Raw genomic sequence first — 54,225 nt, 5'->3', positions numbered from 1 at the left:
GCTTTGATTCTGAGCAGGAGTGCGAAAACGCTCAGGGCGGCGATTGGCAAAAGCGTTTGGCCAAAGGTCGATATAACGCGACCTTGTGAGCCACTTTTTTCACTGCTGTCACCGTCGCGCAGACAGCTGTTGCGGCGCCAGAAATGCATCGTGGAAATAGTTACGAAACGCCTGCATCGCCGGGCTGAATTCGCGTTCGCGATGCCAGGCCAACCCGACACTCATCGGCGTTACTTTGTCGGTGACGGTCAGGGTTTCAATGCGTTTGCCTTCCAGTGACCAGGGGCGGTGTACCAAATCCGAGAGGATTGCCACGCCGCTGCCATTGGCGACCATGCTGCGCACCGCTTCGACTGAACTGGTGCGCACTCGCACGTTGGGTTGCTGATGTGCCTGTTCCCAGTAGCGCTTGGCGCTATGTTCAGCTTCGTCGACGGTCAGCAGAATGTAGGGTTCTTTCGCAACGTCGGCGAGGCTGACTGCCGAGCGTTCGCACAGCGGATGGTGGCTGGGCAGCCATAACCGGCGTTCGGAGTTGAAGAGTATTTCCGAGACGATGTCCGGGTGGGTGAGGTTGGCGGTGAGCACCACGGCCATGTCAAAACGACCTTCCAGCAAGCCTTGTTCGATTGCTTGCCGCTCCTGTTCGTGGACTTCGATGGCCACGTCTGGATGCCAGTGCTCAAGCCGTTGCAGATGGTGTGGCAGGAAGTATCCGATCACCGTGTAACTCGCCGCCAGGCGCAATACACCGCTGGCGCGGATGTCCGGCAACGGGCTGTTCAATGCGTCATCGACGCTGCGCAAAATCACGTAAGCCCGATTCAAAAAGTGCCGACCGGCGTCGGTCAGGCTCATGCCTTGGGCCGAGCGCTGGAACAACAGCGTGCCGAGGATGCTTTCCAGTTCTTTGATCGCCGTCGTCACGGCCGACTGGGAAATATTCAAATGAATCGCGGCTTGGGAAATTTGCCCGATCTCGGCGGTGGCGACGAAATAACGGACTTGGCGCAGGGTCAGTGACATGGGTACTCCGAGTGACGGGGTATCTGTTTTTCAGAAGATACCCTATCTATTAATAGATCTTCCCAAGGGGGTAGCGGAAATCTAACTTGACCTGCATGAAGTCACAAGCGTCGGGAGCAGGTGTTATGCAGGCAGTAGATTTCAACTCTGACATGGGCGAAGGGTTTGGCCCGTGGACCATCGGCGATGGTGTCGATAATGAGCTGATGGGCTTTATCAGTTCGGCCAACATCGCCACCGGTTTTCATGCCGGCGACCCTTCAATCATGCGCCGCACCGTCGAGCAGGCCAAGCGTCTGGGCGTAGCCATCGGTGCGCATCCGGGGTTTCGCGACCTGGTCGGTTTTGGCCGTCGGCACATCAACGCGCCGGCCCAGGAACTGGTCGACGACATGCTCTATCAGTTGGGCGCCCTGCGTGAACTCGCCCGGGTTCAAGGCGTGGCCCTCCAGCACATCAAACCCCACGGCGCGCTCTACATGCACTTGGCGCGGGACGAGGAGGCCGCCCGTTTGCTGGTGGAAAATCTCCAGCGTCTGGAGCCGGAATTGCTGTTGTATTGCATGCCCGATTCGGTGATCTGGCGGGTTGCCACAGAGCTCGGCCAACCAGTGATTCGCGAGTTCTACGCCGACCGCGAATACGACCTCAGTGGCTCCATCGTGTTCACCCGCAACGTGCGGGCTTACGACCCGGCCCACGTCTCCGAACGCGTGCTGCGTGCTTGCCAGCAAGGCGTGGTGCGCACTGTCGAGGGCGAAGACCTCGCCATTGAGTTTGATTCCATCTGTTTGCACAGCGACACGCCGGGTGCTCTGGCGTTGGTCGAAGCCACGCGTCGCGCGCTGGATGGCGCGGGCATAACGGTTCGCGCACCGCGCTGAGACCTGACGCAAACACCTCGCACAGAGACGCGAGGGTTTGCCCAACGATTCACTTTTTGCCTGCCTTTCTACAACTATTCCAAAAGGAACAGACATGGCCGAACACACAGTCATCACCCCGTTGCCGGGAACCTTCTACCGCAAAGCCACCCCGGAATCGGCGAACTTCGTCGAGGTCGGCGCACAGGTCAGCGCTGACACGGTCATTGGCCTGATCGAGGTCATGAAGCAGTTCTCCGAACTGACCGCCGGGACGGCTGGTCGCCTCAGTGCCTTTTTGGTAGAAGACGGTGATCCGGTGGAACCGGGTCAAGTCGTCGCAACACTCGACGACGAGTGAGGGCGCGATCATGACTCAAACCATTCATAAACTGTTGGTCGCCAATCGTGGCGAAATCGCCGTGCGGATTATCCGCGCCGCCAAAGAACTGGGCATTCCCACCGTTGCTGCGTGCAGCGAGGCGGACGTCGATTCCCAGGCCGCGCGCATGGCCGATGAGATCCACATTCTTGGCCCGGCCCGTGCCGATAAAAGTTATCTCAACGTCGAGGCCTTGCTCGGCGCCCTGAAAGCCACGGGCGCCAATGCCGTGCATCCCGGCTACGGCTTCCTTTCAGAGAACGCCGATTTCGCCGAAGCGGTGGTGGCGGCTGGCGCCATTTTCGTCGGCCCAAGCGCGCAGACGATCCGGCGCATGGGCGATAAAGCCGAGGCGCGGCGTACCGCACAAGCCGCTGGCGTACCGGTGGTGCCGGGTTCGCCGGGTGAACTGTTTGACGTCGAGTCGGCACTCAAGGCTGCTGAGTCCGTGGGTTACCCGTTATTGATCAAAGCGTCGGCCGGTGGGGGCGGGCGCGGTATTCGTCTGGCGGAAAACGCCGAGCAACTGAGCGAAGAATTTCCCCGCTCCCAGCGCGAAGCCCAAGCGGCGTTTGGCAATGGCGCGGTGTATCTGGAGCGGTTTATCAACCGGGCCCGGCACATTGAAGTGCAGGTATTGGGCGACGGTCAGCACGCCGTGCATTTGTTTGAGCGCGAGTGCTCGCTGCAACGTCGGCGGCAGAAAATCTTCGAAGAAGCGCCGTCGCCAGTCCTCAACCAACAGCAACGGGACACCCTCTGCGAAAGCGCTGTGCGTCTGACCGAATCGTTGGGCTACAAGGGCGCCGGCACGCTGGAATACCTGTATGACGACGTCACTGGCGAGTTCTTCTTTATCGAGATGAATACGCGGATTCAGGTCGAGCACCCGGTCAGCGAACTGATCACCGGTATCGATCTGGTTCAAGCCATGTTACGCATCGCTGGCGGCGAGCCGCTGGGTTTCCAGCAAAGCGACATCCGACTCAACGGCGCCGCCCTGCAAATGCGCTTGAACGCTGAAGATCCGGCGCGGGATTTTTTCCCGAGTCCAGGTCTGGTCGAAGAACTGATCTGGCCGAGCGGCGAGGGCATTCGCGTCGATACGCATCTGTATCAAGGCTACCGGGTGCCGCCGTACTATGACTCGCTGCTGGCCAAACTGATTGTTCATGGTGCCGATCGCGCCGAAGCGCTGGCCCGCGCGCAAGTGGCGGTAGCGAACACCACGCTCACCGGCATGGCCAACACCTTGGCGTTGCACGCTGAATTGCTCGAGCAACCGTGGCTGCACAGCGCCGACTTTCACACCGGCACCCTGGAAACCTGGCTGGCCGAGCGCCGCAGCGGAGGTGAAGCATGAGTACGCCCATCCGATACAGCTTTGGCGCCGATGAGCATTTGTTTGCCGAAGTCAGTGACAGCATGTCTCTGGACGCGTTCTTCAAAGGTCTGGCCGTCACCCGCGCTGTGGAACGGCTGGCGCTGGATGGCGTGCTCGATATCTGCCTGGCTAACGCGTCATTCCAGATTCGTTTCGACCCGGATCGCATCGCCCCTCACACCTTGCTCGAAGCGGTAAAAATCGCCGAGGCCGGAGCTGTCGCCGAGCGCACATTGCAGACGCGGATTATCGAGATTCCGGTGCTCTACAACGATCCCTGGACTCACGAAACCCTGATGCGTTTTCGCGACCGTCATCAAGACCCGAGCGCCACGGATCTTGAATACGCTGCCCGCATCAACGGACTGGCCGACGTCGATGCCTTCATCGCGGCCCACAGCGGCGCGCCGTGGTTTGTCTCGATGGTCGGCTTCGTTGCCGGGCTGCCCTTCATGTTTCAGATGGTCGAGCGTGAGCGTCAGTTGCAGGTGCCCAAGTATCTGCGCCCGCGCACCGATACACCGAAATTGACCCTGGGCCACGGCGGTTGCTTTGGTTGCATTTATTCGGTGCGCGGCGCCGGCGGTTATCAGATGTTTGGCGTCACCCCCGCGCCGATCTACGACCCGCTACAACACCTCGCGTACCTGAAAGAACACATGGTGTTTTTCCGTCCAGGCGACATCGTGCAATTCAAGCCGATGGATCGAGAAGCCTACGACTCCGCGGTGGCAGAAGTGGACGCCGGAAGCTTTGATCTGCGGATTCGGCCGGTGGAATTTTCGCTGGACGCGTTCCTCGCCGACCCCGTTGGCTATCCCAAGTCGCTGCAGGAGGTATTGGCATGATCAAGGTTCTCAAACCCGGCCTCGCCACTTCGGTACAAGACTTGGGCCGCGAAGGTTATTACCATTTGGGCATTCCGCCGTCCGGCGCGCTTGATCAGTACGCCTTGAGTGTGGCCAACCAATTGGTCGGCAACTCACCCGGTTTGGCGGCACTGGAATGCACGCTGCTCGGGCCCGAGCTGGAGTTTCGACAGGACGCACTGGTGGCGGTCAGCGGCGCGCACATGACGCCCCGGGTCGATGGCGTGGAAATGCACCACGACACCGCCTTCACCGTGAAGGCCGGGCAAGTGCTGCGCTTTGACTTTCCCAAGGCGGGTGCCCGCGCGTACGTGGCGGTGGCCGGCGGCATTGATGTGCCGGTGGTACTCGGCAGTCGCTCCACCTATGCACTGGGCGCGCTCGGCGGTTTTCAGGGGCGACGTCTGATCGCGGGTGACGAATTGCCCGTCGGCATTGCCAGTGGCAAAAGCCGCGCCGGGGCCAGTTTGCCCATGGCGTTACGGCAATCACTGGGTGGCGAAATCACTCTGCGGGTGGTGCCCGGTTTGTACTACCACCGCTTGACTGAATCGGCGGCGAAGAGCTTTTTTGCCGAGCCGTGGACGGTCGGTTCGGAAGCCGACCGCATCGGCTATCGCTACAAGGGCGGCAGCGCGCTGAGCTTTCAGCCCCGCGAGCAGCCGTTCGGCGCCGGTTCCGATCCGTCGAACATCGTCGACAGTTGCTACCCGATCGGCTCGATTCAGGTGCCTGCCGGGCTCGAACCCATCGTATTGCACCGTGATGCGGTGTCCGGTGGCGGCTACGCGATGATTGGCACGGTGATCAGCGCCGACCTCGATCTGATCGGCCAGATGCAACCCAACCAGAAGGCCCGCTTTGTCGCGGTGACCCTCGAAGAGGCGCTGGAAGCGCGACGTTCCTATAAGAAAAAGCTCAGCTGCCTGAGCAAGCTGTTCCCTTCCTGATTCTGCCCGCCGTCAAGCGCGGGTCATGCCATACGGTACGCCAACGCCGCACTTCGGTGCGGTGACGGCTGCCCGCGCTTCAACCTTCGACTGGTTTTGGAGTTCACGCACATGGCTGCTTTATCGCAATCGAATCAAACCGGGCAAGATCCGGCGCATCATCCCGCTCCCGCCGAAGCGCGCATGGGTCGACTGTCCCTGACGATGGCTTGGTGGGCGGTGTGCAGTGCGATGTTTTACATCGTGGTGGGCGCTTCCGTGGCGTTGTCCTTCGGTGCGCGCAATGCGCTGATCGGCATGGTGCTGTCGGTGATCAGTTATGGCCTGATCAACAGCGTGCTCAGCCGCTATGCGATTCGCAGCGGTTTGTCGGTGGCGTTGTTTTCACGGTTGTTGTTCGGCAGCACCGGAGCTTGCCTGGCGACGCTGATTTTCTTCTCGACCGCGATCTATTACGCGGTGTTCGAAGGTTCGGTGATCGCTGTTGCGCTCAATCACCTGTACCCGGAACTGGTCTATCCGCTGGCCGCATTGGCGGTGGTTCTGTACAGCGTGCCGATGATCCTGGGCAGCGTGCAGCACTGGCTGGACAAGCTCAACGGCGTGTTGCTGCCGGTGTACCTCGGTGGATTGCTGGTCGCGGTCGGGCTATCCATCAGCCGTTATGGCTACCAGCCGCAATGGCTGGATTTCGGCCCGGCAACGCCTGATGCATTCGGCTGGTGGGATTGTTTTGTCGCCTACATGGGCGTCTGGGTGTTGATGCTGTTCACCTTCGACTATGCGCGTTTCGGCAAACCTGAAGACGCCAGATACCACGGCCGCTGGAACTTCGGCATGCCGTTCTACGCGGTGACATTTCTGCTCAACGGCGCGGCAGGCATTTATCTGGTCAGCAGCATTCCGCACGAAGGCGCGTTGAACGAAGTCTCGGTGGTGATGGCGATTTTGCAGTTGATGGGCTTGTGGGGATTGCTGTTTGTCTGGGCCACGCAAACCCGGATCAACACCGCCAATTACTACCTGGCGACGTTGAATATGCAGGCGTTCTTTGGTCGATTTGGCCTTCGCGGTTCGTACCTGATGTGGGCCGTAGCGGTGGGGGTGATCGTCTACGGCTTGATGCTGGCGGACGTGTTTGCCTACCTCCTCAAGGCGCTGGCCTATCAGGGGATTTTCGTCGTGGCCTGGGTGGGAGTGGCGTTGGCGCAAATTATCTACGGACGCAGTGACGTGGCAGCGCTCGATCGGGTGGGCGAGTTCAACCCGGTAGGCTTGACGGCCTGGTTTGGCGCGACAGCATTAGGTCTTGCGTTGATGTTTTCCGGCGGCGGCTTCAGCAGCTTTTCCGCGCCCGCTACGGTGATCGTTGCATTTACCTTGCACGCAGGGTTGTCCCATCGAAGCCGGTTGCGGTTAGCGTTGTCCGAGTAAAACGTTGCAGTCACTTATCCCGTGCCCGCCTGCTCTGACAAGGCAGAGCGGGCAGGGGCTAGCCTGTTATGACGCCCGGAAGGCGCAGGGGGAGGGCAACCCGTAATTTTCGACTAAGCTCGTTCGATCATTAAACACCAAGCGCTGTGCTGTACTCGCTCAGGGGATCGATATGAAAGCCGTACTCCACACGATCAAGCACGAAGTCATGAAGGCCATTCCGCCGACGGTATTTTTCTTCATCATTCTGCACATCGTCGCCCTCATCCGTACGCTGATGATGAAGGGCACAGGCGTTTCGCTGCCGGTCTCCACGTCAATCCTGATCGCGTCGCTGGTGCTCGGTAAATCCGTGCTGGTCGCGGACATGCTGCCGTTCATTAATCGCTTTCCGGAAAAGCCGCTGATCTGGAACGTCACCTGGAAAACGCTCATGTACGCGCTGGTGGCGCTGGTCGTTCATTATCTGGAGCGGCTGTATGAGTTCTGGAAAGAGGCACACAGCTTCATGGACGCGAACGCCACGTTGTGGACTTCGATGAACTGGCCACAATTCTGGGCAGTGCAGATTCTGCTGATTACTTTGATCTTCGTGTATTGCGTCTTTTCAGAACTGACCCGCGCATTGGGTCGTGATCGATTGAAGAGAATGTTCCTCGGCCCGCTGCCACCAGACATCAAAAAAGATTTGTAAGAAGGGAAGAGGCTAGGGCGTAGCGCCCTAGCCGATAGCAGAGGTTACTTTTTCTTCTTCGACGGTTTGTCGGCCTTCTCTGATTTCTTGGCCTTTTCAGGCTTGCTATCAGCTTTTTTGGTGGCTTTCTTATCGGCCTTCTTATCGGCTTTTTTCGGTTCGGCGTCTTTTTTCTTGTCTTTCTTATCGGAAGATTTCGAAAGCGCCGAGGCTGCCGCTGATTTCTTTTCCGGTGACGACTTCTTGTCCTTCAAGTCCTTGCTGGCCTTGGAAGCTTCACCTTTGCTTTTCTTCTCGTCTTTAGCCACGTTGATCACCTCTCGGAGCATGCCGGTATTGGCACATTGCCTGTGGGAATACTCACAAGCTGATCATTAGGCGAGTGCGTTCTGAAGCGGTTCAAATTTTATTGACGCGTCGCGACAGGCTGCCAGCAGGAGAAGATCAGGCGCTCAGTTTCAATGTTTGTGACTGTGTTTATTCTTGTGCTTGTGGTCATGACCGGAGTGATGGTCGTTATCGTCAGCCAGGTTATTGCCCACTGCACCGCCGGCTGCGCCGCCCAATCCCGCGCCGATCAGGCCACCTGTTGATCCGCCCAGACTGGCGCCAACGACCTGGCCACCCGCGGCGCCAATACCGCCGCCAATCGCCGCTTCAGTTTTCTTGCCGCTTTTTGCACTGATTGCACCCCCGGTCGCGCCGCCAACCCCTGCACCTATCAACGCGCCAGTGCTTCCCCCGACCGATTGACCGACAACACTTCCAAGCGCACCGCCGAGACCTCCGCCCAGTGCTGTGTTGGTGGTTTCACCGGCGACGGCGTAATGAGAAACAAACAGGCTTAATGCAACAACCGATAATGATTTGCGCATCGAACTCACCTCAAACTTTTCAAATGAGCAGGAAAGTTTGTTGGCCCGACCTGAGCAGGTCAATGCGCATTCGGCCGTGCATTAATCTGAGTCAAGCAATTGCCGGGTAGGGGTACCGTTTATCGCGTAAGCCGTCAGATTCGTAGTGCGAGTTTTCAAGATCGACGGGGTGCGTATTTCGAGTTTCAAGATGATTTTCTGTGGCAAAAGCGGTCGTTGATGAGTGACTGCTTTCGGCCAAAAGCGGACGTTCAGGAACTACTGCTTTCGGCCAGGAGCAGCCGCTCGGATGTGTCTATAAAACTAGGGGCGATTCATGGGTGGCAGCTATCTGTTCTCTGCGGAGGGCAGCTTTCGACCCACAGCTGACGCTCTGCAAACTCCAGGAAGGCCAGTGCGACTCACTTGTCGGCAAGCAGCCATTAGCAGCGTTTATGCTGGTTCGAAAAAATCCTACCTCTCGTATCTACCGGGCGTAGCTCATGTGGCAGGTCACTGCCTGGGCGGCAAGACACAATGCTTCCCCCGCACACACATCCAGTACCATAACATCTGCGAAGTTGTGCCAAGTTGACTTAAGCTGGACAGCGACCTGGCCAACGGATGAAATCTAATGTTGAGATGCAGGAATGCGTTCTAATGACTGAAAAAAATCGCTTCCACGAAACCTATACGCGAGCGGCAGGGGCAGTGGCTTATGTTGTCATCATCGACAAGAAGGGCGATGAAGGCATAGGCTCGGCTTTCCACATCGGCGATGGTGTTTTTGTTACCGCACGGCACGTGGTTGACGGCGTAACAATCAAAGAAATCGCAACCACTAAGTCAGCGCACCTGAGAGAGGGCGCAGAAGACAAAATGGTGCCTCCTCGGCTCCTAAAGATCGTTGACGGCCCGTACTTTGGTCGTGATGACCTTGATCTAGCGGTTTTTAAAGTTGACCTAGGTTCTACACCTTTACCATCAATCACTGTCAGCGATCACACCGACTACTCTCTGAGTGAGTACGACTTAGTCCTTTCAGATGTCCTCATAGTAGGTTATCCCCCGATCCCATTTACAACGGTACCCTGCCAAGTGGTCACTCTCGGTCAGATTAACGCCGTGGTGCGGGTATGGCATTCAACCGCTCTTCACTTCATTACCTCAGCGATGGCGCGTGGTGGGTTCAGTGGGGGGGTGGCACTTGATCAATCTGGATTGGCGTTAGCGCTCGTCACGGATAGCTTGACACAAGGTGATATGCCCGTGGAGACAGGGTATATGAGTTTACTATCGATTGAGCCAGCTGTGGACTTAGCGGCCGAGAAGTTCGGATTTAGTATTCATGGAAGCTATCCTGGCCGCTACAGTGACGCGTTATTCGCCGCCAATTTCTCGAACCCCTCTAGCAGATCGCTCAGCTCCTTCATCTATGATGCAGGCATCTACATCTATGATGACGACCGAGACGTCTACGTAGAAATTAACTGTTCAGATGAGGCAATGCTCTCCGAGGCTGTGTCTACATTCGATGCGGTCACGCCCCTATATCTCCAGGAAACTGAAGATAGTCCGGGTTTTTACATGCCAAAAGAAAATCCCCCAGCGGAGCTTTTGGTAAAAGCCGGCGAGGCAGTCGCCCACCTATTTGAAAGCGCTGGCTACAAGACAATGGCTGTGGAACGTAGCCAGTGGCAACTTAAATCCAAGCAATAGAAACTCAGGGCGAGCGACCGGTCGCTTTCCCAGCCTGACTTCATTGATGTGGGGAGCGCTCGATGTCGGGGAGCGCATGGCCGATGTGCTGGCTGAACGGCTGCTATTGGCCGATAGCTGCCGCTCACGAACGGCGGCTTTCGGCCAAAAGCGGACGTTCCGGTCTCGACCGTATGCCCTTCTGCAAGCTCACGCCGCGTGGATTCTATGTATATATATTGAAGATTGATTACCGCTGGATCACTAGGGACACAACGGCAACATGATCCACCAGCGCTACGGGGAGGTTCGGCGAGGACAACCCGGACGTTGTTGGTATGCTGCAGAGCGCATAAGACCTGTAGTCAGATGGGGGAGCGCTGTGAAATGATCGCAGCTATCGACTGATACTCCAAGCGAAGGGACTGCTTATGCCTGTGATGCATTTGTTCATAGATACAAATATCTTCTTGAATTTCTATACCTACCCCGACGACGACGACGGAGTCATAGATGAATTATTAGAGAATATCGATCCGAACAAGATAGTTTTGCATCTTCCAAAACAGGTAGAAAATGAGTTTGAGCGAAACCGAGAGTCAAAGCTTCATGGTGCTGTTACAGAATTCCAGAGTAGCAAGTTCCCTAATGCGGTTCCAAACCACATGCGAGGAACGGAGGCCGCGCGAAATTATCAGGATGCTATAAAAATTGCAGAGTCGGCAAAGAAGACTTTAATAGCGAACGCTACAGGTTTAGCGCTGCAGAATGACTTACCTGTCGACAAAAAAATAACCGAAATTTTTAATAAGTCACAAAAATACGGCGAGGATGATGCCACCTTTAAACTTGCGATTGAGCGCTCCCAACGAGGTAATCCTCCTGGCAAAGGAGAAAGCGTTGGCGACAGATACAATTGGGAAGTTTTACTTAAGCATGTACCAGCGGGAGATCTACATATCGTCTCCAAGGACGGTGACTATGCTTCACCTCTCGCAAACCTAGACAAAAGAACAGTCAAGGCCAAGCGCTACCTCTCCGAGGAGTGGTCAAAGAAAAAAGAAGATGGATCTCTCCATATCTATACAAATATCAAGTCCGTAATTGCACATTATAAGAAACTAGTACAACAGCCTGAGCTCCCAGAGCCGCCGCCAATGGAACTTGACGCACCGCCGCCTGCAATCCCAATCCCTGTTCCACCACCGCCTCCGCCACCGCCTCCTCCTCCGGTGCATGGAGTGGCAGCGGTCGGTGAACCACAGAGAGCGCCGGACCAATTACAAAGCCCAGAGTACTTAGCTGTTATTAGTCAGAAAAATGAAGCGATTGAATACCTAAAAGATAGTGGCAGCTTCTCTACAACTCATATGGCCATCTCTAAACTTGCCCAATATTTGGGGTATTTTGATGCGTCCGACGCCACTAAGCTTTTCAATGCAGCCTTAGAAAACGCTCAAGTGGGGTGGATAATTTCCGATGACGATGTTTATGACTTTTATGTGAAGCTAGCGAACGAGTTTCTAACAGCTGTTGAGCCTGATCTCGCAAGTCAAATTGTTGATCTGATGGGACTTGTGCCGGCCCCTCCGCCTCCGCCACCACCGCCACCGCCACCGCCACCCTTGCAATCGTAGAAGCGCCGCTTAATTCCTAAAATCCAGCAAGACGTACGGCCTGTCCCACGCTCAACTCAGAGCTGGGCCAGGCTAAGCGGCGCTGCACCTAGGCCGGCGAAATGCTATCCGAGGTGCGTGGTCTGTATCGACCGGATTCGACTTAAAAGGCCTGACAAAAATCTGATTAGCCAGGTCGCTCGGAGCGCCAAGGGTGGAGGTCATGCGTAAACCAGGATCGCACCTAGCGGTATGTATACTTCATGGAGCGCTTACGTTTATTCTTGGCTAGTTCAACGTGTGACCATGCGGATAAAAATCGCTCACTGGACGCCCAAAAGCTGCGCTTTTTTCTGTCGGTTAGCTCAAAGTTTGCGGTCAGCCTAGGTCGAGTTTTTAAGGAAGTCATATGAGAAAGCCAAGAATATTTATAGCTTCAGCGGTTGAGAGCTTGGATGTGGCTGATGCATTCAACGTAAACCTAGATCATCAGGCGGAGGTAACGGTTTGGAAGCATGGTTTTAACCTTTCTCAGAACACTATTGACTCTCTGGTAAAAATGGCGGAATCCGTCGATTTCGCAATTTTCATTTTTACACCAGATGATATTGCAGAAATCAGAGACCAAAAAAAGCATATCGTCCGAGATAATGTGCTTTTTGAACTTGGCCTATTTGTCGGTACTTTAGGTAAAGAACGATGCTTCATCGTTAAACCTAGAGACATCGAGTTGCATTTTCCGACTGATCTTTTGGGTCTTACACCCGCGGATTACAATGGTGAAAGGTCTGATGGAAATTTGGAGGCCGCTGTAAATCACCCATGCGTACTAATCAAGAAGGAAGTTGCAAATTTAAGCTTGCTTTCACAGGATCTAAATATTCAGAAAAAACCGCGCAGAAAGGCTGGATACAATTATAAACTTGGTGACGTGGAACATCGCCTTTTGGCAAAAGTTCTTGAAAGTTACGCTAGCTCACCGAATGGCGTATCTGTATGGAGCACATTCAACGATCTGAAAGGTGTTGAGCAAGGGATACTGAGTTTAGCAGCGATTAAGCTAGAAAGAGTAGGCTTTCTAGATAAGAGTATCGCTATCGATGAAGAATATAATGGCTCTGAATATTATGCGTTCTCAATAACTGCCGACGGGATAGATTATCTTCTTGAAAATGAGGAGCTGCTTCACAAGGCAAATAAAAAAGTAGATACAGTTGATTTCGACACAGATATTCCATTCTGATTTTATTTGCTAGCTTTTAGCTTTCGCGGATTGCTTCTACGGTAACGTAAAAACAATCCGTAGTGAGATGCATGTGAAAAAACGTTCACGCGCTAACCTGCGCGAGCTTAAGCGCGTCCCTCAGCTTAAAGATTATGTAAACAAGAAGAACCACGCTGTAGTTAAGTACTAACTAATGCAAAGACACATTCGGGCCTGAGGTAATAGTGTTGCGATGTCGTGAGATTCTGTCGGAGGTGCTCGATTATGTGACATGCCATGCGAGAAAATTTGGCGTTGAGATGGAGGAATTTTAATCCACTGTCACGACTCACCGGTGATGACCGTTAGCGAACGACCGCTTATGGCCGAAAGCAGCCAGTCGCTGACAGCCAAATTTGGCTGCCAGCTTTTCTTCCTGCCAAAGCGAACCTCGTTCTCAAGGTTGTTGCACCCCCGACGAGAGTTGCAATGGGTTCGCCTGCTGAACGCTACAAACACGCCTGCTTACATGGTTCTGCCGATGGCTTGCTCGTAGTAGGAAAGGAAATGCTGCCACTGCGACTCATCCCAGAAAGAATGCCGTCTGAGTTGAGGAATATCGTGACGCGCTGCGCCCATGGCCGTGGCGCGACCGCGAGATTTTTCCAGGTCGAGCAACGCCAGTTCGAAGTCGAAGTCTGCGTCGGTAATCGATGCCTTGATAAAGATGTGCTTGGAACGCATGCAACCGTGCTGCCATTTGCCTGAGTGCATCCGCGCCAGCATTTGCGCTAAACGTTCAAAAAGTCGCTGATGCTGCTCTGTCGTCAACATGCTTGCAGCGCCTTGGCTATACCAGGTATCCAGATCGATGAAGCCACCGAGGTCTTCGGTAACTAAAACACCTTGCCAAGTGCCTTGGACTTTTCTCGCACCGTAAAACACCGGCCGTGGCGCGTTCACGCCCAGTTCCTCGAGCCTGGAAAGGGCAATACCTTCGCGCAGAGCGGTGGGCCGTCCAGTGGGGTAGCGGAGACTGCGAAACAGGTGACCGGTCTGACGCTTCACGAAGAACGTCCTGTTATCGTGAACGATCAGTTGGACGCCGCTGGTGCCGCTCCGGCGCACATTCGGTGGTTCAACCCACGACCCCGACGTACCCCACCAGAATTCAAACTCATCGCGTGCCCGGCCCATTGTGTGCTCCATTTATTGTAGAAATCTGTTTGCTTGCGACGGTTGCATTATGGTCGCAATAGCACCTCAGTCTATTGGTGGACGTCAATAGTTCCCCGTCATTCGCAGATGTTAGTGCTTGGTTTTGGCTTTTACGCAACTACGTGGCGAATATGGGCAATGGGGGGATACTCACAAGTCTCAAGACATCACGGAAGGAGCTGCTTGAATGGAGTGCCTGATTCGAATCGCAATGAATGCGGACGCTGCCGCCATCAGCCGGATCATCATTGGCACGCTCCGCGAGTCCAATGCTCAGGACTATTCAGCCGAAATCATCAATCAAGTGGAGCTGAGCTTTTCTCCACAAGCGATTCTCTGTTTGATGACGCAGCGTCAGGTGTTCGTTGCCCTACTCGAAAGTCGTATTGTTGCAACGGCCAGTCTTGATCAGGACGTTGTTCGAAGTGTGTTTGTCGACCCGGCTTATCAAGGGAAGGGCATCGGGAGACAGCTGATGAAAAGCATTCAATCAAGCGCCATTGCTGAAGGGCGCAACTTGCTGCGTGTGCCTTCTTCGATTACGGCTGAGGGCTTTTATGCTTCGCTTGGCTTTATAAAAATCCGAGACGCATTTCACGAGTCCGAGCGCACGATCATCATGTCGAAGACGTTGGATGTGTAGCTTGACTGTATGAACTCAAATGAGGATCGGTATCACGGCTGAAAAGCTTTGAAGTGGCGACGGCAAGTCGCCACTGAACGGGGTTACTCAGTCCGTAACTTCAACCCTGTCCAACGCCCGGTTAACCGCCAATTCTCCAAGCATCACCACCTGCGCAATGCCCAGCAACGTCTTGCGAATCGGGCCATCTACCAACCCCGCGACATCGCCCAGCATGACGGAAGCTGAGGCCAGTGATTCGGATGCGTTAACCAGTAATGACTCGGTGTCCGTTTCCGGATTCACCAAAAACATCGTACTCGCCTGATACGGCGCAGCCATGATCGCCGCAGTCGGGTTGAGGTAATGATCGAGCGCACGTTCAGCCGCGTCGTGAAGCTTTCTTGAATCGAGCGATTCGTAAGGTGAGACCGAATCGGTTTGCGGTGGGTTTGGTGTTGGTTTGAACATTGATGAAACTCCACGTGTGTTTAGAGGAGCCATCACTCTCGCTACCAAACGAGGGGTGGCGGCCATACGAAGGTTGGTAGACCGGCCCACATGGAAAAAACCGGCGCGCCCGAAGACGCCCTGCGCATGGCCACCATCAAGCAGATGCGAGAAAGCATCCGCGTAAGGTGACGCAATACGCCATGTGAAGTAGCGGGCTACCAAACCCGATCACTGTGTTCAGTGACCGACCCACGATAGAATCCGCGCTCCAGGCGCACAAGCCGGCGGATTCTGGCGTAGTCGTAGGCAAAGGCGCAAGGTGTTGTAGCCTTTCGGGCGTAACGCTAAGTGTCCTTAAACACAACACGAAAAACGTTAAACACACTCCTACTCAGCCGCACCCACAACCCCGTCAAAGCGTCGTAATCTGCCCATTCCGATCCAGCTCATACACCTTGTTCCCCTGCAATTTCTCCTTCAGCCAACGCTCCGCTTTGCCCAGCGGACGTTGCCGCGCCCACAGCAGATCCACGCCAATCTGCCAGTCCGTATGCGGATACGCCGTGAGCTGCAACTCGACCAATTCGCCCTTGGCCAACTCTCGCTGAATCAGCTGCCGGGGCAGGGTGGCCCAGCCGAGTCCGGCGCGCACCATTTCCAGGAGTGCCAGATAACTTTCCGCTTGCCACAACTGCGTCGAGCGCAGGTATTCGCTGCTCGGCAGTTTGCTCGCGTGGGCGCTGAAGGCGAGGCGGCGGTGGACGTGCAGGTCGTCGAAGGTGACGTTGTCGAGTTGCGCCAGCGGGTGATCCGGGTGGCAGACGTGCAGCATGATCAGTTTGCCCAGTTGCTGGAACGCCAGTTCCTCAGGGTAGCCCGGTTGGGAAAAGGCGACGCCGAGTACGGCTTGGCCGCTGCTGACCAGTTCGCTGACGTCGCCGTGCACCGGGTGGCGGATGATCAGGTCAACGAAGGGGAAGGTCTGCTCGAAGGCTTTGAGTACCGGCATGATCGGGCCGTACGGTGTTTCGATTGCCAGTGTCAGGCTGGGTTCGACGTTGTCCGAGAGGCAGTCGGCGTGGGCTTCGAAGGTCATGCAGCGTTCGAGCACGGCTTCGGCCTGGATCAGCAGTTTGTGGCCGCTGGCGGTGAGGGTGGGGCTGCGGTTGCTGCGGTCGAACAGGTCGACGCCGAGATCGGTTTCGAGGTTGGCAATCGCCGCGCTGATGGTCGATTGCGTCTTGCCCAGCTTGCGCCCGGCGGCGGAGAACGAACCGCTTTTGACCACTTGGACGAACATCAACAGTTGATCGAGTGAGAAGCGCAAGCAGTGAACTCCCGGGTCGAAGAAGAGGGGTGAAACTGCGTCATCAATAACCGATTTCGCCGCGTTCGCGCCATCGAAAAAAGCGATGGTTGCTAATTTGTTTCATCGCTATAAACGTTCAACTATGGCCCCGCGTCAAACGATCTCCGGGGCGGTTCTACCCTTCAAACGCCCCTGAGAATGCCCGCGATCTCAACAGATGCCGCACCTTCAGGAGCGTGTGAAATGACCACACAACGCATTCATCCGGTGGACGAGGTTTTGCCGCTGCGACAGTTGTTCACGTTTGGCTTGCAGCATGTTTTGGTGATGTACGCGGGGGCGGTGGCGGTGCCGCTGATTCTCGGCAGTGCGATGGGGCTGACCTCGGCGCAGGTGGTGTTGCTGATCAACGCCAACCTGCTGACCTCCGGTGTGGCTACGTTGATTCAGACTTTGGGCTTCTGGAAATTCGGCGCGCGACTTCCGCTGATTCAGGGCTGCTCGTTTATTGCGCTGGCGCCGATGATCATGATCGGCAAGGAGTTCGGGCTAAGTCAGATATTCGGTGCGGTGATCGCGGCGGGGTTTATTACCATCGCGCTGGCGCCGGTGTTCAGCCGATTGCTGCGCTTCTTTCCGCCGGTGGTGATTGGCAGTTTGATCACCATTATCGGTATCTCGCTGATGCCAGCGGCGGCGATCTGGTTGGGCGGTGGCAATCCCGATTCAGCGGATTTCGGCAACCCCGCCAATCTGTTGCTGGGCCTGGCCACGGTCAGCGTGACGCTGGTGATCTACGCCAAATTCACGGGGTTCCTCGGCAACCTCAGCGTGCTGATCGGCTTGTTCGTCGGCAGCCTGATCGCGGCGGCGTGCGGCATGACCCACTTCAGTAAGGTGAGCGAAGCGGCGTGGTTTGAGCTGAGTGCGCCGATGGCATTTGGTGCGCCGGAATTCTCGCCGGTGCCGATTCTGATCATGACCCTGGCGATGCTGGTGATTATGGCCGAGACCACCGGCAACTGCCTGGCGATCGGCAAATTGACCGGCAAACCAACCACACAGCAGACCCTCGGCAACGCGTTCCGCGCCGATGGGTTGTCGACCATGCTCGGCGGCTTGTTCAACAGTTTTCCGTACAACGCCTTCACGCAAAACACCGGTTTGATTGCGCTTTCCAACGTGAAGAGCCGCTTCGTCGTCGCGGCGGCCGGGGCAATCATGGTGCTGATGGGCTTGTTCCCGAAGCTCGGCGCGTTGATCGCGGCGGTGCCGACTCCGGTGCTCGGTGGCTGCGCGATCGTGATGTTCGGCATGACCACGGTGGCCGGTATTCAAGAGCTGTCGCGGGTGCAATTCGAGGGCACTCGCAACGGCATCATCGTCGCCGTGTCAGTGAGTGTCGGCGTGCTGCCGATGTCTTTTCCGGCGCTGTTCGAACACGTCGGCCCGACGCTGAAACTGGTGCTCGACAGCGGCATTTTCCTCGGTGCGATCACCGCCATCGTGCTCAATATTCTGCTCAACAATGAAAAAAAATCGACCGAAACCATCGGCGCTGCATCGGCTGAATTGGCCGACTGACTTTTGTTTTCCACTGCCCAGGAGTTACCCATGAATCAATTCACTCAGCTCATTCCAGCAGGCGTCAGCGATCTCGATCTGGCGTTGCTGCGCCAGACCATCGCCTTGTCCGAGGCATCGAAACAGCGTGGCCGCCACCCGTTTGCCGCGTTGGTCGCCGACCGCAACGGCAAAGTGATCGTCGAAGCGGGGAACAACTCGATGCCGCCGGAAGGCGATCCGACTCAGCATGCAGAACTGGTTGCGGCGGCTGCGGCGGCCAAATTGCTGACGCCGCAAGAGCTGGAACTGTGCACGCTGTACACCAGCGCGGAACCTTGCTGCATGTGCGCTGGCGCGGTGTATTGGACGGGCATCGGCCGTGTGGTTTATGCATTGTCGGAGCACGCGTTATTGGGACTGACGGGTGACCATCCGGAGAACCCGACGTTCTCGCTGCCGTGCCGCGAAGTGTTTGCCAAGGGGCAGCGCAAGGTCAGTGTGTTCGGGCCGATGCTGGAGGGAGAGGCGGCCGAGCCACATAAAGGGTTCTGGTCTTAACGTTTGAACACTGCATTCCCGATGGGAATGCAGTGCATGAAATCATTGAATTTCTCTTGTCACCCTGGCCGGCGTAATTTGCTGAAAAAGGACATGGAGACCTGCCAGTGAAATCATCCTCAGCTGAAAAATTCGATAACTCCCGCGCCAGTGAATACGCGAAGCAAAGCCGCATCGCTTTGGCCGGTTATGACGCCTGCCATGATCTGGCGGCGTGCATGCTGGCCGCCAGTCTTGGCCAATCACGCCCGGCGAAAATTCTGGTGGTCGGCGCTGGCGGTACCGCACAGGAAATCATTGCCATGGCGGCACTGGAGCCGGACTGGCATTTCACTGCAGTCGATCCTTCCGAGCCGATGCTGGACGCCGCCGTGCAACAGCTACAGGCCAATGATTTTCTGCACAGAACGGAGGTGCATCTCGGTGAGATCAATGACTTGCCGGCGGATCAAACCTTCGATGCCGCGACTCTCATCGGCGTGCTTCATCACCTCAATGGCGACGAACCCAAACGCGAGATTCTGCAATCCATCCAAGCGCGGCTGAAACCCGGCGCGCCGCTGATTCTGGCGGGTAATCATTACGCCTATGCGAGCCAACCGTTGTTGCTAGAGGCATGGGGCCAGCGCTGGCGGCAGCAGGGCGCGAGTACCGATGAGGTGCAAGCAAAACTCGGAAAAATTCTGCAGGGGGCCGATCCGCCGCATTCCGAGGTAGCGGTTCAGACATTGCTGCATGAGGCAGGATTTGGCGAAGCAACGCGGTTTTTCAGCAGTCTTTTCTGGGGTGCCTGGCTGACGTGTAAGGCGGTTTGAGTGCAGTTTTTGCGTGGCGCAGCGGCTGATCTATAGTCACTGAACCGGCCACCGGACTCGGCCAGGACGACCCGCAGGAGCGCGAGAATTGATCACTCGACTGCAAGCCCTCAAGTTGATGCAACTGGTCATCGCCTTGCCGGCCTATACCGTGCCCACCTGCACGACGATCGCCGCAACACTGTTTTTGGTCTTCGCTGTGCCGTTCAGCTTTGTCACTTCGCTGCCGCCGAGCGCTTTTCTACAGACACTGCCGTGGGTGACGCTGTTGCTGTTTATGCAGTGGGCCTGCTGGAGCATTTTTGCTGACGTGCTGGAAGACATTCCGAGCGTGCGGCATTTGACGTTATTGGTGTTTGGACTGTTGCTGACGCTGTTCTTCGGCGCGTTCGCCTGGTGGCTGTTTGACGATCACATTCTTGGACTGATGTGCGGCTCGCAGGGGATGGCGGCGAGTGTGCTGTTGGTGATCAATCTGCTGCGTAAACGGTTTCAGGCGGGTCAGCCCTGAATCCCTGACATCACGATATTCGCTTCAATCTTCTTGCCCATGCTGATGCGCGGTTCGATCAAATAACCCAACGCTTCATAAAAAGCCGCCACGCTCGCATTGGCGCTGATGATCTGCAGATTGATCTTCATGCAACCGCGCGCCATCAACGCGTTCTCGGCGTTGTTTGAATAGTTGGCAATGACGTCCATGGCGGGGCTCTTGAGTTGAATAAGCTGACGCTAGCGCTCTGTGGTTTGTGTGTCCAGGGGGCTTCAGATTGGATGGATGACAAATTTATCTGCAAAAAGCCGCATACATCATTGATGTCCACCTACGCTAAGACCGTTCAGGCCATTGCGATCGTCGTGCAGCAGCGATCGCAGGCTTGCGATTGCAACCCATTGGTACAGGCGGAACCTGACCTGAGTGGTTTATTTCCTGGAAACCCCGGAAATCAACGATCAAGTCCGTAGAGCCGCTTGAAATCCGGCGCAGTGAGATGACCCCAGACCAGATTTACTCGCATATCCGTATCGTCCTCAGCATCATCCTGGGGCTGGGTATAACGACGTTACTCAAGGGGATCGCTTCGATCATCGAACACCCGCGCCAATTTGGATGGTCGTGGATACACATGAGCTGGGTGGTCTGGGCGCTCATTTCAATCATGACGTTCTGGTGGTGGGAGTTTCGTCTTACGCAGGTGCCGGTGTGGACGTTCGAGTCCTACTTTTTCATTGTTTGCTATTGCGCCCTTTATTTCATGGTGTCGACGATGCTGTTTCCGTCAGACGTGAGAGAGTTCGGCAGCTACGAAAACTACCTGCTCGAGCGACGTGCCTGGTTCTTCGGGCTCATCGCGCTCATCACGGCCATGGATCTCATCGACACCTCCCTCAAGGGCAACGCCCGCTGGCATACGCTCGGAGCGGCGTATACCGCCCACACCGTCATCATGCTCGGCATCGTGTTGATTGGCATCACACAGAAACGGCGTCGAGTACAACTGACACTCGCGCTGTTTACCCTGATCTATCAGGTCGGCTACTTTGTCGTGGAGTACTTCACTCTTTTAGCGGATTGAGTGTTAAGAACAGCCGTAGTTGCTCAATGGGATTCTTCCCTGACCGAGCCGATTGGAGTGATGTTTCTGGCCGAATTGCTAGCGGCGACAATGCCCCAAAACATCCGCCACCATTTCATCCGCACCACGCACCCCATCAACCCGTAAAACCGGAATCGTTTGCCCGCTTAACCACGCCTCATGCCACGCTCGATTACGCCCTGAAAAATTCGGATCTTCATACTGCGAAGCCCATTCTCGGAAAGCCACATGTATCTCATGCATGTCGCCCCCTGGGGCGATCCGGTCGCCAAATCGCTCCCTTTCACGCGCGGCCAGACGCTCAAGGCGAACAGGCGTTGGTGTCACAATGAAGACGATCAAATCAGCGTGGGTGATCAGCGCATCGCCCCAGCCCATACAAGAGCCGGTCAGCACCCAGTTGTCGGCGCCCAGCTCCTGCTGCATCAACGAAACGCGTTCTTCAGGCGGCCGCTTTGTTGTGAATGGCGGGTTGGTGGGCGCCCAGTAAAAATCATCGACATCGACATGTTTTAAATCGAGCGAGGGCGCGAGGTTGGCACCCAAGGTCGACACGCCCGCGCACGAAGCACCTGTAATGTAGATCCGCAATTTTTCCTCCGTGAATACTGTTCGATAGTCCGTCTTATCCAGCCATGCGGCGGCTGACGGCGAGCAGGATATCAGGGTAGCGCGGCTTGAATCCTCGATGAATTTGGAAAGTAGCTAAGCAAGTTAGCTATAGGTTAACGTCCCCGACTCGTCACGATCAGCCCTGAATTCCGGACAGGATTACGCATGAGCGCACCCTCAACGCCAGTCGGAGATCCACGCAGCCTGCAAATTGCCAGCGATGTCGTCGGCCAGCAGTTACAACAAATCGCCATTCTGACGCGCAACGATGTGCGCGGCGCCGGTCGTACGGTGGTTCAGCGCATGGGCATTGAGGCGCTGATCCGGGCGAACTGAGTCGTCACGACGATCATGCCCAAGCGTTCGCGGCCTACGAAAAACTGATGCGCCCCTACGTCAATCAGGCGCAAAACGTGCCCAAGTTCGCGCCCCGACTGGCCTCGCCACATTCGCGGCTTGGCATCGGCCTCGGTCACGCGGTATTAAGGCTGGCCACCGCACCGGGTTTCAAGACGGTATTTGGCAAAATTCTTTCACCGAAAGCAGACGCGATCGAGCTGCCGCGTTATGAAGGTCAACAAGGCGCGTAGCGTCTACTTCGATATAGATTCAATGGATGGTATACGAGCATATGGACATGAAATCAGTCTTCATCGCTGCGCTGAGCGTTTTATCGCTGGCTCAAACATCGCCGTCTCTGGCGGACAACAGCAACGGAAAAAACCTCTTCGTGCAGCGCTGCGCGATGTGTCACGGCGCTGATATCAAAGGTACAGGGCCGCTGGCACATAAAAGCAATCCGCCGACGCCGGATCTGACAACAGCCGCTTTCAAGCAACGGCTGAGCGATTACCCGGGCGTCATTGTGTCGTCGATCATCCTTCGGCCAAACGGTGATTTGATCCCGAGAACGTTGCGCGAGAACGGTGTGAAGGTGCCGCCGCATGCCTGGAGTGTTAAGGATTTTCGCGATTTGAATCAGTACATGAAAAGTGTCATTTCAAAACGTTGAGGGCTGCGGATCAGGGCCTGCTGCGCGCAGCCCAAACATTCAGTGACCACCTCGGCAGACTTGCGTTATCTTCCCTGCGACTCACCTGCAAAGGGTGATTCCCACAAGTAAGGATGCTTTATGACTCAACTGCCGCAACGCCTCAATCTGTTCGCGCTGAGCTTGATGGGTGCGCTGGCCACCACCTGTGTTCTGGCCCCGCAAAGTTTCGCGAGCGAAGGCTCCGTCAGCGGCCCGGTCGCCAACACCAAGGTCACCGAGCCATACGTGCGCATGATGGCCCGTGAGGCGTATTTCTGGGGTTGGCCGATGGCCAATATTTTCAACCGTCGCCAAGCGTTCAAGGATCTCCCTGAACCTGGCTTGATGGGCGGAATTGTTCCGGTGGCGCCGATCAATCGACTGTCGATGCTCAGCGATTACATCGATCCGGCCGAGCGCCTGGTGGCGTGTCCGAATCAGGACGTGGTCTACGGCGCGGGCAGCATCGCGCTGGATCTGGAACCGGTGGTGTTGCAGGTGCCGGATTTCGGCAGCCGTTTCTGGGTGTACCAAGTGGTGGATTTGCGTTCTGACAGCTTTGCCGAGCTCGGCAAAATGTATGACACCAAACCCGGTTTCTACCTGCTGGTGGGCCCTGACTGGAAGGGCGAAGTCCCGGCCGGGATCACCAAGGTCTTCCGCTCGCGCACCAACACCGGATTCGTGATTCCCCGGGTGTTCCAGGACGATAGCGCTGTCGATCGCGCGGCCATTCAGCCATCGTTGTCGGGCGTCGACATGTACCCGCTGTCGCAATTCGACGGTAAGGTCAAACACCGCGATTGGGCAAAACTGCCGAAATTCCCGGCGCAGGCCGCCGGCAGTGGCGAAACCAAATGGGTGATGCCAGAGAAGTTCTTCGACGAGTTGCCCGCGCTGCTCAAGGACGCTAAACCGCTGCCGGGCGAAGAAGCTCGCTACGCACAAATGGCCGCACTGGCCGCCATTGCCAAGGCCGATCCTCAGCTCAAAGCCGCGATGATCGATGAAGCGAAAAAAACCGACAGCGAAGTGATCGACCCGCTGTTGCAGTTCCGTAACTACGGCCTGCAATTGCCGGACCACTGGAGCACCATCAGCAACGGCGCGGCGTTCGGCACCGACTATTTCAGCCGTACAGCGGTCGCGCGCTCGAACATCTTCGTCAACCAACAGAAAGAAACCAAGTACTTCTATCAGGATCTGGACAAGACCGGCACGCGCCTCAACGGGCAGAACGGCTACACCGTGACCTTCGCCAAAGGGCAACTGCCACCGGTCAAAGGCTTCTGGTCGCTGACCCTGTACAACGAACAACACTTCTTCTCGCCGAACGACCTCAAGCGCTATTCCATCGGCACCAAAAACAAATCCCTGCAAGCCAATGCTGACGGCTCGCTAACGATTTACGTGCAGAGCGACTCGCCGGGCAAAGATAAAGAAAGCAACTGGCTGCCGACGCCTGAAGGTGCGGATTTCTCGCTCTACATTCGCGCGTACTGGCCTGAGCCGGCTGCGCTGAACGGCCAATGGGTGCCGCCCGCTGTTGTCAAAGCCAATTGAACGAGACAAGGACGTTTACGATGAACACGTTTGCAAAATCACTGACAGCGCTGAGCCTGGCCGTATCGATCAGCGCCAGCGCCCACGCCGCCAGCCATTACCAGCAATTGGCCGACCTGCCGTTCGCTGGCGGTTACCCGACGCTCGAAGGCGTGGCGCAACTGCAAAACGAATTGCTCTTCCAGCGCGCCGTGCAGTCGTACATCTGGGCTCTCCCGGCGTTGAACATGTACGCCATGAAAGAGGGCTCGGAGAAAGCTTTCGGCGCCGGTTACAACGTGCTGCCGATCTGGAAGGATCGCCTCAACGCCAAGACCCGCGTGACCACGCCCAACTCCGACGTGATCTACGCCATGGGCTATCTGGATCTCAAGCAGGACGGCCCGATGGTGATCGAAGTGCCGCCGGGTTTGCAGGGCATTCTGGATGACTTCTTCCAGCGGCCGATTTGCTCCGAGGGCCAGATTGAGGGTCGCCAGTGGTGTGGCGATGTCGGTCTGCCGGGGCCGGACAAAGGGCAGGGCGCCAAATATCTGGTGCTGCCGCCGGATTTCAAGGGCGAGGTACCGCCGGGCTATCTGACGTATCGCTCGCGAACGTACGGCGTGTTCGTGTTCTGGCGTGGCTTCTTCAAAGATCCGAAACAGCTCGATGCGCCGGTCGCGGTCATGGAGAAAACCCGCATCTATCCGTTGGGTAAACAGGCCGCGGCCAAAGCGATGGTGTTCCCCAACGCCTCGAACACCCCGGTCAACATGCTGTACCCCACCGATGGCAGCGCTTTCGACATGCTGTCGCGGTTTATCGAACACGAATACGTCGACCCGCAGGACATGGAAATGCGTGGCGTGCTCGCCGCACTGGGCATCATCAAGGGCAAGCCGTTCCAGCCCGACAAGGCCAGCCGTGACCTGCTCGACAAAGCGGCGAAAACCGCCAGCAAGATCGGCCATGCGATCTCTTACACGCCGCAGACGATTGTCGCCAACGGCACGTGGTACCCGGATCGCAAGTGGCTGAATGTATTCCCCGGCAACGCGACGTTTACCGCCGACACGTTCAACTACATCGACCCGCGCACCGGCTTCTTCACCAACGCCTATTCCGCCAGCCCGGGCATGGCCGTGAACATGGAAAACGTCGGCGCCAAGTACCCGGCCACGTTCGTCGATGCCAAAGGTGAATTCCTTTCCGGCAGCAACAGCTACACGTTGAACCTGCCCAAAGGTATCCCCGCAGCCTTGTTCTGGTCGGTCACCGCGTACGACTCGATCACCGCGTCCGGCCTGGACAACGGCCAGCCGTTTCCATCGATCAATACTATGGACAAACCGGTCGCCAATGCCGATGATTCGATCGATGTGCATTTCGGCCCGGACTCGCCCGGCGCCGGTAAAAACTGGATCAAAACCCTGCCGGGCGAAGGCTACTTCGTGATTCTGCGCCTGTACGGCCCGACCAAAGCGTTCTTCGACAAAGTGTGGAAGCCAGGGGATTTGCACAAGCAATGATTTGAGAGGTTCTTGAGCGGCATGGGAGCCTCAGCGTCCTCATGCCCTCAATACGCTTGCCGACGGCGCCCGTCGCAATGGAAACTTGATCCCCGCAACGTCGCAAGAAATCGTTGAACAGGACACCCCGGTGATCAGAAACATTACGGACATGGATTTACGCCTGCTGCGGATTTTCGCCATCGTGGTGAAGTGCGGTGGTTTCACCGCTGCGCAAGCTGAGCTGAACATGAGTCAGTCGAACATCAGCACGCATATTTCCAGTCTGGAAAAACGTTTGGGCTACCGGATTTGCGAGCGCGGCAAGGGCGGCTTTCGCTTGACCGAAAAAGGTCAGCGGATTCTCAAGGCGTCAGCGGCGCTGTTTGGTGCGGTGGATGCCTTCCGTGATGAGGCGCAGGATTTATCCGGGCGTCTGGTGGGGGATCTGTATCTGGGGCTGGCGGACAATATCGCGACCCTGCCGACCGCGCGCATCGACGCGGCCATTGCACGGTTTTATCAGCGCGAACACGACATGCACCTGCATATCTTCGTGAACTCGCCGATAGAGCTCGAACGCGCGGTGATCGACGGGCAACTGGACGTCGCCATTTCCTATTTCAGCCGTCCGCTACCGACCTTGAATTACCAACCGCTGTACAGCGAGGAGATCGGTATCTTCTGCGGGCAGGCGCATCCGCTGTTCGCCGTCGAGGCGCCGACGCTGGAACAGCTCAAGGCCAGTGACTGGATTTGCCATGGTTTCTTGCCGGCCGATCAGGTGCTGCCCATTGCGCCGGATCGCGCCTCAGCCACCGCGCACCACATGGAGGCGGTGGCCCACGGCGTGCTCGCCGGGACGCATCTGGGCTATTTGCCTGCGCACTACGCGCGGCCATGGTTACAGAGCGGCAAGATGCGCGCGCTGCACCCGCAGACGCTGCGTTATGACGTGCAGCACAGCATGATCACCCACGTCGGGCACCCGCAAAGCGAGGCTGTGCGTGCCTTTATCGCAGATCTGCTGGCTGAGCACGGTTTGTGAGTTTTATCTCGGCAGCACGCCTTGCACGGCGTTGCGGAAGATTTGCGTGTAGTCGGCGGCACTGAGGACACAGGCGTTGGTGTCGGATGAAGAAACATCGGCCAGCGCCTGTTCGCCGACCCAATCCGCCGCGTCGGTGTCCAGACCTATCTCGCCCAGACTGTGGGCAATGCCCAACTGCTCGCGCAGCTGCAAGACCCAATCGAGAAAACCGTCGAAATCAGGCTGCGGCAACTCCAGATAGCGGGCCAGTCGCGCGATGTCCTGGCTGATTGCCTGACGGTTGGCGACCAACACGTAGGGCAGCAGGATCGCATTCAGCAACCCGTGGTGTTTGTGATAACGCGCGCCCAGCGGATGGGCGAGGGCATGCACGCCGCCCAAACCTTTCTGAAATGCCACCGCGGCCATGGCCGAAGCGATCAACATGCCTTCGCGGGCAACCATGTTCTGGCCATCGCGATGTGCGTTGCACAAGTGCTGCTGAATCAAACGAATACCTTCCACCGCGACACCGGAGGACATCGGGTGATACAGCGGCGAGCAGAAAGCTTCGATGTGATGGGTCAACGCGTCCATGCCGGTGGCGGCGGTCAGTGCGGCGGGCAGGCCACGGGTCAGCACCGGGTCGAGGATCACGCAGGCCGGCAGTAATTCCGGGTGGCTGACCACACGCTTGATGTTTTCTTCGCTGAGGGTCAACACCGCTTCGCGACCAAGCTCCGAACCCGTGCCCGCCGTGGTGGGCAGCGCGATCAGACGTGGCAGATCGAGGTGCGGAAAGTCCGCCAATGTTGGATAGCTGGCTATGACATTCGACCATTGATATTGCTCGAGGCCTTGATCATCGACGGATGCCAGGCTGATGCCCTTGGCGGCGTCCATCGCGCTGCCGCCGCCCAGAGCAATCAGCGAATCATGCCGGCCAGCCTTGAAAGCGGCCACGCCTCGGGCGACGTCATTCAGGTTCGGGTTGCTGTCGATGTCGCTGAACACCGCGAAGGCAATATCGGCGTGCTGCAAATGCGCTTTGATCAGCGCCATAGGTTCCAGCGCGAGCATCCCCGGATCGGTGACCAGCAGCGGATTGCGCATTCCCAACAGTTTGCAGCGTTCGGCCAACACATCCAGCGCGCCGGGCCCGCAGAAAATTTCGGTGGGGTAATTCCAGTAATGAAGAGAAGACATCTGAACTCCAGATTCGCGGGGCGCAAGGGCCCCGCATGACAAGGCGGGGGGTTATTCGGTGCGCAGTTGCAGGCTGCTGCGCAGATAAGGCTTGGCGCGGAACAGGTAGATCAGGCCCAGCAGCGCGAGGATCGAGAACACCAGAATCACCGCCCACACCTGAAACCATGGCGCACCCGGTGGCGCCAGCGACTCCCGTGGCCAAGCGACGTTGATGCTTTCAAACACCAGCCAGAAGAACGCCGCAAGATTGACCGGCAGACCCCAGCGACCAAGGCTGAAAGTCCCGGGCTCGGGTTTCCATTGGCCGCGCAGACGGGCGAGCAGGGCGCAGCTGACGACAATCAGGAACACCATGAAAAAGCCGCCGCTGCCGAAAGCGATCAACGTGCCAACCGCCGTTGCGTTGAGGCCGAGCGCCAGACCGAGACTGGCGAAACAGGTGCTGAAAACCATCGCCGCGAAAGGCACTTTGCGCTTGTCGACTTTGCGCAACAGGGCCGACGCCGGGAGCATCGAGTCTCGCGCCATGCCGAACACGGCGCGACCGATGTAGGTCTGCACCGAGACGATGCACGCGATGAACGCCACCAACACGATGCCCACGAAAGGTCGTTCCGACCAGCTACCGAAGGCATCAACGACAGCAGGTGTCACCGGGTCGACGATTTGCCCGGAGACCATGCCTGCGGTTTCGGTAAACGACAGCGTCACGGCGAATGCGGTGAGCATGACGGTGAGGCCGACCAGAATCATCGAGCGCAAAATCGCCCGCGGCGTCGACGTCCGCGCATCGGCAGTTTCTTCGGACACCTGCGAGCAGGCGTCGAACCCGAGGAAGGCCCAGCCACCGACCGCCATCGCCGTCAGAAAACCCGGCAGGTACGAGCCGTCGCCACCCTGACTGGAGGTCAGTCCTTCAAACACCAGCGACAGCGAATGGTTACGGAAGAACAACAGCAACAACACGCCGATGCCGATGGAGGCGATCGCCTCGGCAATGATCCCGGCGTTGACGAAGTACTTCAGCGGATTGATGCCGAACAGGTTCACCCCCAAACCGAGCAGCAACAGCACGGCGCCGCTGAACACTTGAGCATTCGCCGATGGCGGCGCGCCGGTAAAAAACAGCCACAACCAGAAACCGCCCAAGTAAGCGACAGTGGTCAAGGAAGCCAATGCCGAGGCCAGATACATGAACCCGGTGAACCACGCCCAGCGATCGCCCGCCAGTCGCCGAACCCATTGATAGCAACCGCCGGCGAGCGGGTATTGCGAGGCCAGTTCGGCATACACCAGCGCCACCAGAAACTGCAGCGCCAGGCACAGCGGAACGATCCAGACCCAGGACGGCCCGGCGTTCATCGCGCCCAATGACATCACCGAATAAATGCCCACCACCGGCGAAACGGTAGCGAACCCGACAGAAAATGAAGACCACAATGACAGACCGCGATGCAGTTCCTGGGCATAGCCTTGGCTGTGCAGCAACGATTCGTCGGCGTTTGGGCGGGAAAGAGGCGAGGTCATTGTCGGCCTCCCAGTGAAGCGCTGGCGCTGGAGAGCGCGCAATGACAGGCACGGCAGCGTGCGAGCAGGGCGGACATAAGAAATTCCTTGGTCGGCAGACACATTATTTTTAGGATCGCCTTGTCTCAGGCGTACCGACGAAACGGCCTCCTTCATGAGGAGTGAAGGGAGCTTAAGCCAGGCAAACATCGATAAAAATTCATATGTTTGTAGGCTGGGTTCTGGAATTTCATATGTTTGGAGAAGGGAGCAGAGAAGAACGACTGACCGTGATCAGCCGTCGTTGATTGGCAAAGCGCAGGCTAGCCCCATTGCGTGCTGGAAAGCCCATAACATTTGCACATCGCAGGCACTCCAGACAGATCCAGTTCGGCGTCATACAAATGCGTTGCGCCCAGCTTGAGCATGGCGTTTTGCGAACGAAGATTATTAGGCGCGACGTGGAAGTAGACGGTGTCATACGCCTTGAACGCATGCTCCAGCATCAATCGCTTAAGCTCGCGATTGGCCGGCCCGCCCCATTTCGCCCGCGTCAGAAAGGTGTAACCGATGGCGATTGCGTCAGGCTGGTCGGGCGGTGAGTAGTAGCTCGACATGCCGACGATCTGCCCGGAGGCAATCTCGATCACGGCGAGGGCTTTGCCACTGGCCAGACGCGCGGCGAAGTAGGGCGCGAAGACCTGTCGTTGATAGCGATCCGTGGCCGGGTGGCCGGCCCAGATCAGCGGGTCACTCGCCGCCAGCAGCATGCCTTCAAAATCACTGTCGGCGAGTGGTCGCAGTTGCAGCGTGTTCCCGCTTAAATCGGGTTGGTTATCAAAGTCGCGCACTGGACGGGTTTCCTTGTCAGGTGAGTCCTGAGAAAGAAACCAGTCTAGGGCGACCGTCGTTCAAGGAAAGATCCAATGCACGGATTTTTCATGGAGCCATCGCTACCGGCTTAACGCTGGTAACGATTACCCGGCCGCTGCAATCCCAGATGATCCCGCAGCGTGCTGCCGCTGTACTCAGTGCGGAACAACCCGCGCTGTTGCAGCAACGGCACCACGCCGTCAACGAAGTCATCCAGACCTTCCGGCAGGAACGGCGGCATGATGTTGAAGCCGTCGGCAGCCTGGCCGACGAACCATTCTTCAAGAGTGTCGGCGATGGTTTTCGGCGTGCCGATCACGGTGTGATGGCCGCGCGCGCCGGCGACTTTCAGGTACAACTGGCGAATTGTCAGGTTCTCCCGGCGCGCCAGATCGATGAACAACGCCTGACGGCTCTGCATTGAATTGCTTTGCGGCAGCTCTGGCAACGGGCCGTCCAGATCATATTCCGACAGGTCGAAACCACCGGCCATACCCGCGAGCATCGCCAGTCCAACCCGTGGCTCGACCAGATCCTGCAACTGTTGGTATTTGTCTTCCGCTTCACTTTGCGTGCGGCCAATCACCGGCGAAATCCCCGGCATGACTTTCAACTGCTCGGGGCGGCGGCCGTAGCCGGCGAGGCGACCTTTGACGTCGGCGTAAAAGGCCTGGGCATTGCTGAGTGTTTGTTGCGCGGTGAACACCACTTCAGCGGTGCGCGCGGCCAACGCCTTGCCCGGTTCCGAGGAGCCAGCCTGAATCAGCACCGGGTAACCCTGTGGCGTGCGCGGAATGTTCAGCGGCCCGCGCACCCGGTAGTTTTCGCCGTGGTGATTGAGTACATGGAGTTTGTCCGGCTGGAAAAACACGCCGCTGGATTTATCGCGGATGAAAGCGTCGTCTTCAAAGCTGTCCCACAGGCCGGTGAAAACATCGATGAATTCTTCAGCGCGCTGATAACGGTCGCCGTGCTCGAAATGCTTGTCGCGGCCAAAATTCAGCGCCTCCAGATCGGTCGCCGAGGTCACCAGATTCCAGCCACTGCGCCCGCCGCTCAAGTGATCGAGGGAGGCGAACTTGCGCGCCAGTAAATAAGGTTCGTTGTAGCTGGTAGAGACCGTCGACACCAGGCCGATGCGCTCGGTCACCGCTGCCAGACCCGAGAGCAGCACCAGTGGATCGAAGACATCGCCAGCGGTGGTGAACTGGCCCAGTTCCGGCGAGCCCATCAAGGCCAGGTTGTCGGCGAAGAATATCGCATCGAACTTGCCGCGTTCGGCGGTGGTGGCGAGTTTTTTGAAGTGCTGGAAATCCAGTCCGCCGCCAGCCCAGGCACGCGGGTGGCGCCAGGCGGCGAGGTGATGGCCGCTGCTCATGAGAAACGCGCCCAGGCTCATTTTTGCTGTTGTCATAGTGTCCTCAGAAGTCATAGCGCAAGGTCAGGCCGGCAGTGCGCGGCTGGCCTGGCGAGGCGGTGTAAAGACCGTTGGAACCACTGCCAACAGCCAGGTAATACTCACGATCGAAGGCGTTTTTCACCCACAGCGAGGCGTCCAGCAAACCGTCGCCGTAGTCCATGCGCGCGCCGACCGAGAAGTTGGCGAGGCCGTAGCCGTCGATCTTCGCCAGGTCGGAGTTGTCGAGGGTGCCTTCGCTCTCTGAGCGATAGGCATAGCTGCCGGTGGCGTAAGGTTCGATGCGGTCAATGCGCGGCCACTTGTATTCGCCGTTGATGTTGCCGATCCAGCGCGAGGCGCCGGCCACACGCTGGCCGCTGAGGTCGCAGTTGGTCTGGCCGGGGTTTTCCGAGGGGCAGGGCGCGTCTTTGAATGACAGATAGGTGACGTCGTTGAACGAGCCGTTGACGTTCAGCGTCAGCCCGCGCACCGGCACGGTGGTGGCCTCAAATTCGAGTCCACGTGAGCGCACGGTGCCGGCGTTGGTCAGCAATTGGTAACCGGTCAACGAGCCCGGCGGCTGGTAGTAAGTGGTGGCTTGATAGCCGTTCACGCCCGTCCAGAATACGTTCGCGTTGAGTTGCAAGCGCTGGTCGAACAGCTGACTTTTGATCCCCAGTTCCGCATCGTTCGCCCGCTCGGGGCCGACCAGCAACGACTCTGCGCCAGCGCTCGGTGCCGAGCCGACCGCAAGGTTGACGCCGCCGGATTTCTCACCGTGGGACAACGAGGTGTAGCCCAACACATCGTCGCTGAAGTGGTAGCTCAAACTGGCCAGAAACGACGGTGCGGCGTTGTACAGGTGCAGGTCACCGGTGTCGTAGGCGCCGACCTGGCCGGCACGGATCGCGTTGCCATCGACCACGCCCGGGATCACCACTGGCGTGCCGCCACCCACAGGGGCGAAGCGTTTGACGTTGGCTTCTTTTTCTTCGTAAGTGCCACGGATGCCGGCGCTAAAATCGAGGCGCTGGGTCAGGTGCCAGGTGCCTTGGGCAAACAGCGCGTAGCTCTCGGTGTCGATCTTGCCGTTGACCTTGCTGCTGACGTTGTTCAGCGCATTGAGATTGGCGCCGATCAGGTTGAGATCCGCCAGCGGCCCGAGGTCGGTGAAGATGCGGTTGCCGAGGTCTTGCTTGAACGCGTAGGCGCCAACCACGTAATCAAAGAACTCGCCTTTAGGCGAAGCCAGGCGCACTTCCTGCGAGAACTGACGGTCGTGGACTTCGTAGCCGAAGTCATTGATCACCGGGACTTCCAGTTGGTCGGCGTCGTTGGCCGGGTTGAAGTGCCAGCTGCGATAAGCACTGATCGAGGTCAGCGTGTAGCCGCCGGCAAGGTTCCAGTTGGCTTCAACGGAACTCGCATTCTGGTGCACGCTGACGTTCTGGCGGCCATCGATGTTGCTCTCGCCCACCTGCGGATTTGCGCCAACGAGTGCCGCGCGGCGCCAGAACACGGGCCCCGCACCGTAAATCACGCTGCTGCCGCTGCTGGAGTTTTCGCTGTTGTATTCGTTGATCCAGCGCAGGCTGAAATCGTCGTTGGGTTTGAACAGCAATTGCCCACGCAAGCCTTCGCGCTCACCGCCGAGCAGTGTGCGATCGTCGTGGCGATTGTTCAGGTAGCCGTCATCGCGGGTGCGATAGAACGACAGGCGACCGGCGAGGGTGTCAGTTAACGGCCCGGACACCGTACCTTTGCCTTGAAAGTAGCCGTCCTGCCCACCCGACACTTCGAGGCTGCGCTCGGGGGTGAACGTCGGGCCACGGGTGGTGATGTTGAGCACGCCCGCCGTGGTGTTTTTGCCGAACAACGTGCCTTGCGGCCCGCGCAGCAATTCCAGTTGCTCAACGTCGAGCATGTCGAACGCGGCCATGCCGGGACGGCCGAGATAGACGTTATCCAGGTAAATCCCGGCGCTGCCTTCGAGGCCATCGCTGGCCGGGTTGTTGCCGATCCCGCGCACGGCAAAACTGGAAACCCGCGCATGGACATAAGCGACGTTGACGCTCGGCAAGGCCTGTTGCAGATCCTGAATCTTGTAGATGCGCTGGGTTTCCAGGTTGGCGCCGCTGAGGGTGGTGATCGGCGTCGGTACGTCTTGCGACTGTTCTTCGCGACGGCGCGCGGTCACGGTGACCTGTTCAAGCCGTGGCGCCGAGTTGTCGACCTGAGTTGCCGTCGGTGTGGACGCTTCGGGCTCATCGGCGGCGAAGCTCTGGGTCGAGCAGAGGACACCGGGCAGCGCCAGCCATAAGGAAAAGCTCAGGGGCTTGAGGCGATGGGCCGTGGTGGCCGAGTAACGTAAAAGCATGGACGCAGAGCTCCTTTTTTTGCCGCGCGACGCAATCGGTCGGGCTCGGTAGGAGTGCCATGCTAGAGCGTGTGAAGGTGGGAAAAGGGGCCTGCGCGGACAACCTATGGTCCGCCGCAGACAAGTGACTCAAACCGCGATCGACAGTGCTCGCTCAGCCGCGAAAACAGTGGGCCGTGGCACGTAACGTTGAGGTTGCAAGGGCACATCGTCACGCCGCCATTTGCCGGGACTTTCGCCGGTCCAGCGACGGAACGCGCGATTGAAACTGCTCGGCTCATTGAAGCCCAGTCGATAGCAGATTTCGTTGATCGAGCAGTCGGTCTGGCGCAGGTAACTGAACGCCAGTTGTCGCCGGCAATCGTCGAGCAACGCCTTGAAACTGCTGTCGTGTTTGAGCAAGTGCCGATGCAGATTGCGCACGCTCATGCCGAGCTCGTCGGCGACACGACTTTGCTGAACTTCACCCAGAGGCAAGTAACGAATAATCGCCGCGCGAACCCGCTCCGGCAAATTCAGGCGTCGTTGCCGTTCGAGGTAGTCGTTGAGCACGCCGTCGAGTCCTTGGGCCACGGCGTGATTGGCTGTGGTCAGCGGCGCATCCAGCCACCGGTTGCTGTATTCGATGGCATTTTCGCCGGCGTCGAAGCGGATCGGGCAACCGAGCAAACGTGTCCAGCGCAGCGGATCTTGTGGGGCAGGGCGGGCCAGGCGCACGCCGTGCACGATCGGCAAATCCACCCAGGTTTGCCGGGTGAAGCGCACTGCGCAAGCAATCGACGCTTCGGTGGCGATCTGCTCCACCTCCGCGCCGTCGGCCACGCCGTAAACCATGCGCGTGGTGTGCGGCCCGCGAACCAGACTCATTGCCGCCGACGTGGTGATCACCGGGGCGTAACGCACGCCCCGTTGCAACGCTTCAATCACCGTCGAACTGCTTTGCGCGGCGAAAAACAACCCGTGAAAGTCGGTCGGATAACTGTACTGCGCCACTTGCAGGCCGAAGCATTCGTCAGCACTGATGCGCCGCGCCGCCCGCCAGAGTGCGCTCATGGCGGGGAGGGCGATGCGCTGATCAGGGTCATGCAGATGACAACGGCTGATACCGGCCTCACTCAGCAGCGGGGCGGCGTCGATGCCCTGTGCTTCCAGCGTGCGGGCGATGACTTGGGCCCAGGTGGCAATGGTATCGGTGCTTGGCATGGTGGTTCTCCGGCGTGTTCGGTTATCCGTCCTCGGGCTGTTTCAGGCGAGGCCTTCGGCGGCCAAGGCTTGCACCACTGATTCCCGCGCGCGGAAGCGACCGAGTGCGGCCTGCAGCGCAGGGAAATCGTTGAGCACACCGACGCGGGCGCTCCAGCCGAGGAAGACGCCGAGGTAGGCGTCCGCCACGGTGAAACGATCACCGACCAGATACTCGGTTTGCGCCAGTCGCGCTTCGATCGGTTTCAGTGCGTTGCTCAGTTGTTCCAGCGCACGCTTGCGAATGCCGGGGAATGCGCTTTCGTCAGCGCTGTAACGCTCTGGGCGGTTGATCGGGCGAAACGCGCCGACGTGGATCTCGGTCGCCACGTAACCGAGCCAGCCTTGAATCTGCGCGCGCTCGACCGAACCTGCCGGTGCGAACAATTCTGTGCCGGGTTTGAGGTCGGCGAGGTACGGCAGGATCGCGGTGTTTTCGGTGAGCAGCGTCTGGTTATCCAGCAACAGCGCCGGCACGCGACCGGTCGGGTTGATCTGGCGATACGGCGAGTTCGTGTCGCCGAGGGTCACGCGCTCGACGCTGATGGGCAGTTGCAATTCGTGGATCACGACATGGGCAGCGAACGAGCAGGCACCGGGAAAAATGAACAGGGTGGTCATGGGCATTCCTTGTTTTAGCGACTGGCTTGTGGGGTTTGCGAAGCGGTGTCGGTGTGTTGCAGGGCGGCCTCGATGAAGCGCGGCTCGGCCCAAGTTTTCACTTCAAAACCTTTGCGGATCAGTTTCGCGTTGAGCGCCAGATCGACGCTGCGCTGCAAGTTATCGAGGAACGGCGCGTCGAGCTGCGGGGCGAAAATCTTCACCAGCGATTGGTCTTTGGCATCGGTGGTGAGGATGTCTGCGGGGAAGCTGGCGAGTTTTGAAACCAGGTTGATGTAGTCCTGTTTGTGGTCGTCGTTGCGCAGCCAGGTGATGGCGGGTTGTTGCGCCTTGATCAGGCGCGCGACCAGTTCTGGATGTGCGTCGACAAAGGCGCCACGGCCTAACAACACGGCTTGCATGCTGCCGGCGCCATCGAGGTCGACGGTGGTCAGCGGCAATTCAGCGAGGCCGCGTGCCTTCAGCGCAATCACGCCGGCGCCGGACCAGGTCGCGTCGATTTGCTTGGCGGCGAGTGCCGCGTTGGCGGCGTTGTAGTCGAGGTTGACGACTTTGTAGTCGCTCTCTTTCAAGCCTTGGTGCGCGAGTGCCGAGGCAAACGAAAGTTGCGTGGCAGTGCCTCGGAAGATAGCGACGCGTTTGCCTTTCAGCGATTCGAGGGTGGTGATGCCGGAGCCCGGCTGTACGGCGAGATAGAGTTTGACGTCACGGGCCGTCGCACTGAGCAAACGCGTGTCGAGGCCACCGGCCTTGCCGATGATCGCCGGCAAGTCGCCGAGGTAAGCGAAGTCTTCCTGGTTGTTGGCCAAGGCCTCATTGATCGCCGGCCCCGCGCCTTTGAAGAAGTCCCAACGGATCTTGATGCCGTCCTTTTCGAACTCCTTTTCCAGGGTTTGCCGATCGCGTAATACGTCGACAATCCCGGCGCCGCTGGGTGTCGGCCCGGCGCTGATGTCCGGTACGGCGATACGGATTTCCTTGACCGTATCGGCCAGCGTCAGACTGGAGACGAGTAAAGCGGCGAGGGTAAGCGCGGCTTTCGGAAGGGAAGTTTTGCTAAACGACGTCGTTCGACTCACACGGATGCTCCTGCAAATTCCAGCGAGGTGCCGGATCGAAGGCGCAGGTATAGCGGCGTACACACGTAGAAATAAAATAATTAAAAATGTGCTGGTTAGTCGCTTTGGGCATATAAGCGACAGCGCATAGCTTGGGGCAGCAATGCCTTTCAGGCATAAAAACTATGCCGAGCCAAATCCCCCTCAGACACCCGTTGTTCACTGTAGGAGCCGAGCTTGCTCGCGAACGCGTCAGCCCAGGCATTGCAGTGTTGAATGACCCACCGCTTTCGCGAGCAAGCTCTGCTCCTACAAGTTTTCTGCCGTACACAAAACCCCGGCACGCGCCACCCCCCCTGTAGGAGCGAGCCTGCTCGCGAAGGCGTCAGCTCAGGCAATGCATTGTTGAATGACCCACCGCTTTCGCGAGCAAGCTCTGCTCCTACTAGTTTTCTGCCGTACACGAAACCCCGGCACGCCCCAAACCCCTGTAGGAGCTGAGCTTGCTCGCGAAGGCGTCAGCCCAGGCAATGCATTGTTAAATGACCCACCGCTTTCGCGAGCAGGCTCGCTCCCACAGGTTTCTTTGTCGCTCAAAAAACCTTGGGCACGCCCCAAACCCCTGTAGGAGCTGAGCCTGCTCGCGAAGGCGTCAGCCCAGTCAATGCATTGTTGAATGACCCACCACTTTCGCGAGCAAGCTCTGCTCCTACTAGTTTTCTGACGTACACAAAACCCCCGACACGCCCCAAATCCCTGTAGGAGTGAGCCTGCTCGCGAAGGCGTCAGCCCAGTCAATGCATTGTTGAATGACCCACCGCTTTCGCGAGCAAGCTCTGCTCCTACAAGTTTTCTGCCATACAAAAAGTCCCGAGCACATCCCAAATCCTTGTGGGAGCGAGCCTGCTCGCGAAGGCGTCAGCCCAGGCAATGCATAGTTGAATGACCCACCGCTTTCGCGAGCAAGCTATGCTCCTACAAGTTTTCTGCCGTACAAAAAGTCCCGGGCACGCCCCAAACCCCTGTAGGAGCTGAGCTTGCTCGCGAAGGCGTCAGCTCAGGCAATGCATAGTTGAATGACCCACCGCCTTCGCGAGCAAGCCCGCTCCCACAGTTCGTAATGTCATGCTCACATTCCGGGGCGCGCTTCAAAACCGCTGCGTCAGCGTTGGGTCTCACCCGGCTCCACTTCGGCGGCGGCAGCTTTGACAGGCACGCCATCTACAAACGCTTCATGCGCTTCAGGGTCGAGATTGACCTGGTGACGTTCACCCAGCGAGCTATAGCGATCGCGCAGTTTGCGCAGATCCCGTGAACCCATTTTATCCAGCCCCAACGTCGCATTCTGCGCCGCCGTGGTCGCGCGAATCAGTTCATCAATCTTCAGATGCAAAATGTCGTTGTCGCGGTTTTGTGTGTTCTGGATCAGAAACACCATCAGGAAGGTGATGATGGTGGTCGACGTATTGATGATCAGTTGCCAGGTATCGTTGTAGTGAAAGTACGGCCCGGTCAGTCCCCAAACCCCAATCAAGACGATCGCGAGGAGAAAAGTTTTCGAGCTGCCGGCCCAGTTTGAAAGGCCTTGGCAGAAACGTGCAAAAGTCATGAGTGCGAGCTCTCGTTGAATGTAACGAGTCTGACCGCAGCCAGTTCTTGAAATTCTTTTTTACATTTAGACCGCTCGTCGCCAAGGTTCAGCGCAGCCGTCGCTGCTGGAAAACCTTCTTGCAGGTCGCCCATCATCCTCTTTGAACTCTGCGTCAAACTCCCCCGTCCTCTGCAGTGAGGGGCTCAGGGCAATCCTTGCTGCGCAGTCCCGTTAACGTTTTCATCCAGAAGGCGAGGGACGACATGAATACTTCAGACAGCAGAGCAGGATCTCAGACCGGCGATCCGGCAGGCAGCAAGCCTGAGCACGACTTTGAGCATTTAAAGGAAGAGGTCACCGAGGCGTTGGGCGGCGCGAGGCATCAAGCCGATGCGCAGTTTGGCCAATATCGCGACACCGCCGCCGATCAGATCGAGGCATTGGCGCAAGGTGCGAAAAGCTTTGTGTCGGAACTGGAGGACAAGGACTCACTGGGCATGTCCGACTACCTCAGCGACATGGCGGAGTCGATGACGGGGCTGGCCGGCAATCTTCGCGGCAAGAGTGCCGAACAGCTCTTGCACGATGCGGCGGATCTGGCGCGCAGCAATCCCGCGCTGTTCATTGCCGGGAGCATTGCCGTGGGGTTCGGATTATCGCGATTCCTCAAGGCCGGCACGGGCGCGGCGGTCACCGTCAGCGCTCATCACGATCCGGCAGCAGGCAGTTCCTCCATGCCGCCATCAGACGGTTATGGCGCCCATCGGCCTTATGAAACGTCGCCCGCACCGACCCCCGTTGCGCCAGTCGCGAAAGGAGCACTGTGATGAACAGAGACGATCCGGATCTGCCGGGCACAAGACCTCTTGCGCAACCTGACGACGCTTCGGTCGTCGGTCTGCTTCGACAGCTGTCCCGCGAAGTGCCCGCGTTATTCACCAAGGAACTGGCCTTGGCCAAGGCCGAACTGCAAACCAGCCTCACCACGCTGAAGGCCGGCATTGCGGCGGTGGCGGGCGGTGCCATCGTTTTTCTGGCGGGTTTCATCATCCTGCTGATGTCGGCGGTCTACGCTTTGAGCCTGTTCATGGCGCCGTGGCTGGCAGCGTTGATCGTCGGTGTTGTGGTGATGATCATCGGCTTCGCCATGTTGCAAACCGGCAAAAAACAATTCGAGCCGTCCCATTTCAAACCTGACCGGACGCTGGACGCTCTGAACAAAGATCAGGAAGCGCTGCGGAGGAAAGTCTCATGAACACTGAACTGGATATCGAATCGCAAAAAAGTCCCGAGCAGATCGAACGGGAAATCGACGCGCAGCGCGCCAGCATCGGCAACATCGTCGACCAGCTGGAAAGCAAGTTCACCCCCGGTCAGATGTTCGACCAGGCCTGGGGCCTGATGCAAAACAATGGCTCGACGTTTATCACTAACCTTGGCACCAGCGTGCGCAACAACCCCGTGCCTGCGGTGCTGACCTCGGTGGGTCTGCTGTGGCTGATGATGAGCCAGAACCGGCCGCCGGTGCCGCAACCGGTCTATCGGACCGGGCCCGATCAGGACAGGGCCGGGGAATGGGCGGATGGTTTGGCGGACGGTATTGACAGTGCGCGCGACCATTTGCACCAGACGGCCGATTCGCTGAAAGAAGGTTACCAATCGCTGAAAGGCAAAGCCGCGCACTTGGGCGACAACGTTGGTGCCGCCAGTGAAAACCTCAGCCATGCGATGCACGATGCCGGTGATCGGTTAGCACGCAACTCACAGGTATTGGGTCAGCAGTTCAATCAACTGCTCAAGGAACAACCCTTGGTAGTCGCCGCCGCCGGCATCGCACTGGGCGCCTTGCTCGGTGCCGCGTTGCCAACCACCAGCACCGAACAGCGCATGATGGGGCGCACCAGCGCCGGGCTGGTCGATAAAGTCAAAAAGCAGGCGCAGGAAGGCTATGAAGCGGTTCGCGATACCGTGACGAAAACCACTGAACAAGAGGCTGTCGCCGCCCGTTCAGACTCCTCGCCTGCAACATCGTCGCCCCCGTCCGCCGATCTTTCCCAAGGCTTGGGCACCTCCTGATCGCGGAGAACCGGAGGCCCGCAATGGGCCTCCTTGCCGGGGGCAATGATCGTCGCTTGATCAGTGAAAACACATTGAATGGTGGGAATGATGTCCGAACCTGCAACGCCTTCCGAAACGTCTTCACGAAACTGGTTTAGCCATCTCACAAACGCTGGCTGGGGAGGTCGCGCCTTCTGGCTAGCGCTGGCGTGCGTGGCTGTTCTGTTGATGGTCAGCGGCTATGGCGCATTTGTCGGCGCGAACAAGGCGAATCTTTATTTTGCTTTTCTGGGCGGACTGTCCGGATTTGGCGCCACCGCATTAGGGGCGGTGGTGGCGATAGCGTTGCGCGACATTGCTGCGCGTACGCAAGACATCATGCTTGGGTTCGCGGCCGGCATGATGCTTGCCGCCAGTTCTTTTTCGCTGATTCTGCCGGGCATCGAAGCGGCACAGGCCTTGTGCGGCAATCAGTTGCTGGCGGCCTGCGTGGTGGTGGCCGGGTTGGCGCTGGGCGTGGCGCTGATGGTCGGACTGGATCGCTTCGTGCCGCACGAACACGAAAAAAGCGGTCGGCGCGGGCCTGAAGCGAAGCGCATCAATCGAGTCTGGCTGTTTGTATTGGCAATCACTCTGCACAACCTGCCGGAAGGCATGGCGATTGGTGTGAGTTTTGCCAACGGCGACATGCAGGTAGGGTTGCCGCTGACAACCGCCATCGCCATTCAGGATATTCCCGAGGGCTTGGCAGTCGCGCTGGCATTGCGTGTGACGGGACTTTCGGCATTGCGAGCGGCGCTGATTGCCGTCGCTTCAGGGCTGATGGAACCCATCGGCGCCATCGTCGGTTTGGGCGTTTCCAGCAGCTTCGCGTTGGGTTATCCGATCGCTCTCGGTCTGGCGGCTGGCGCGATGATTTTTGTGGTGTCCCATGAGGTCATTCCGGAGACCCATCGCAATGGTCACGAGACACCCGCGACTCTTGGATTGATGCTCGGTTTTGGAGTGATGATGTTTCTCGATACGGCGTTGGGTTAGCGCGCGTTATTTGCCCTCAAGAATCTTGAAGGCATCATCCAGCGGCGCATAGCCGACGACTTTTCGCGTTTCATCAATCGAAAGACGCTTGTATCGATTGTCCGAAACGCCATGGACAACGTGGAATCCGTTCAGCTCGGCATCCACGCAATCGCGCAGCAACGCGACGACATCCCGCACACTGATAAACGCCGCAACGTCCCTGTGGCTGTGCGCTTCACCCGGGTGAAACTCGTTTACGTTGGCAATGCGCACGGCGACGGTGGTCATCGCACCGTCGTTGGCATGCAGCGATGCCAGTGCTTCGCCGAACGCTTTGCCGACCCCGTAAAGATTGCCGGGCCGGGGCGCCATGCTTTCGTGGACTTGTACATCCTTGGGGTAGCCTTCGATGGCCTGAGCGCTGCTGGCGAAGATGAAGCGCTTGCAGCCTTGCGTCTTCGCGGCGAGCAGCATGTTGTAGGTGCCAACGATATTCACCGGCAGGACGGAGGTTATGAAATCCGCGTCCGGATTCGGATCGGCCGCCAGGTGAATGACGGTGTCGATGCCTTCGCAGGCTTCATGGCAACCGGATAAATCGGTGATGTCGAGGGCGAAACGTTCGCTGGAATCGGCAAGTTTTGATACGTCTATATCGGCTAAGCGTAGAACCAGTTCATCGCCATACGCTTTGTAGAAGGCGCTGCCGATCTTGCCGGCAGCACCGGTGACTAATATTTTTCGTGCGCTCATGTCCGTATGTCCTCAGGGTGAGATTCCATTCTGGTTCTCGACCGACCGATGATTACCATCCTTCTTTGCTTCCAATCAAGGTGTTTGCCAAACCCCACCCTCGGCAACAGGCACATCGTCCAGGTCGTAAGGGTTGACCCCTTCGAGGCAGCCCACATTGAAGCCGAACTCGTGCGGGTTGGTGCTGCGCCGGTGGTGCGTGTAGATCCCGCAGTTGCCACAGAAAAAATGCTCGGCTACATGCTTGCCGAACTGGTAGGTCCGGAGCGCCGATTCGCCCCGGATCACCTTTAAGTCCGCCGCCGGAACCGCAGCCACGACCGCGCCTTTGCGTTTGCAAAACGAACAATCGCAACGGTGCGGGGCCGGGAGACCCTCAGGCAAGTGCAGCTCAAGAATCACCGCGCCACAGTGGCAGCTGGCGCGGTGATCGACGCGGATGTGTGTGTTGCCGATTTGTTTAAGCATCGCAGTCCACCTCTCTGGTCTGCCGCATAAAGCTCAAGCCTCTGTCCAGTCCACGGTCGCCGTTTCACGCCACTTCACCTCCGTGACGCCGAATCGCTCGGCCTGAGGCTTGGATACGACTTTCAATGGCGGCTTGCCCGGTTTCGGAATCGGCGCGATGCCGGCATCACAACTCGCCCAATGCCAGGCATCGGCATTGCGCATGGTTTTCGCGCGTATGACGAAAGACTTCGGCTGCCCGTGAAGCTTGTATTCAATGACGAAAATGTCTGTCTGGCTCATGAGTTACTCCTTACGCTCATACGCCAATGAGTGGTGTCGAGAGAAAAAAATTCCAAGAATTTTTACGATGCGAACGACGCGGATAACCGCGCCGCGAAATCAACGCAAACTGCTTAAAAAAAGGAACCAGAGGACTCGCAAAAACTCTGAATCCTCTGCTCCTTTTTTAGCCGCTGAATGAAGCTTACGTAGCCAGAACCGCAACGCCGTCATCGAGCTCGGGCAAGGCAATGTGGCTGTCGCCTGGCGTCAGAATGACCTTGCGGCAATCCTCCTCACGTTTATCGAAAATCCTGTAGCCCTCGGCAGCCTGCTCCAGCGACATGCGATGGCTGATGATCACATCCGGGGAGAGCCGGCCGGTTTCGATGTGCCCGAGCAGTTCCGGGAGGAAACGATGAACGTGGGTCTGGCCCATTTTGAAGGTCAGGCCTTTGTCGAACGCGTCGCCGAACAAGAAACCATGGATGAACCCGGAGTAAACTCCCGGGACGCTGACAATGCCACCGCGTCGCACGGCGGCGATGCACTGGCGCAAGGCTTTGCCGCTGCTGCCTTCGAGTTTGAGGGTGGCGAGGACGGTTTCGGTGGTGCTGCCTTTCGCTTCAAAACCCACCGCATCCACGGCGCCGTCAACGCCACGCATGCCCTTGGTCTGGCGGATGATGGTGTCGGCGGGGTCATCGTCCTCATCAAAATTGATCGGGATCACGCCATAGGTTTTCTGCGCATAGGCGAGGCGATAGGGGTGGTGATCGACCATGAAAATCTGCTCGGCGCCCAACATCCGCGCACACGCCGCGCTCAACAGACCCACCGGGCCGGCGCCATAGATCGCCAGGCTTGAGCCTGGTCCGATGTCTGCATTGGTGACCGCTTGCCAAGCGGTGGGCAGGATGTCGGAAAGGAACAAAACCTTCTCGTCCGACAGTGTGCCAGGCACCTTGAACGGCCCGGTGTTGGCTTTGGGGACGCGCACGTATTCTGCCTGGCCGCCGGGCACGCCACCGTACATGTGGCTGTAACCAAACAGCGCTGCCCCGGAAGGAATGGCCTTTTTATTGAGGATTGCGCCACGGCCGGTGTTGGTGGTTTCGCAGGCGGCGAACAAATCCATCTGACAGAAAAAGCAGCTGCCACAGGCAATCACAAAAGGAATTACCACGCGGTCGCCCGGCTGCACGGCAGTCACCGCTGATCCTGTCTCTTCGACGATGCCCATGAACTCATGGCCGAAAATGTCGCCGTGCTCGACGGTGGGAATTTTGCCGCGATACAGATGCAGGTCGGAGCCGCAGATCGCTGTCGCGGTCACGCGCAGGATGATGTCGTCGCTTTGCTCGATAACCGGATCAGGAACCGTGTCGACCTTGACGCTGTGCGCGCCGTGATAAGTGAGTGCTCTCATGACGTCTTACCCGCTTCAGCTGGATGGTAAGTGGGAGAGGAGGAACGGCGAACGTAAGTTCATAGATTCAGGGGCACAAATGACTGGCGGTCGCCGACGCGGCCACTTGTGCGATTTTTTAAACCTATTGGCTTAGCCACCGGTCGACTGCAGGAGCTTGTAACTCTGATAGCCGGAGGTAGCGTTAATGATCGGTGTCGTGATCCCTGCACATAATGAAGAGCGCCATATCAGGGCCTGTCTTGAGTCGGTTCTGTTCGCGGCACAACATCCTGCATTGGCGGGCCAGTCGGTCTCGGTAGTGGTCGTCCTCGACGATTGCACTGACCACACCGGGCGGATCGTTTCAGCGCTGGGCGTGAGCACGATCGTGGCGTCATTCCAGAACGTGGGAAAGGCGCGAGCCACCGGCGCAGAGCACTTGCTGGCCGCTGGCGCGAAATGGCTTGCCTTCACCGATGCCGACACCGCCGTGCCCGCCGATTGGCTGGCACGGCAGATTGAATTCAAAGCCGATGCCGTCTGTGGCACCGTCGAGGTGGACAGCTGGAACGAACACGGTGAGTCGGTTCGCTCAAAGTACCTGGAGCATTATCAGTTCATCGAAAACCATCGGCACATCCACGGTGCCAATCTCGGTCTGAGTGCCGAGGCCTACCGAAATGCGGGTGGGTTCCAGCATCTCACTGCCCACGAAGACGTCCATCTGGTGGGTGATCTCACGCGGATTGGTGCTCATATCGTCTGGACAGCGACGAACCCGGTGGTCACCAGCGCTCGCAAGGATTACAAATGTCGCGGCGGATTTGGTGAGTACCTGGCCAATTTGAGTACGTCACTGGCCGTGCCTGTGCTTGATCAACAAGTCAGTACCGGTGTTTCTCTTTGACGCGAATGTAGGCGGGAGCGGAAATTGCAGTACATCGATTGGATGCAGTGGCCGGCCATGGTCATTACGGTAGCCTCTGCCTGGTTTATCGGATCGCAACGAGCCTACCGGCGAATGATCGCTTTCTGGGGATTCATCCTCAGCAATGCGCTCTGGGTGATTTGGGGGCTGCACGCCGACGCCTACGCGCTGATCCTCCTTGAGTGCATCCTTTTGGGGATGAATGCCCGAGGCTTCAAGAAGAATTTCGACGGCCACCGTCAGTCTTGAGCATGTTGGTTTTCCTTGCCCTTCGCGTTTTTCCTCAGTCCGCGCAGGTTCATCAGAAACAGACAAATCTGCAAGACGATCAACGCGTACGCCCCGGCATAGGCGCCCCAAATCACCCACAACACGTTGCTCAGACTGAAGCACACAAAGCCGATCATTCGTCGTGCAGGACGTTGCGATCCAATGAGCCATGCGGCGAGAACGGTTACGACCATCGCTGGCCATTGCACCCAATCCAGATAAGCCAAAATCCCCTCCCGTCACAGTTCGGCGAATGCATCGCCATCAAGTTATTACGCCAAATCAATCGGGCTTCTGATGACTGGATGAAGTCTTCGATTTGCCGAGTATGTAGCAAGGGTGAAGCTGGCCATTAGGGTGGGTAGTGATGACCACAGATATCAGTGACCAGCCTTCATGAAGCTTAAGGTTCGCTTCGTTGGCAGATAGCGCTTCCATGACTTGAACGGTCTCGGACATGTGCATTTTGTGCTTGCTCACATTTCAGTATTTAACCCTTAGGTGTCCTGTATGAATAAGGGTTCCATTAGCGATTCTCGCCACGGGATCGTTCGCAGTCGTATCGGGTCTACCTACTTGACTGGGACATGCCGCAAAGGACCTGAAACGTGAACAAAGCAATCAGCGCACACGACTTGAACATCGATCTGCAGGGCGGTGAAGAAACGGCCTTGTTCAAATGGCTGCTCGCCAGTTTTTTGATGGGTAAGAGAATTCAGGGAGCCATTGCTGCAAAGGCCTATCAGGTCATCGTTGAGCAGCACCAGCGGGATACGCCGCAGAAACTCGCACACTGCACTCATCGCCAATTGGTTGTGATGCTTGGCCAGGCCCACTACGTGCGATACGACGAAACCACGGCATCGCGGTTGCTCGCACTGGCTCACAAGCTCAATGCCGAATACGACGGCAAGATCGGCAATATCGTGGCGGCCAGCAACGGTCGTCAGGCCTTCGAAAAACGCCTGGACGAATTCGAAGGGATCGGGCCCAAAACCGTCGAGATTTTTATGCGCGAAGCCGCCGCTGTGCTTTTTTGAACGGGGCAGGGGAGCCCGCAAATAGAAAGCACCGTCCGCAGATAATTCATTGTTTTCGACGTGCAGTATCGCAGTTGGCCGTTCGTCGTTCTTGCGCCTCTATCGATTGAACATACGTTCTTGCTCTCCGGACAGATAAATCTGAGCGGGCGAATTTTTCCATCGTCTGGCTAACGGGAGAACACCATGAAAGCAATCGTTTACAACGGCCCGCGTGATGTCAGCGTGCAGAATGTCGCGGATGCCAAAATCGAAAAGCCTACCGATGTGCTGGTTCGAATCACCACGACCAATATCTGCGGCTCGGACTTGCACATGTACGAAGGGCGTACATCGATGGAGACCGGGCGGGTGTTTGGTCACGAGAATCTCGGTGAAGTGATCGAAGTGGGCGCGGGCGTCGATCGTGTGAAAGTTGGCGACCGGGTTTGCCTGCCGTTCAACATCGGTTGCGGGTTCTGCGAGAACTGCGAAAAAGGCCTTACCGGTTTTTGCCTGACCGCCAATCCCGGTAGCGCGGGCGCCGCTTATGGTTTCGCCGACATGGGCCCTTATCAAGGCGGCCAGGCGGAGCTGCTGCGTGTGCCGTATGCCGACTTCAATTGTCTTGTGCTGCCCGAAGATGCCGAGGAGCGCGAGGATGACTACGTCATGCTCTCTGACATCTTCCCGACAGGCTGGCATGCGACTGAGCTGGCGGGGCTGCTGCCGGGCGAGAGCATCGCCATTTATGGCGCAGGCCCGGTCGGATTGATGGCGGCGCACTCGGCAATGATCAAGGGCGCGTCGCAGGTTTTCGTTGTCGACAACCATCCCGACCGTTTGAAACTGGCCGCACAATTGGGCGCTACCCCGATCAATTCCTTAGAGAAAGAAGCGGTCGATCAGATTCTCAATCTGACCCATGGCAAAGGCACTGACCGTGGTTGCGAGTGCGTCGGTTATCAGTGCTGCGATCGCCACGGCCATGAAGCCAATCACCTGACCATGAACAATCTGGTTGCCTCCACCAAAGCTACGGGTGGCATTGGCGTCGTTGGCGTGTTTGTCCCACAGGATCCGGGGGCCGAAAACGAGCTGGCCAAGCAAGGCAAGATGGCTTTCGACTTCGGCTCGTTCTGGTTCAAGGGCCAGCAGATCCGTACCGGTCAAGCCAACGTCAAACACTACAACCGCCGCCTCGCTGAACTCATTCATCACGGCCGCGCCAACCCTGCACAAATCATCTCGCATCGCCTGAAACTCGCCGAGGGCCCAGACGCCTACAAGCACTTCGATGCGCGTGATAACGGCTGGACAAAAGTGGTACTCAAACCAACGGCTTGACGCTCCACGCGTTGCCTTCGCCAGCTGTAACACGGCCGGCGTTTTTCGCTATTCGATCGAGCGGAGAGACCTTCCATGAATGACCTTCCAGTAGTGAGCATTGCCGCCAGGCCGTTGCCATTCGAGCCTGCTTTCGAGCAGATCCCCGACGACGAGGCACAGACCAGCGAGGAACTGAACAAAGCGCTGCATGCCATCATGGAAACTACGTTCAAGGACAATGGACACGCCACGCGCAGCGTTCACGCCAAGGCCCATGGCGTGCTGCGCGGGCGGATCACGGTGCTCGATAATCTTCCGGCCGAACTTGCTCAAGGCGCCTTTGCGACGCCGGGAACGTTGCCGGTGGTTTTGCGTTTCTCAACCAATCCGGGCGACATTCTTGATGACAAGGTGTCGACCCCGCGCGGGTTGGCGCTGAAGATCATTGGCGTGGACGGCCCACGGCTGCCGGGCAGCGATGGGGTGGTGACGCAGGATTTTGTGATGATCAACGCCAAAGCCTTTACGTCGGCCACGCCCAAAGCATTTCTTAAATCACTGAAGTTGCTGGCGAAGACGACCGATAAAGCGCCCGGTCTGAAGAAAGCGTTTTCTGCATTACTGCGCGGTGTTGAGGCGGCGATTGAGTCAGCCGGCGGCGAAAGTGGCACGCTGAAGAGTCTCGGCGGCCACCCGCAAACTCACATTCTCGGCGAGAGTTTCAGCACGGTCGCGCCATTACTGTATGGCGCGTACTACGCAAAAATTGCAGTCGTGCCGATTTCTCTCTCACTGACGGCGTTGACTCATCAGCACGTCGACTTTGCCGACAACCCCAATGGCCTGCGCGCAGCGGTCAAAGCGTATTTCGCGCAGAACTCGGGGGTGTGGGAAGTGCGGGTACAACTGGCCACAGACCTTGAGAAAATGCCGATCGAAGACGCCTCGGTCGAGTGGCCGGAGAAACTCAGCCCTTACCTCACCGTCGCGCGAATCGAAGTCGATGCGCAGGACGCCTGGGCCAGCGACAACGTCGAAGCAATCGACGACGGTATGTCGTTCAGCCCGTGGCATGGTTTGGCTGCGCATCGGCCGTTGGGCGGGGTCATGCGGGTACGTAAACCGGCCTATGAAATGTCGGCCGGGTTTCGCGCAGCGCACAATGGTTGTCCGATGCACGAGCCTCGCTAAGGTTAATCAACGGGGCAGGACTGCGCCGTTGCCTGGATCGCCTTCTGCGAGCATACGTTTCAGGCAATCCCGCTCAGGCGCGCCGGGTAACACGCCTGTGGTCGTCGCCACCAAAACGGTGACGCCCTCGGCATTGACCACGCTGACGTCGGCTTTCGCATGTCCTCGCTCATCGATTTCGGTGATCAGCCAGTGGCAGGTAATCCGTTCCTCGGCGTACACGGGGCGCTTGAATTCGAAACTCATTCCGCTGGCCAACCAGCCAATCTGCCCACCGATTTCGGTCATCAGGCTGGCTGTCAGCAGGCCGTGGGCGATGGGCGCTTTGAACCGGCGTAATTGCGCGTATTCAGCGTCGCAGTGCACCGGGTTGTAATCCCGCGAGATCTGCGCAAATTGCTGGATCTCGTCGTCGGAGAAACAGCGGACAACGCTGAAACTGTCTCCGACCTTCAGGCCCTCGGCGGCACGTTCTCTCGGCGTTTTCATAGGCTTCCTTGAATAGGCATTGGCTCAAAGGATAGGTCACGCACGCAACTGTTCAATCAGCAGCACCAGCGCGATCACGATCATGATCGCCCCGGCCAATCGACTGACCACGCGTGCGGCGGCCGGACGGGTCTGAAGCACGACTTGCGAGCCGAAACCCACCAGCAGATAAATCACTCCGCAACTGACGGTGTGCACCAGCCCGAGCGCGATCATCTGCGCAGGCACTGGCCAAGCTGCGGCGGTGCTGGTGAATTGCGGCAGCAGCGCGAGAAACAGCAAGAACACTTTCGGATTCAATCCACTGACACAAAAGCCCTTGAAGGCCCAGCGCGCCCACGAATCAGTGCTCTGGCTCGCATCAGCGTGCGGCGTGGGAGGGCGGGCTAGCAGATTAGCGCCTAACCACAGCAGATAACCGGCGCCGGCCACCGTCAGCACCGACAAGGCGAGCGGATGATTGGCGACCAGTGTGCCGACACCGGCCGCGACAATAATGGTTGCGAGCAAATGCCCGGACAACAGCCCCGCCACGGCAGGCAGAACGACGCGATGCTTCAAGCCTGCGGAGATCGCATACGCCCAATCAGCCCCCGGTGTGATGACAAATAGCATCGACACCGCCCAGAACGCGGCAAACATGCTCAAAGTCATGGCGTCACCCAGGGTCGTTGATTGGAGGTGGTTTTGATCATCGTTGCTTCCTGAACAGTGTTTTGTGCCAAGGAAGAATAATGAAAATCGGCTAGAATCTTCTTTCAAAGATGATCGTTGTGGCGTCGCAAATTGGAAGGTTTTACTGAATGGACAGAATTGATCGCAATATTCTTGCTGAGCTGCAAAAGGATGGTCGGTTGTCGGTGACTGAACTGGCGGATCGCGTCGGGTTGAGCCTTTCACCCTGTCATCGCCGCGTGCGGGCGTTGGAGGAGTCGGGCGTGTTGCTGGGTTATCGCGCGCAACTCGATCCTGCTGCGCTGGGCCTCAACTTTTCCGCGATGGTGTTCGTCACCCTGCGCGAGGGCAATCGTCAGGCTGTCGACGCGTTTGAGACGGCGTTGGTTAAGATTCCACACGTGGTGGATGCGCAACGGCTGTTTGGTGAGCCTGATTATTTGCTGCACGTCATCACTGAAGATCTGCCGGCGTTTCAGCGTTTGTATGACGAGAGCCTGTCGACGTTGCCCAATGTGCAGCGGCTGACATCGACGTTGGTGATGAAGCGGGTGGTGCAGGATCGGCCGTTGCCTTTGGGAGTTTGAAAAAGGGGGCGCTGCGCACCCCTACGGGGATAAATCCCCTCGCCACAAGGGGCTGTATTGTGATTTGGTTGAACTAAAAGCTGACCGGCTAGTCAGGATATTAAGTCGTCCATTCAACCACTGACGGATATCCGCATGCACACCTATACCCTGGAATACCTGTTCAACGGCGAGCCGCGTAGCCACACCTTCGAACTCAAAGACACCCATCTGGCCGAGCATGAAGCGGCCATGCATCTACTGGAGTTGCATTTGGGCGATGCCGAAAACGGTTTGCTGATGCCCACGGCAGACGCCACCCCGGAAGAAATTCTGGAGCAGGCCGAGCGGGTAGGGTTGACGCAGATTCGCGTGGTCAATCAAATGCGATGAGGGCAGCGCCGATTGCAGTGTGCGTTGCAACACTGCGATCGGGCCTGAAACGCGGGGATCAGCTTTCGGCGGTTTCGCTTGGGGTTGCAGCGGCCTCGGCGTCCAGCTTAAGGCGATCAGCCTTGCTGATGTATTTCGGCTTTTTCGGCGCCAGTTTGGCGCTGGCCTTTTTGGCCTTTTCCTTGAACAACTGCTTGAGTTTCTTTTGACGGTTCATCGGTTTTACTCGGTTTTAAAGGCGCAATAGCAACTAGCGAAGAGCGTACACGTAAGCGTCGATGGTTGAACCGTCTGCCAGCGTTACCTGCGTCAGCAGGCGCTGATATTCAGAACCTTCGAATTCGTCGAGCGCTGCCCAGTGTTCGGCGAAATGCTCGGAAGAGAACACGTAGCCGGCAATGTCGTCGCCATCGTCGGCAATGATCAGACCGGGATAACCCAATTCCGCACCCCAACCGGCTTCGGCCAAACGGCCCTTGAGTGTGGCAGTTTCCCAGACGCCGCCGATCTTCAGCATGACATGCTCATTCGGTCGCCCCGGGCCCAGGGTTCCATAAACGAATAGACGCTCCACGTTTGCTCTCCGCTGGAAAAGGGGTGAATCCTGACCTATGGATCGAGTCCAGGCAATCAACAACTGGGGTCACAGCGATATAAAGTCCCGAACGGCTTTAATCGTCGGCGCCGGTGCCTCTTCCATCAGCCAATGACCTGCCGCTGGAATCACCACTTCCGTGACATTGTCAGCGGCATTGCGCATGACGATCGCCTCGTTGTTGCCGAAGGATTTCTCGCCGCCCACCGCCAGTACCGGCATGCTCAAGTGCTTTTGCAGCACCGGCTCGTTGTCGAGCGCATCCTGACGAATGCTGCGAAATTGCGCGAAAGCGGCGTGCATGGCACCCGGGCGCGCGTAGAGTTTGGCGTAGTGCTGACGGGTTTGTTCATCGACCTTGGCCGGGGTGCCGGCGAACTCGTTCCAGAAGCGGTCAAGGTAAATGCGCTCGCGCCCGGCCACCAAGCGCTCCATGTCCTTACCACCAAAATCGAAATGCCAAAGCATCGGCGAACGCACGATGTCGTTCCATGGCGTAATGCCGGGCACGGGCGCGTCCATCACCACCAAGCGGTCGGTGAGCTGCGGATAGCGTGCGGCGTAGGCAAACGCGACCATCGTGCCGATGTCATGGCCGATGACCACCGAGTGTTCGATTTTCAACGCGCTCAACACCGCGCGAATGTCGCCGGCCTGTGTCTTCTTGTCATAACCGCCCTCGGGGATCGACGACAAACCCATGCCCCGCAGATCCGGCACCACCACCGTGTGATCGCGCGCCAGATCCGTTGCCAGCGGCGCCCACATGTCGCCGGTATCGCCAAAACCATGCAACAGCACCACCGCCGGGCCTTTGCCGCCGACCCGAACGTGCATCGTCGCGCCTTCGACCTTGATGTCCTGCGTCTTGAAGCCTGCGGGGAACGGCGTGATGTCGGCGTGGGCTGGGAGGCTCAGCGCGAGCAGGGTGAGGGCGGTCAGCAAGGGACGGATCATGGCGGTGGCTCCGGATGCGGGGGCGCTGTTGGGGGAATGGAGTGAGCGTAGACGGATCCATGGCGGCAGGAGGGTTTTTAACCGACAGCCAGAAGCTGGTCAGGGACGTCAAATCGCTGTGCAGTCGCCTCCTGAAATTGTGCCCGTTCAATCATCTAAGCTGAACGTGCAGCGTCCGGAAGACACAGGAGCACGCAACCATGAAGGAACCTCTCATGTTCAGATTACGCTCAACGATTGCAGCGCTTTCATGCGTCGCGCTGATTGTCGGTTCTACCGCCGCGCTGGCCGATCCCGGTAACGGAAAGGGCCAGGGCAACGGTAAAGGCAACTCGCAAAACGTGCAGAACCAGGGTGGACAGGACGGTCACGGCAACAAGGGCAAGAAGTCCGGTGGCGACTGGGGCAATGGCCCAAGCATCGACCGCGGCAACGTGCTCGGCATTGTCGGTGGCTATCGCGATTACTGGAGCCCGGGGCCGTCGTTGCCGCCCGGGATCCAGAAAAACCTCGCACGCGGCAAGCCCCTGCCACCGGGGATCGCGAAGAAACTGGATGGACGCCTTGTCGGCCATCTGCCGCATTACGACGGCTATGAATGGCAGCAAGCGGGCACGGATCTGATCCTCGTAGCGTTGGCGACGGGTCTCATCTACGAAGTACTCAACGGGGCTTTTGATTAGCGAGGGGAGATGGGGGGACAGGCCGTACTTTAGTCAAACACGACAGTGGCGGCCTGCTCCGGGAACTCGGCCGTCATCTGCTCAAGGCATTTTTGCATCAGCTGCGCATCCCTAGGTAAGTGGCTGGAGAACGCCTGCCATCCTGAAATCTGCAGCTTGAGCGGCAATTCAACCAGCCCGGTGATCGCGTCCCAGAACGCATCCCAGTTACAGCCGTACCAATCAGGGAAACCCAGGCTTTCGCGCAGCAACGCGTGAAGTTCGGCGGAACTCGTCACTTCACTCAAATCAATGTTTACAGTCTGTGCTCTAGGCATCATCAGCACCTGAACTCGGATCGCGGAAGTGAACGGGACAGCATTGTTTATCACCTATCCTGTGGGAGCCGAGCTTGCTCGCGAAGAGGCCGGCACATTCAACATTTCTATCGACAGTTACGCCG

63 protein-coding genes (1 of these 63 only partly in view) are annotated in these 54,225 nt (G+C 57.8%); 35 read left to right on the top strand and 28 right to left on the bottom strand.

What is annotated here, in order from left to right:
- Positions 1–89, top strand: the 3' end of a protein-coding gene (locus QMX93_RS05805) for a hypothetical protein (protein ID WP_282353498.1). Its footprint begins 283 nt before the window's first position; only the last 89 of its 372 coding nucleotides appear in the window; its start codon lies off the left edge, out of view; its stop codon occupies positions 87–89.
- Positions 90–108: 19 nt separating this feature from the next.
- Here the strand turns inward: QMX93_RS05805 and QMX93_RS05800 are convergent, their stop codons facing one another.
- Entirely contained in the window at positions 109–1,026 is a 918-nt protein-coding gene (locus tag QMX93_RS05800) for a LysR family transcriptional regulator (protein ID WP_212546070.1), read from the bottom strand.
- A gap of 125 nt (positions 1,027–1,151) precedes the next feature.
- Between QMX93_RS05800 and QMX93_RS05795 the strand changes: the two genes are divergently transcribed.
- The 7 genes from QMX93_RS05795 (at position 1,152) to QMX93_RS05765 (ending at position 7,602) form a co-directional block, all read left to right on the top strand.
- On the top strand, positions 1,152–1,910 hold the full coding sequence (locus QMX93_RS05795; protein ID WP_282353495.1) for a 5-oxoprolinase subunit PxpA: 759 nt from the start codon (positions 1,152–1,154) through the stop codon (positions 1,908–1,910).
- A gap of 94 nt (positions 1,911–2,004) precedes the next feature.
- The gene (locus QMX93_RS05790; RefSeq protein WP_095079351.1) at positions 2,005–2,250 is read left to right on the top strand and encodes an acetyl-CoA carboxylase; all 246 of its coding nucleotides are present in this window, start codon (positions 2,005–2,007) and stop codon (positions 2,248–2,250) included.
- A 10-nt stretch (positions 2,251–2,260) separates the two neighbouring features.
- Positions 2,261–3,634, top strand: a complete 1,374-nt coding sequence (locus QMX93_RS05785) for an acetyl-CoA carboxylase biotin carboxylase subunit (protein WP_282353486.1) — start codon at positions 2,261–2,263, stop codon at positions 3,632–3,634.
- Positions 3,631–4,503, top strand: coding sequence for an allophanate hydrolase subunit 1 (locus tag QMX93_RS05780; protein WP_159811449.1), 873 nt, complete (start codon positions 3,631–3,633; stop codon positions 4,501–4,503). The genes QMX93_RS05785 and QMX93_RS05780 overlap by 4 nt, the downstream gene beginning before the upstream one ends.
- Positions 4,500–5,474: a biotin-dependent carboxyltransferase family protein gene (locus QMX93_RS05775; RefSeq protein ID WP_282353481.1), complete on the top strand. Its 975-nt coding sequence runs from the start codon at positions 4,500–4,502 to the stop codon at positions 5,472–5,474. Before QMX93_RS05780 ends, QMX93_RS05775 begins: the two co-directional genes overlap by 4 nt.
- Before the next feature lie 111 nt (positions 5,475–5,585).
- A complete protein-coding gene (locus QMX93_RS05770) occupies positions 5,586–6,908 on the top strand; it encodes an allantoin permease (protein WP_282353479.1) in 1,323 nt (440 codons plus the stop codon).
- Positions 6,909–7,080: 172 nt separating this feature from the next.
- The gene (locus QMX93_RS05765) at positions 7,081–7,602 is read left to right on the top strand and encodes a hypothetical protein (RefSeq protein WP_282353475.1); all 522 of its coding nucleotides are present in this window, start codon (positions 7,081–7,083) and stop codon (positions 7,600–7,602) included.
- 44 nt (positions 7,603–7,646) lie between these two features.
- Here QMX93_RS05765 and QMX93_RS05760 read toward each other — a convergent pair whose 3' ends face one another.
- A complete protein-coding gene (locus QMX93_RS05760; protein WP_212549357.1) occupies positions 7,647–7,919 on the bottom strand; it encodes a hypothetical protein in 273 nt (90 codons plus the stop codon).
- 141 nt (positions 7,920–8,060) lie between these two features.
- The gene (locus tag QMX93_RS05755; RefSeq protein WP_282353473.1) at positions 8,061–8,477 is read right to left on the bottom strand and encodes a glycine zipper domain-containing protein; all 417 of its coding nucleotides are present in this window, start codon (positions 8,475–8,477) and stop codon (positions 8,061–8,063) included.
- A 639-nt stretch (positions 8,478–9,116) separates the two neighbouring features.
- Between QMX93_RS05755 and QMX93_RS05750 the strand changes: the two genes are divergently transcribed.
- The 3 genes from QMX93_RS05750 to QMX93_RS05740 all read left to right on the top strand — a co-directional run bounded on the left by QMX93_RS05750 (position 9,117) and on the right by QMX93_RS05740 (position 13,013).
- On the top strand, positions 9,117–10,175 hold the full coding sequence (locus tag QMX93_RS05750; RefSeq protein WP_282353472.1) for a serine protease: 1,059 nt from the start codon (positions 9,117–9,119) through the stop codon (positions 10,173–10,175).
- A 410-nt stretch (positions 10,176–10,585) separates the two neighbouring features.
- Complete coding sequence (locus QMX93_RS05745; RefSeq protein WP_282353471.1) at positions 10,586–11,791, top strand: PIN domain-containing protein; 1,206 nt, start codon at positions 10,586–10,588, stop codon at positions 11,789–11,791.
- A gap of 388 nt (positions 11,792–12,179) precedes the next feature.
- Positions 12,180–13,013 carry a nucleotide-binding protein gene (locus QMX93_RS05740; RefSeq protein WP_282353470.1) on the top strand — a complete coding sequence of 278 codons (834 nt, stop codon included), beginning with the start codon at positions 12,180–12,182 and terminating at the stop codon, positions 13,011–13,013.
- 486 nt (positions 13,014–13,499) lie between these two features.
- Here the strand turns inward: QMX93_RS05740 and QMX93_RS05735 are convergent, their stop codons facing one another.
- Positions 13,500–14,171 (bottom strand): lipopolysaccharide kinase InaA family protein, encoded by a 672-nt coding sequence (locus QMX93_RS05735; RefSeq protein WP_212546055.1) that lies wholly within the window; start codon positions 14,169–14,171, stop codon positions 13,500–13,502.
- A gap of 208 nt (positions 14,172–14,379) precedes the next feature.
- On the opposite strand from QMX93_RS05735, the gene QMX93_RS05730 reads away from it, so the two are divergent.
- Entirely contained in the window at positions 14,380–14,835 is a 456-nt protein-coding gene (locus tag QMX93_RS05730; protein WP_282353468.1) for a GNAT family N-acetyltransferase, read from the top strand.
- An 87-nt stretch (positions 14,836–14,922) separates the two neighbouring features.
- Here QMX93_RS05730 and QMX93_RS05725 read toward each other — a convergent pair whose 3' ends face one another.
- Together QMX93_RS05725 and QMX93_RS05720 are read right to left on the bottom strand one after the other, a co-directional pair.
- Entirely contained in the window at positions 14,923–15,285 is a 363-nt protein-coding gene (locus QMX93_RS05725; protein ID WP_282353467.1) for a DUF6124 family protein, read from the bottom strand.
- 394 nt (positions 15,286–15,679) lie between these two features.
- Positions 15,680–16,594 carry a LysR family transcriptional regulator gene (locus QMX93_RS05720; RefSeq protein ID WP_282353463.1) on the bottom strand — a complete coding sequence of 305 codons (915 nt, stop codon included), beginning with the start codon at positions 16,592–16,594 and terminating at the stop codon, positions 15,680–15,682.
- A gap of 225 nt (positions 16,595–16,819) precedes the next feature.
- Between QMX93_RS05720 and QMX93_RS05715 the strand changes: the two genes are divergently transcribed.
- The 4 genes from QMX93_RS05715 (at position 16,820) to QMX93_RS05700 (ending at position 20,026) form a co-directional block, all read left to right on the top strand.
- Positions 16,820–18,160, top strand: coding sequence for a nucleobase:cation symporter-2 family protein (locus tag QMX93_RS05715; protein WP_282353460.1), 1,341 nt, complete (start codon positions 16,820–16,822; stop codon positions 18,158–18,160).
- Positions 18,161–18,190: 30 nt separating this feature from the next.
- On the top strand, positions 18,191–18,700 hold the full coding sequence (locus tag QMX93_RS05710; RefSeq protein ID WP_282353458.1) for a nucleoside deaminase: 510 nt from the start codon (positions 18,191–18,193) through the stop codon (positions 18,698–18,700).
- Positions 18,701–18,807: 107 nt separating this feature from the next.
- On the top strand, positions 18,808–19,515 hold the full coding sequence (locus tag QMX93_RS05705; protein WP_282353456.1) for a class I SAM-dependent methyltransferase: 708 nt from the start codon (positions 18,808–18,810) through the stop codon (positions 19,513–19,515).
- Positions 19,516–19,603: 88 nt separating this feature from the next.
- Entirely contained in the window at positions 19,604–20,026 is a 423-nt protein-coding gene (locus QMX93_RS05700) for a hypothetical protein (RefSeq protein WP_282353454.1), read from the top strand.
- Here the strand turns inward: QMX93_RS05700 and QMX93_RS05695 are convergent.
- Entirely contained in the window at positions 20,017–20,217 is a 201-nt protein-coding gene (locus QMX93_RS05695; RefSeq protein WP_349016337.1) for a hypothetical protein, read from the bottom strand. The genes QMX93_RS05700 and QMX93_RS05695 overlap by 10 nt on opposite strands.
- Before the next feature lie 290 nt (positions 20,218–20,507).
- Between QMX93_RS05695 and QMX93_RS05690 the strand changes: the two genes are divergently transcribed.
- A complete protein-coding gene (locus tag QMX93_RS05690; RefSeq protein WP_053119638.1) occupies positions 20,508–21,092 on the top strand; it encodes a hypothetical protein in 585 nt (194 codons plus the stop codon).
- Between the two features lie 78 nt (positions 21,093–21,170).
- On the opposite strand, the gene QMX93_RS05685 is transcribed toward QMX93_RS05690, so the two are convergent.
- Positions 21,171–21,704 (bottom strand): adenylate kinase, encoded by a 534-nt coding sequence (locus tag QMX93_RS05685; protein WP_282353450.1) that lies wholly within the window; start codon positions 21,702–21,704, stop codon positions 21,171–21,173.
- Between the two features lie 186 nt (positions 21,705–21,890).
- Here QMX93_RS05685 and QMX93_RS05680 point away from each other — a divergent pair, with 186 nt between their 5' ends.
- From QMX93_RS05680 to QMX93_RS05655, 6 genes are all read left to right on the top strand, one after another.
- Positions 21,891–22,061 (top strand): hypothetical protein, encoded by a 171-nt coding sequence (locus QMX93_RS05680; RefSeq protein WP_282353447.1) that lies wholly within the window; start codon positions 21,891–21,893, stop codon positions 22,059–22,061.
- Positions 22,062–22,108: 47 nt separating this feature from the next.
- Complete coding sequence (locus tag QMX93_RS05675; protein ID WP_246542003.1) at positions 22,109–22,315, top strand: hypothetical protein; 207 nt, start codon at positions 22,109–22,111, stop codon at positions 22,313–22,315.
- Positions 22,316–22,356: 41 nt separating this feature from the next.
- Positions 22,357–22,737 (top strand): c-type cytochrome, encoded by a 381-nt coding sequence (locus QMX93_RS05670; protein ID WP_282353442.1) that lies wholly within the window; start codon positions 22,357–22,359, stop codon positions 22,735–22,737.
- 120 nt (positions 22,738–22,857) lie between these two features.
- Entirely contained in the window at positions 22,858–24,321 is a 1,464-nt protein-coding gene (locus QMX93_RS05665; RefSeq protein ID WP_282353440.1) for a DUF1254 domain-containing protein, read from the top strand.
- 20 nt (positions 24,322–24,341) lie between these two features.
- Complete coding sequence (locus QMX93_RS05660; protein WP_282353438.1) at positions 24,342–25,832, top strand: DUF1254 domain-containing protein; 1,491 nt, start codon at positions 24,342–24,344, stop codon at positions 25,830–25,832.
- 130 nt (positions 25,833–25,962) lie between these two features.
- Positions 25,963–26,859, top strand: coding sequence for a LysR family transcriptional regulator (locus QMX93_RS05655; RefSeq protein WP_053120439.1), 897 nt, complete (start codon positions 25,963–25,965; stop codon positions 26,857–26,859).
- A 3-nt stretch (positions 26,860–26,862) separates the two neighbouring features.
- Here QMX93_RS05655 and QMX93_RS05650 read toward each other — a convergent pair whose 3' ends face one another.
- The 9 genes from QMX93_RS05650 to QMX93_RS05610 all read right to left on the bottom strand — a co-directional run bounded on the left by QMX93_RS05650 (position 26,863) and on the right by QMX93_RS05610 (position 38,735).
- Positions 26,863–28,047 carry an iron-containing alcohol dehydrogenase gene (locus QMX93_RS05650; protein ID WP_282353435.1) on the bottom strand — a complete coding sequence of 395 codons (1,185 nt, stop codon included), beginning with the start codon at positions 28,045–28,047 and terminating at the stop codon, positions 26,863–26,865.
- A gap of 51 nt (positions 28,048–28,098) precedes the next feature.
- Entirely contained in the window at positions 28,099–29,577 is a 1,479-nt protein-coding gene (locus tag QMX93_RS05645) for an APC family permease (protein ID WP_282353433.1), read from the bottom strand.
- 302 nt (positions 29,578–29,879) lie between these two features.
- The gene (locus tag QMX93_RS05640) at positions 29,880–30,407 is read right to left on the bottom strand and encodes a GNAT family N-acetyltransferase (RefSeq protein ID WP_282353431.1); all 528 of its coding nucleotides are present in this window, start codon (positions 30,405–30,407) and stop codon (positions 29,880–29,882) included.
- A 110-nt stretch (positions 30,408–30,517) separates the two neighbouring features.
- On the bottom strand, positions 30,518–31,843 hold the full coding sequence (locus QMX93_RS05635) for an LLM class flavin-dependent oxidoreductase (protein ID WP_282353429.1): 1,326 nt from the start codon (positions 31,841–31,843) through the stop codon (positions 30,518–30,520).
- 7 nt (positions 31,844–31,850) lie between these two features.
- Positions 31,851–34,205, bottom strand: a complete 2,355-nt coding sequence (locus QMX93_RS05630) for a TonB-dependent receptor (protein ID WP_282353427.1) — start codon at positions 34,203–34,205, stop codon at positions 31,851–31,853.
- Positions 34,206–34,334: 129 nt separating this feature from the next.
- Positions 34,335–35,408 carry an AraC family transcriptional regulator gene (locus QMX93_RS05625; RefSeq protein ID WP_282353425.1) on the bottom strand — a complete coding sequence of 358 codons (1,074 nt, stop codon included), beginning with the start codon at positions 35,406–35,408 and terminating at the stop codon, positions 34,335–34,337.
- Between the two features lie 42 nt (positions 35,409–35,450).
- Positions 35,451–36,068 (bottom strand): glutathione S-transferase C-terminal domain-containing protein, encoded by a 618-nt coding sequence (locus tag QMX93_RS05620; RefSeq protein WP_282353423.1) that lies wholly within the window; start codon positions 36,066–36,068, stop codon positions 35,451–35,453.
- Between the two features lie 14 nt (positions 36,069–36,082).
- Positions 36,083–37,069, bottom strand: coding sequence for an ABC transporter substrate-binding protein (locus tag QMX93_RS05615; RefSeq protein ID WP_282353521.1), 987 nt, complete (start codon positions 37,067–37,069; stop codon positions 36,083–36,085).
- A gap of 1,219 nt (positions 37,070–38,288) precedes the next feature.
- Positions 38,289–38,735: a low affinity iron permease family protein gene (locus QMX93_RS05610; protein WP_246542000.1), complete on the bottom strand. Its 447-nt coding sequence runs from the start codon at positions 38,733–38,735 to the stop codon at positions 38,289–38,291.
- 245 nt (positions 38,736–38,980) lie between these two features.
- Here QMX93_RS05610 and QMX93_RS05605 point away from each other — a divergent pair, with 245 nt between their 5' ends.
- The 4 genes from QMX93_RS05605 (at position 38,981) to QMX93_RS05590 (ending at position 41,813) form a co-directional block, all read left to right on the top strand.
- On the top strand, positions 38,981–39,544 hold the full coding sequence (locus tag QMX93_RS05605) for a hypothetical protein (RefSeq protein WP_282353420.1): 564 nt from the start codon (positions 38,981–38,983) through the stop codon (positions 39,542–39,544).
- Positions 39,544–39,972, top strand: coding sequence for a phage holin family protein (locus QMX93_RS05600; RefSeq protein ID WP_159811416.1), 429 nt, complete (start codon positions 39,544–39,546; stop codon positions 39,970–39,972). The genes QMX93_RS05605 and QMX93_RS05600 overlap by 1 nt, the downstream gene beginning before the upstream one ends.
- Positions 39,969–40,793 carry a DUF3618 domain-containing protein gene (locus QMX93_RS05595; RefSeq protein WP_212546031.1) on the top strand — a complete coding sequence of 275 codons (825 nt, stop codon included), beginning with the start codon at positions 39,969–39,971 and terminating at the stop codon, positions 40,791–40,793. The genes QMX93_RS05600 and QMX93_RS05595 overlap by 4 nt, the downstream gene beginning before the upstream one ends.
- A gap of 90 nt (positions 40,794–40,883) precedes the next feature.
- Positions 40,884–41,813, top strand: coding sequence for a ZIP family metal transporter (locus tag QMX93_RS05590; RefSeq protein WP_053120443.1), 930 nt, complete (start codon positions 40,884–40,886; stop codon positions 41,811–41,813).
- A 6-nt stretch (positions 41,814–41,819) separates the two neighbouring features.
- Here the strand turns inward: QMX93_RS05590 and QMX93_RS05585 are convergent, their stop codons facing one another.
- The 4 genes from QMX93_RS05585 to QMX93_RS05570 form a co-directional block, all read right to left on the bottom strand.
- Positions 41,820–42,548 carry an NAD(P)-dependent oxidoreductase gene (locus QMX93_RS05585; protein WP_282353409.1) on the bottom strand — a complete coding sequence of 243 codons (729 nt, stop codon included), beginning with the start codon at positions 42,546–42,548 and terminating at the stop codon, positions 41,820–41,822.
- A 75-nt stretch (positions 42,549–42,623) separates the two neighbouring features.
- Positions 42,624–43,016, bottom strand: coding sequence for a GFA family protein (locus QMX93_RS05580; protein ID WP_282353407.1), 393 nt, complete (start codon positions 43,014–43,016; stop codon positions 42,624–42,626).
- A 33-nt stretch (positions 43,017–43,049) separates the two neighbouring features.
- Entirely contained in the window at positions 43,050–43,298 is a 249-nt protein-coding gene (locus tag QMX93_RS05575) for a DUF6555 family protein (RefSeq protein WP_159811412.1), read from the bottom strand.
- Between the two features lie 184 nt (positions 43,299–43,482).
- A complete protein-coding gene (locus tag QMX93_RS05570) occupies positions 43,483–44,706 on the bottom strand; it encodes a zinc-dependent alcohol dehydrogenase (RefSeq protein WP_053119670.1) in 1,224 nt (407 codons plus the stop codon).
- 187 nt (positions 44,707–44,893) lie between these two features.
- Between QMX93_RS05570 and QMX93_RS05565 the strand changes: the two genes are divergently transcribed.
- Both QMX93_RS05565 and QMX93_RS05560 read left to right on the top strand, forming a co-directional pair.
- Positions 44,894–45,595, top strand: coding sequence for a glycosyltransferase (locus QMX93_RS05565; RefSeq protein WP_212549385.1), 702 nt, complete (start codon positions 44,894–44,896; stop codon positions 45,593–45,595).
- Positions 45,596–45,619: 24 nt separating this feature from the next.
- Entirely contained in the window at positions 45,620–45,865 is a 246-nt protein-coding gene (locus tag QMX93_RS05560) for a hypothetical protein (RefSeq protein ID WP_053119674.1), read from the top strand.
- On the opposite strand, the gene QMX93_RS05555 is transcribed toward QMX93_RS05560, so the two are convergent.
- On the bottom strand, positions 45,856–46,113 hold the full coding sequence (locus QMX93_RS05555) for a hypothetical protein (RefSeq protein WP_282353399.1): 258 nt from the start codon (positions 46,111–46,113) through the stop codon (positions 45,856–45,858). The two genes, QMX93_RS05560 and QMX93_RS05555, sit on opposite strands and share 10 nt — an antisense overlap.
- 381 nt (positions 46,114–46,494) lie before the next feature.
- Here QMX93_RS05555 and QMX93_RS05550 point away from each other — a divergent pair, with 381 nt between their 5' ends.
- From QMX93_RS05550 to QMX93_RS05540, 3 genes are all read left to right on the top strand, one after another.
- The gene (locus QMX93_RS05550) at positions 46,495–46,926 is read left to right on the top strand and encodes a DNA methylase (protein WP_282353397.1); all 432 of its coding nucleotides are present in this window, start codon (positions 46,495–46,497) and stop codon (positions 46,924–46,926) included.
- Between the two features lie 186 nt (positions 46,927–47,112).
- Positions 47,113–48,252 (top strand): glutathione-independent formaldehyde dehydrogenase, encoded by a 1,140-nt coding sequence (locus tag QMX93_RS05545; RefSeq protein ID WP_282353394.1) that lies wholly within the window; start codon positions 47,113–47,115, stop codon positions 48,250–48,252.
- Positions 48,253–48,327: 75 nt separating this feature from the next.
- The gene (locus QMX93_RS05540; protein WP_282353392.1) at positions 48,328–49,425 is read left to right on the top strand and encodes a catalase family protein; all 1,098 of its coding nucleotides are present in this window, start codon (positions 48,328–48,330) and stop codon (positions 49,423–49,425) included.
- Between the two features lie 6 nt (positions 49,426–49,431).
- Here QMX93_RS05540 and QMX93_RS05535 read toward each other — a convergent pair whose 3' ends face one another.
- Both QMX93_RS05535 and QMX93_RS05530 read right to left on the bottom strand, forming a co-directional pair.
- Positions 49,432–49,914, bottom strand: coding sequence for a MaoC family dehydratase (locus QMX93_RS05535; protein ID WP_282353390.1), 483 nt, complete (start codon positions 49,912–49,914; stop codon positions 49,432–49,434).
- A gap of 36 nt (positions 49,915–49,950) precedes the next feature.
- Positions 49,951–50,568: a LysE family translocator gene (locus QMX93_RS05530; protein ID WP_282353388.1), complete on the bottom strand. Its 618-nt coding sequence runs from the start codon at positions 50,566–50,568 to the stop codon at positions 49,951–49,953.
- A 149-nt stretch (positions 50,569–50,717) separates the two neighbouring features.
- On the opposite strand from QMX93_RS05530, the gene QMX93_RS05525 reads away from it, so the two are divergent.
- Positions 50,718–51,176 carry an Lrp/AsnC family transcriptional regulator gene (locus tag QMX93_RS05525; protein ID WP_282353386.1) on the top strand — a complete coding sequence of 153 codons (459 nt, stop codon included), beginning with the start codon at positions 50,718–50,720 and terminating at the stop codon, positions 51,174–51,176.
- Between the two features lie 135 nt (positions 51,177–51,311).
- Entirely contained in the window at positions 51,312–51,548 is a 237-nt protein-coding gene (locus QMX93_RS05520) for a hypothetical protein (RefSeq protein ID WP_282353384.1), read from the top strand.
- 58 nt (positions 51,549–51,606) lie between these two features.
- Here QMX93_RS05520 and QMX93_RS05515 read toward each other — a convergent pair whose 3' ends face one another.
- The 3 genes from QMX93_RS05515 to QMX93_RS05505 all read right to left on the bottom strand — a co-directional run bounded on the left by QMX93_RS05515 (position 51,607) and on the right by QMX93_RS05505 (position 53,100).
- Positions 51,607–51,765, bottom strand: coding sequence for a DUF2986 domain-containing protein (locus tag QMX93_RS05515; RefSeq protein ID WP_159811403.1), 159 nt, complete (start codon positions 51,763–51,765; stop codon positions 51,607–51,609).
- Positions 51,766–51,798: 33 nt separating this feature from the next.
- Complete coding sequence (locus QMX93_RS05510) at positions 51,799–52,122, bottom strand: gamma-glutamylcyclotransferase (protein ID WP_053119687.1); 324 nt, start codon at positions 52,120–52,122, stop codon at positions 51,799–51,801.
- Between the two features lie 69 nt (positions 52,123–52,191).
- Positions 52,192–53,100: an alpha/beta hydrolase gene (locus tag QMX93_RS05505; protein ID WP_282353372.1), complete on the bottom strand. Its 909-nt coding sequence runs from the start codon at positions 53,098–53,100 to the stop codon at positions 52,192–52,194.
- Between the two features lie 215 nt (positions 53,101–53,315).
- Between QMX93_RS05505 and QMX93_RS05500 the strand changes: the two genes are divergently transcribed.
- Positions 53,316–53,783 (top strand): anti-virulence regulator CigR family protein, encoded by a 468-nt coding sequence (locus QMX93_RS05500; protein ID WP_282353371.1) that lies wholly within the window; start codon positions 53,316–53,318, stop codon positions 53,781–53,783.
- A 29-nt stretch (positions 53,784–53,812) separates the two neighbouring features.
- On the opposite strand, the gene QMX93_RS05495 is transcribed toward QMX93_RS05500, so the two are convergent.
- Positions 53,813–54,100 carry a barstar family protein gene (locus QMX93_RS05495; RefSeq protein WP_282353519.1) on the bottom strand — a complete coding sequence of 96 codons (288 nt, stop codon included), beginning with the start codon at positions 54,098–54,100 and terminating at the stop codon, positions 53,813–53,815.
- Positions 54,101–54,225 lie beyond the last annotated feature (125 nt).

The sequence above is a fragment of the Pseudomonas sp. PS01303 genome (genome assembly GCF_029959385.1).
Classification (GTDB): Bacteria; Pseudomonadota; Gammaproteobacteria; order Pseudomonadales; family Pseudomonadaceae; genus Aquipseudomonas; species Aquipseudomonas rustica.
This window is presented reverse-complemented; position numbering and strand designations above follow the sequence as displayed.

Excerpts from the sequence above, each read along its gene's own strand:
- QMX93_RS05605 (WP_282353420.1), top strand. The coding sequence starts at position 38,981 with ATGAATACTTCAGACAGCAGAGCAGGATCTCAGACCGGCGATCCGGCA.
- QMX93_RS05775 (WP_282353481.1), top strand. The coding sequence starts at position 4,500 with ATGATCAAGGTTCTCAAACCCGGCCTCGCCACTTCGGTACAAGACTTG.
- QMX93_RS05750 (WP_282353472.1), top strand. The coding sequence starts at position 9,117 with ATGACTGAAAAAAATCGCTTCCACGAAACCTATACGCGAGCGGCAGGG.
- QMX93_RS05600 (WP_159811416.1), top strand. The coding sequence starts at position 39,544 with ATGAACAGAGACGATCCGGATCTGCCGGGCACAAGACCTCTTGCGCAA.
- QMX93_RS05530 (WP_282353388.1), bottom strand. The coding sequence starts at position 50,568 with ATGACTTTGAGCATGTTTGCCGCGTTCTGGGCGGTGTCGATGCTATTT.
- QMX93_RS05520 (WP_282353384.1), top strand. The coding sequence starts at position 51,312 with ATGCACACCTATACCCTGGAATACCTGTTCAACGGCGAGCCGCGTAGC.
- QMX93_RS05665 (WP_282353440.1), top strand. The coding sequence starts at position 22,858 with ATGACTCAACTGCCGCAACGCCTCAATCTGTTCGCGCTGAGCTTGATG.
- QMX93_RS05695 (WP_349016337.1), bottom strand. The coding sequence starts at position 20,217 with ATGGACGTCATTGCCAACTATTCAAACAACGCCGAGAACGCGTTGATG.
- QMX93_RS05495 (WP_282353519.1), bottom strand. The coding sequence starts at position 54,100 with ATGCCTAGAGCACAGACTGTAAACATTGATTTGAGTGAAGTGACGAGT.
- QMX93_RS05535 (WP_282353390.1), bottom strand. The coding sequence starts at position 49,914 with ATGAAAACGCCGAGAGAACGTGCCGCCGAGGGCCTGAAGGTCGGAGAC.
- QMX93_RS05570 (WP_053119670.1), bottom strand. The coding sequence starts at position 44,706 with ATGAGAGCACTCACTTATCACGGCGCGCACAGCGTCAAGGTCGACACG.
- QMX93_RS05645 (WP_282353433.1), bottom strand. The coding sequence starts at position 29,577 with ATGACCTCGCCTCTTTCCCGCCCAAACGCCGACGAATCGTTGCTGCAC.
- QMX93_RS05765 (WP_282353475.1), top strand. The coding sequence starts at position 7,081 with ATGAAAGCCGTACTCCACACGATCAAGCACGAAGTCATGAAGGCCATT.
- QMX93_RS05565 (WP_212549385.1), top strand. The coding sequence starts at position 44,894 with ATGATCGGTGTCGTGATCCCTGCACATAATGAAGAGCGCCATATCAGG.
- QMX93_RS05670 (WP_282353442.1), top strand. The coding sequence starts at position 22,357 with ATGGACATGAAATCAGTCTTCATCGCTGCGCTGAGCGTTTTATCGCTG.
- QMX93_RS05585 (WP_282353409.1), bottom strand. The coding sequence starts at position 42,548 with ATGAGCGCACGAAAAATATTAGTCACCGGTGCTGCCGGCAAGATCGGC.
- QMX93_RS05690 (WP_053119638.1), top strand. The coding sequence starts at position 20,508 with ATGACCCCAGACCAGATTTACTCGCATATCCGTATCGTCCTCAGCATC.
- QMX93_RS05795 (WP_282353495.1), top strand. The coding sequence starts at position 1,152 with ATGCAGGCAGTAGATTTCAACTCTGACATGGGCGAAGGGTTTGGCCCG.
- QMX93_RS05650 (WP_282353435.1), bottom strand. The coding sequence starts at position 28,047 with ATGTCTTCTCTTCATTACTGGAATTACCCCACCGAAATTTTCTGCGGG.
- QMX93_RS05540 (WP_282353392.1), top strand. The coding sequence starts at position 48,328 with ATGAATGACCTTCCAGTAGTGAGCATTGCCGCCAGGCCGTTGCCATTC.
- QMX93_RS05800 (WP_212546070.1), bottom strand. The coding sequence starts at position 1,026 with ATGTCACTGACCCTGCGCCAAGTCCGTTATTTCGTCGCCACCGCCGAG.
- QMX93_RS05635 (WP_282353429.1), bottom strand. The coding sequence starts at position 31,843 with ATGACAACAGCAAAAATGAGCCTGGGCGCGTTTCTCATGAGCAGCGGC.
- QMX93_RS05625 (WP_282353425.1), bottom strand. The coding sequence starts at position 35,408 with ATGCCAAGCACCGATACCATTGCCACCTGGGCCCAAGTCATCGCCCGC.
- QMX93_RS05730 (WP_282353468.1), top strand. The coding sequence starts at position 14,380 with ATGGAGTGCCTGATTCGAATCGCAATGAATGCGGACGCTGCCGCCATC.
- QMX93_RS05595 (WP_212546031.1), top strand. The coding sequence starts at position 39,969 with ATGAACACTGAACTGGATATCGAATCGCAAAAAAGTCCCGAGCAGATC.
- QMX93_RS05725 (WP_282353467.1), bottom strand. The coding sequence starts at position 15,285 with ATGTTCAAACCAACACCAAACCCACCGCAAACCGATTCGGTCTCACCT.
- QMX93_RS05790 (WP_095079351.1), top strand. The coding sequence starts at position 2,005 with ATGGCCGAACACACAGTCATCACCCCGTTGCCGGGAACCTTCTACCGC.
- QMX93_RS05590 (WP_053120443.1), top strand. The coding sequence starts at position 40,884 with ATGTCCGAACCTGCAACGCCTTCCGAAACGTCTTCACGAAACTGGTTT.
- QMX93_RS05785 (WP_282353486.1), top strand. The coding sequence starts at position 2,261 with ATGACTCAAACCATTCATAAACTGTTGGTCGCCAATCGTGGCGAAATC.
- QMX93_RS05620 (WP_282353423.1), bottom strand. The coding sequence starts at position 36,068 with ATGACCACCCTGTTCATTTTTCCCGGTGCCTGCTCGTTCGCTGCCCAT.
- QMX93_RS05675 (WP_246542003.1), top strand. The coding sequence starts at position 22,109 with ATGCGCCCCTACGTCAATCAGGCGCAAAACGTGCCCAAGTTCGCGCCC.
- QMX93_RS05515 (WP_159811403.1), bottom strand. The coding sequence starts at position 51,765 with ATGAACCGTCAAAAGAAACTCAAGCAGTTGTTCAAGGAAAAGGCCAAA.
- QMX93_RS05580 (WP_282353407.1), bottom strand. The coding sequence starts at position 43,016 with ATGCTTAAACAAATCGGCAACACACACATCCGCGTCGATCACCGCGCC.
- QMX93_RS05545 (WP_282353394.1), top strand. The coding sequence starts at position 47,113 with ATGAAAGCAATCGTTTACAACGGCCCGCGTGATGTCAGCGTGCAGAAT.
- QMX93_RS05780 (WP_159811449.1), top strand. The coding sequence starts at position 3,631 with ATGAGTACGCCCATCCGATACAGCTTTGGCGCCGATGAGCATTTGTTT.
- QMX93_RS05525 (WP_282353386.1), top strand. The coding sequence starts at position 50,718 with ATGGACAGAATTGATCGCAATATTCTTGCTGAGCTGCAAAAGGATGGT.
- QMX93_RS05710 (WP_282353458.1), top strand. The coding sequence starts at position 18,191 with ATGAATCAATTCACTCAGCTCATTCCAGCAGGCGTCAGCGATCTCGAT.
- QMX93_RS05680 (WP_282353447.1), top strand. The coding sequence starts at position 21,891 with ATGAGCGCACCCTCAACGCCAGTCGGAGATCCACGCAGCCTGCAAATT.
- QMX93_RS05740 (WP_282353470.1), top strand. The coding sequence starts at position 12,180 with ATGAGAAAGCCAAGAATATTTATAGCTTCAGCGGTTGAGAGCTTGGAT.
- QMX93_RS05755 (WP_282353473.1), bottom strand. The coding sequence starts at position 8,477 with ATGCGCAAATCATTATCGGTTGTTGCATTAAGCCTGTTTGTTTCTCAT.
- QMX93_RS05505 (WP_282353372.1), bottom strand. The coding sequence starts at position 53,100 with ATGATCCGTCCCTTGCTGACCGCCCTCACCCTGCTCGCGCTGAGCCTC.
- QMX93_RS05575 (WP_159811412.1), bottom strand. The coding sequence starts at position 43,298 with ATGAGCCAGACAGACATTTTCGTCATTGAATACAAGCTTCACGGGCAG.
- QMX93_RS05610 (WP_246542000.1), bottom strand. The coding sequence starts at position 38,735 with ATGACTTTTGCACGTTTCTGCCAAGGCCTTTCAAACTGGGCCGGCAGC.
- QMX93_RS05735 (WP_212546055.1), bottom strand. The coding sequence starts at position 14,171 with ATGGGCCGGGCACGCGATGAGTTTGAATTCTGGTGGGGTACGTCGGGG.
- QMX93_RS05770 (WP_282353479.1), top strand. The coding sequence starts at position 5,586 with ATGGCTGCTTTATCGCAATCGAATCAAACCGGGCAAGATCCGGCGCAT.
- QMX93_RS05500 (WP_282353371.1), top strand. The coding sequence starts at position 53,316 with ATGTTCAGATTACGCTCAACGATTGCAGCGCTTTCATGCGTCGCGCTG.
- QMX93_RS05630 (WP_282353427.1), bottom strand. The coding sequence starts at position 34,205 with ATGCTTTTACGTTACTCGGCCACCACGGCCCATCGCCTCAAGCCCCTG.
- QMX93_RS05745 (WP_282353471.1), top strand. The coding sequence starts at position 10,586 with ATGCCTGTGATGCATTTGTTCATAGATACAAATATCTTCTTGAATTTC.
- QMX93_RS05715 (WP_282353460.1), top strand. The coding sequence starts at position 16,820 with ATGACCACACAACGCATTCATCCGGTGGACGAGGTTTTGCCGCTGCGA.
- QMX93_RS05660 (WP_282353438.1), top strand. The coding sequence starts at position 24,342 with ATGAACACGTTTGCAAAATCACTGACAGCGCTGAGCCTGGCCGTATCG.